This is a genomic window from Luteimonas deserti (genome assembly GCF_013425765.1).
In the GTDB taxonomy this organism is placed as follows: domain Bacteria; phylum Pseudomonadota; class Gammaproteobacteria; order Xanthomonadales; family Xanthomonadaceae; genus Luteimonas; species Luteimonas deserti.
The window spans coordinates 1-57,671 of the sequence record NZ_JACCJZ010000005.1 but is presented as its reverse complement, the minus strand read 5'-3'; the positions used below and the strand labels follow the sequence as shown (position 1 = coordinate 57,671).

Annotated in this window: 44 protein-coding genes and 5 pseudogenes (1 of these 49 running past the window's edge); 13 read left to right on the top strand and 36 right to left on the bottom strand. The window is 70.7% G+C overall.

Annotation, left to right across the window (positions count from 1 at the left end):
- Both apaG and H0E82_RS02465 read left to right on the top strand, forming a co-directional pair.
- Window positions 1-152: the end of a Co2+/Mg2+ efflux protein ApaG gene (gene apaG, locus H0E82_RS02470; protein ID WP_180543398.1), read on the top strand. 232 nt of this gene lie to the left of the window's left edge; 152 of the gene's 384 nt are visible here — the last part of the coding sequence; its start codon lies off the left edge, out of view; it ends in the stop codon at window positions 150-152.
- A 3-nt stretch (window positions 153-155) separates the two neighbouring features.
- A pseudogene (locus H0E82_RS02465) lies at window positions 156-1,251 on the top strand (symmetrical bis(5'-nucleosyl)-tetraphosphatase).
- Between the two features lie 136 nt (window positions 1,252-1,387).
- Here the strand turns inward: H0E82_RS02465 and H0E82_RS02460 are convergent.
- From H0E82_RS02460 to H0E82_RS02440, 5 genes are read right to left on the bottom strand one after another with little or no spacing between them, the layout of a single operon-like run.
- Window positions 1,388-1,915, bottom strand: coding sequence for a dihydrofolate reductase (locus H0E82_RS02460; protein ID WP_425600305.1), 528 nt, complete (start codon window positions 1,913-1,915; stop codon window positions 1,388-1,390).
- 4 nt (window positions 1,916-1,919) lie between these two features.
- A complete protein-coding gene (locus tag H0E82_RS02455; RefSeq protein ID WP_180543396.1) occupies window positions 1,920-2,714 on the bottom strand; it encodes a thymidylate synthase in 795 nt (264 codons plus the stop codon).
- 37 nt (window positions 2,715-2,751) lie between these two features.
- Entirely contained in the window at window positions 2,752-3,651 is a 900-nt protein-coding gene (gene lgt, locus H0E82_RS02450; protein ID WP_180543395.1) for a prolipoprotein diacylglyceryl transferase, read from the bottom strand.
- A gap of 4 nt (window positions 3,652-3,655) precedes the next feature.
- On the bottom strand, window positions 3,656-4,435 hold the full coding sequence (locus H0E82_RS02445; RefSeq protein ID WP_180543394.1) for a TerC family protein: 780 nt from the start codon (window positions 4,433-4,435) through the stop codon (window positions 3,656-3,658).
- Window positions 4,436-4,487: 52 nt separating this feature from the next.
- Window positions 4,488-4,868, bottom strand: coding sequence for a diacylglycerol kinase (locus H0E82_RS02440; RefSeq protein ID WP_180543393.1), 381 nt, complete (start codon window positions 4,866-4,868; stop codon window positions 4,488-4,490).
- Window positions 4,869-5,081: 213 nt separating this feature from the next.
- Between H0E82_RS02440 and H0E82_RS02435 the strand changes: the two genes are divergently transcribed.
- Together H0E82_RS02435 and H0E82_RS02430 are read left to right on the top strand one after the other, a co-directional pair.
- A complete protein-coding gene (locus H0E82_RS02435) occupies window positions 5,082-5,804 on the top strand; it encodes an SGNH/GDSL hydrolase family protein (RefSeq protein ID WP_180543392.1) in 723 nt (240 codons plus the stop codon).
- A gap of 70 nt (window positions 5,805-5,874) precedes the next feature.
- Window positions 5,875-6,408: a hypothetical protein gene (locus H0E82_RS02430; protein ID WP_219338375.1), complete on the top strand. Its 534-nt coding sequence runs from the start codon at window positions 5,875-5,877 to the stop codon at window positions 6,406-6,408.
- 55 nt (window positions 6,409-6,463) lie between these two features.
- Here H0E82_RS02430 and H0E82_RS02425 read toward each other — a convergent pair whose 3' ends face one another.
- Complete coding sequence (locus H0E82_RS02425) at window positions 6,464-7,102, bottom strand: C40 family peptidase (protein WP_180543391.1); 639 nt, start codon at window positions 7,100-7,102, stop codon at window positions 6,464-6,466.
- A 426-nt stretch (window positions 7,103-7,528) separates the two neighbouring features.
- Between H0E82_RS02425 and H0E82_RS02420 the strand changes: the two genes are divergently transcribed.
- Complete coding sequence (locus H0E82_RS02420; protein ID WP_180543390.1) at window positions 7,529-8,749, top strand: S8 family peptidase; 1,221 nt, start codon at window positions 7,529-7,531, stop codon at window positions 8,747-8,749.
- Between the two features lie 175 nt (window positions 8,750-8,924).
- On the opposite strand, the gene H0E82_RS02415 is transcribed toward H0E82_RS02420, so the two are convergent.
- The 5 genes from H0E82_RS02415 to H0E82_RS02395 all read right to left on the bottom strand — a co-directional run bounded on the left by H0E82_RS02415 (window position 8,925) and on the right by H0E82_RS02395 (window position 14,581).
- A complete protein-coding gene (locus H0E82_RS02415) occupies window positions 8,925-10,160 on the bottom strand; it encodes an ABC transporter permease (RefSeq protein WP_180543389.1) in 1,236 nt (411 codons plus the stop codon).
- The gene (locus tag H0E82_RS02410) at window positions 10,157-10,900 is read right to left on the bottom strand and encodes an ABC transporter ATP-binding protein (RefSeq protein ID WP_219338374.1); all 744 of its coding nucleotides are present in this window, start codon (window positions 10,898-10,900) and stop codon (window positions 10,157-10,159) included. The genes H0E82_RS02415 and H0E82_RS02410 overlap by 4 nt, the downstream gene beginning before the upstream one ends.
- Complete coding sequence (locus H0E82_RS02405) at window positions 10,897-12,429, bottom strand: efflux RND transporter periplasmic adaptor subunit (RefSeq protein ID WP_180543388.1); 1,533 nt, start codon at window positions 12,427-12,429, stop codon at window positions 10,897-10,899. Before H0E82_RS02405 ends, H0E82_RS02410 begins: the two co-directional genes overlap by 4 nt.
- Before the next feature lie 98 nt (window positions 12,430-12,527).
- Entirely contained in the window at window positions 12,528-13,841 is a 1,314-nt protein-coding gene (locus tag H0E82_RS02400; protein ID WP_180543387.1) for a sensor histidine kinase, read from the bottom strand.
- 26 nt (window positions 13,842-13,867) lie between these two features.
- Window positions 13,868-14,581: a response regulator transcription factor gene (locus H0E82_RS02395; protein ID WP_150928822.1), complete on the bottom strand. Its 714-nt coding sequence runs from the start codon at window positions 14,579-14,581 to the stop codon at window positions 13,868-13,870.
- A gap of 136 nt (window positions 14,582-14,717) precedes the next feature.
- Between H0E82_RS02395 and H0E82_RS02390 the strand changes: the two genes are divergently transcribed.
- Window positions 14,718-15,062, top strand: a complete 345-nt coding sequence (locus H0E82_RS02390; protein WP_180543386.1) for a DMT family protein — start codon at window positions 14,718-14,720, stop codon at window positions 15,060-15,062.
- Window positions 15,063-15,093: 31 nt separating this feature from the next.
- On the opposite strand, the gene H0E82_RS02385 is transcribed toward H0E82_RS02390, so the two are convergent.
- The 5 genes and pseudogenes from H0E82_RS02385 to nudE all read right to left on the bottom strand — a co-directional run bounded on the left by H0E82_RS02385 (window position 15,094) and on the right by nudE (window position 18,123).
- Window positions 15,094-15,396, bottom strand: coding sequence for an Mpo1-like protein (locus H0E82_RS02385; RefSeq protein ID WP_180543385.1), 303 nt, complete (start codon window positions 15,394-15,396; stop codon window positions 15,094-15,096).
- Between the two features lie 30 nt (window positions 15,397-15,426).
- Window positions 15,427-15,728, bottom strand: a pseudogene (locus H0E82_RS16645) (YnfA family protein).
- Between the two features lie 49 nt (window positions 15,729-15,777).
- Window positions 15,778-16,668, bottom strand: coding sequence for a nucleoside triphosphate pyrophosphohydrolase (gene mazG, locus H0E82_RS02380; protein ID WP_180543384.1), 891 nt, complete (start codon window positions 16,666-16,668; stop codon window positions 15,778-15,780).
- A gap of 83 nt (window positions 16,669-16,751) precedes the next feature.
- Window positions 16,752-17,579, bottom strand: coding sequence for a 3'(2'),5'-bisphosphate nucleotidase CysQ (gene cysQ / locus H0E82_RS02375; protein ID WP_328796939.1), 828 nt, complete (start codon window positions 17,577-17,579; stop codon window positions 16,752-16,754).
- Entirely contained in the window at window positions 17,572-18,123 is a 552-nt protein-coding gene (gene nudE, locus H0E82_RS02370; RefSeq protein ID WP_180543383.1) for an ADP compounds hydrolase NudE, read from the bottom strand. The genes cysQ and nudE overlap by 8 nt, the downstream gene beginning before the upstream one ends.
- 56 nt (window positions 18,124-18,179) lie before the next feature.
- Here nudE and bioA point away from each other — a divergent pair, with 56 nt between their 5' ends.
- Both bioA and H0E82_RS02360 read left to right on the top strand, forming a co-directional pair.
- Window positions 18,180-19,607, top strand: coding sequence for an adenosylmethionine--8-amino-7-oxononanoate transaminase (gene bioA, locus H0E82_RS02365; protein ID WP_180543382.1), 1,428 nt, complete (start codon window positions 18,180-18,182; stop codon window positions 19,605-19,607).
- Window positions 19,598-20,344 (top strand): 16S rRNA (uracil(1498)-N(3))-methyltransferase, encoded by a 747-nt coding sequence (locus H0E82_RS02360; protein ID WP_180543381.1) that lies wholly within the window; start codon window positions 19,598-19,600, stop codon window positions 20,342-20,344. The genes bioA and H0E82_RS02360 overlap by 10 nt, the downstream gene beginning before the upstream one ends.
- Before the next feature lie 349 nt (window positions 20,345-20,693).
- Here the strand turns inward: H0E82_RS02360 and H0E82_RS02355 are convergent, their stop codons facing one another.
- The 9 genes and pseudogenes from H0E82_RS02355 to pilG form a co-directional block, all read right to left on the bottom strand.
- Window positions 20,694-21,239, bottom strand: coding sequence for a DUF2058 domain-containing protein (locus H0E82_RS02355; RefSeq protein WP_180543380.1), 546 nt, complete (start codon window positions 21,237-21,239; stop codon window positions 20,694-20,696).
- Between the two features lie 340 nt (window positions 21,240-21,579).
- Window positions 21,580-22,050, bottom strand: a complete 471-nt coding sequence (locus tag H0E82_RS02350) for a chemotaxis protein CheW (RefSeq protein WP_180543379.1) — start codon at window positions 22,048-22,050, stop codon at window positions 21,580-21,582.
- Window positions 22,047-23,768, bottom strand: coding sequence for a chemotaxis protein CheB (locus H0E82_RS02345; protein ID WP_180543378.1), 1,722 nt, complete (start codon window positions 23,766-23,768; stop codon window positions 22,047-22,049). The genes H0E82_RS02350 and H0E82_RS02345 overlap by 4 nt, the downstream gene beginning before the upstream one ends.
- Window positions 23,761-26,115, bottom strand: a pseudogene (locus H0E82_RS17025) (response regulator); the annotation flags it as partial. The pseudogene H0E82_RS17025 and the gene H0E82_RS02345, both read right to left, overlap by 8 nt.
- 2,199 nt (window positions 26,116-28,314) lie before the next feature.
- Window positions 28,315-30,702, bottom strand: a pseudogene (locus H0E82_RS17020) (Hpt domain-containing protein); the annotation flags it as partial.
- Window positions 30,703-30,778: 76 nt separating this feature from the next.
- Window positions 30,779-32,800, bottom strand: coding sequence for a methyl-accepting chemotaxis protein (locus tag H0E82_RS02335; protein WP_180543376.1), 2,022 nt, complete (start codon window positions 32,798-32,800; stop codon window positions 30,779-30,781).
- A gap of 54 nt (window positions 32,801-32,854) precedes the next feature.
- Window positions 32,855-33,415, bottom strand: a complete 561-nt coding sequence (locus H0E82_RS02330) for a chemotaxis protein CheW (protein WP_180543375.1) — start codon at window positions 33,413-33,415, stop codon at window positions 32,855-32,857.
- A complete protein-coding gene (locus H0E82_RS02325) occupies window positions 33,415-33,780 on the bottom strand; it encodes a response regulator (protein ID WP_180543374.1) in 366 nt (121 codons plus the stop codon). The genes H0E82_RS02330 and H0E82_RS02325 overlap by 1 nt, the downstream gene beginning before the upstream one ends.
- 11 nt (window positions 33,781-33,791) lie before the next feature.
- Window positions 33,792-34,196, bottom strand: coding sequence for a twitching motility response regulator PilG (gene pilG / locus H0E82_RS02320; protein ID WP_180543373.1), 405 nt, complete (start codon window positions 34,194-34,196; stop codon window positions 33,792-33,794).
- A 185-nt stretch (window positions 34,197-34,381) separates the two neighbouring features.
- On the opposite strand from pilG, the gene gshB reads away from it, so the two are divergent.
- Window positions 34,382-35,341 carry a glutathione synthase gene (gene gshB / locus H0E82_RS02315; RefSeq protein WP_180543372.1) on the top strand — a complete coding sequence of 320 codons (960 nt, stop codon included), beginning with the start codon at window positions 34,382-34,384 and terminating at the stop codon, window positions 35,339-35,341.
- Window positions 35,338-36,237: an energy transducer TonB gene (locus tag H0E82_RS02310; RefSeq protein ID WP_425600307.1), complete on the top strand. Its 900-nt coding sequence runs from the start codon at window positions 35,338-35,340 to the stop codon at window positions 36,235-36,237. The genes gshB and H0E82_RS02310 overlap by 4 nt, the downstream gene beginning before the upstream one ends.
- A gap of 78 nt (window positions 36,238-36,315) precedes the next feature.
- Here H0E82_RS02310 and H0E82_RS02305 read toward each other — a convergent pair whose 3' ends face one another.
- The 6 genes from H0E82_RS02305 to mrcB form a co-directional block, all read right to left on the bottom strand.
- Window positions 36,316-37,086 carry a hypothetical protein gene (locus tag H0E82_RS02305; protein ID WP_180543371.1) on the bottom strand — a complete coding sequence of 257 codons (771 nt, stop codon included), beginning with the start codon at window positions 37,084-37,086 and terminating at the stop codon, window positions 36,316-36,318.
- A 540-nt stretch (window positions 37,087-37,626) separates the two neighbouring features.
- The gene (gene lepB / locus H0E82_RS02300; RefSeq protein ID WP_425600306.1) at window positions 37,627-38,256 is read right to left on the bottom strand and encodes a signal peptidase I; all 630 of its coding nucleotides are present in this window, start codon (window positions 38,254-38,256) and stop codon (window positions 37,627-37,629) included.
- 70 nt (window positions 38,257-38,326) lie between these two features.
- Entirely contained in the window at window positions 38,327-39,031 is a 705-nt protein-coding gene (gene tsaB / locus H0E82_RS02295; protein WP_180543369.1) for a tRNA (adenosine(37)-N6)-threonylcarbamoyltransferase complex dimerization subunit type 1 TsaB, read from the bottom strand.
- Window positions 39,028-41,226, bottom strand: coding sequence for a DNA repair helicase YoaA (gene yoaA, locus H0E82_RS02290; RefSeq protein WP_425600304.1), 2,199 nt, complete (start codon window positions 41,224-41,226; stop codon window positions 39,028-39,030). The genes tsaB and yoaA overlap by 4 nt, the downstream gene beginning before the upstream one ends.
- Window positions 41,204-41,740: a tetratricopeptide repeat protein gene (locus H0E82_RS02285; protein WP_328796936.1), complete on the bottom strand. Its 537-nt coding sequence runs from the start codon at window positions 41,738-41,740 to the stop codon at window positions 41,204-41,206. The genes yoaA and H0E82_RS02285 overlap by 23 nt, the downstream gene beginning before the upstream one ends.
- Window positions 41,737-44,205 carry a penicillin-binding protein 1B gene (gene mrcB, locus H0E82_RS02280; RefSeq protein WP_180543367.1) on the bottom strand — a complete coding sequence of 823 codons (2,469 nt, stop codon included), beginning with the start codon at window positions 44,203-44,205 and terminating at the stop codon, window positions 41,737-41,739. Before mrcB ends, H0E82_RS02285 begins: the two co-directional genes overlap by 4 nt.
- Before the next feature lie 119 nt (window positions 44,206-44,324).
- On the opposite strand from mrcB, the gene H0E82_RS02275 reads away from it, so the two are divergent.
- Window positions 44,325-46,469 carry a glycosyltransferase gene (locus H0E82_RS02275; protein WP_180543366.1) on the top strand — a complete coding sequence of 715 codons (2,145 nt, stop codon included), beginning with the start codon at window positions 44,325-44,327 and terminating at the stop codon, window positions 46,467-46,469.
- On the opposite strand, the gene H0E82_RS02270 is transcribed toward H0E82_RS02275, so the two are convergent.
- Both H0E82_RS02270 and H0E82_RS02265 read right to left on the bottom strand, forming a co-directional pair.
- Window positions 46,456-48,021, bottom strand: a complete 1,566-nt coding sequence (locus H0E82_RS02270; protein ID WP_180543365.1) for a hypothetical protein — start codon at window positions 48,019-48,021, stop codon at window positions 46,456-46,458. The genes H0E82_RS02275 and H0E82_RS02270 overlap by 14 nt on opposite strands.
- Window positions 48,022-48,070: 49 nt before the next feature.
- Entirely contained in the window at window positions 48,071-50,236 is a 2,166-nt protein-coding gene (locus H0E82_RS02265; RefSeq protein WP_180543364.1) for a bifunctional (p)ppGpp synthetase/guanosine-3',5'-bis(diphosphate) 3'-pyrophosphohydrolase, read from the bottom strand.
- A gap of 293 nt (window positions 50,237-50,529) precedes the next feature.
- On the opposite strand from H0E82_RS02265, the gene H0E82_RS02260 reads away from it, so the two are divergent.
- Window positions 50,530-51,006, top strand: a complete 477-nt coding sequence (locus H0E82_RS02260) for a hypothetical protein (RefSeq protein WP_180543363.1) — start codon at window positions 50,530-50,532, stop codon at window positions 51,004-51,006.
- Here the strand turns inward: H0E82_RS02260 and hrpA are convergent.
- The gene (gene hrpA, locus H0E82_RS02255) at window positions 50,999-54,958 is read right to left on the bottom strand and encodes an ATP-dependent RNA helicase HrpA (protein ID WP_180543362.1); all 3,960 of its coding nucleotides are present in this window, start codon (window positions 54,956-54,958) and stop codon (window positions 50,999-51,001) included. The two genes, H0E82_RS02260 and hrpA, sit on opposite strands and share 8 nt — an antisense overlap.
- 104 nt (window positions 54,959-55,062) lie before the next feature.
- Here hrpA and H0E82_RS02250 point away from each other — a divergent pair, with 104 nt between their 5' ends.
- Window positions 55,063-55,623 carry a Dps family protein gene (locus tag H0E82_RS02250; protein WP_180543361.1) on the top strand — a complete coding sequence of 187 codons (561 nt, stop codon included), beginning with the start codon at window positions 55,063-55,065 and terminating at the stop codon, window positions 55,621-55,623.
- A 99-nt stretch (window positions 55,624-55,722) separates the two neighbouring features.
- Here the strand turns inward: H0E82_RS02250 and H0E82_RS02245 are convergent, their stop codons facing one another.
- Both H0E82_RS02245 and H0E82_RS02240 read right to left on the bottom strand, forming a co-directional pair.
- Window positions 55,723-57,387: a BatD family protein gene (locus H0E82_RS02245; protein ID WP_180543360.1), complete on the bottom strand. Its 1,665-nt coding sequence runs from the start codon at window positions 57,385-57,387 to the stop codon at window positions 55,723-55,725.
- A pseudogene (locus H0E82_RS02240) lies at window positions 57,384-57,671 on the bottom strand (hypothetical protein); the annotation flags it as partial. The gene H0E82_RS02245 and the pseudogene H0E82_RS02240, both read right to left, overlap by 4 nt.

Genomic DNA, 57,671 nt, shown 5'->3' with positions numbered 1-57,671 from the left:
CTGGCGAAGCGTTCACCTACACCTCCGGCGCCGTGCTGGCGACGGCGGTCGGCACGATGGAAGGCCGCTACGACATGGTCGGCGACGACGGTGCGCATTTCGATGCGCCGATCCCGCCGTTCACCCTGTCCGTGCCGCGGACGCTGCACTAGTCCATGGCCGTCTGGGCGATCGGCGATCTGCAGGGCTGTTACGACCCCACGCGACGCCTGCTCGACGCGATCCGGTTCGACCCGGCGCAGGACCGCCTGTGGTTCTGCGGCGATCTGGTCAACCGCGGTGGCGAATCGATCGAGACCCTGCGCCTGGTGCATTCGCTGCGCGACAACGTGGTCAGCGTGCTCGGCAACCACGACCTCTCGCTGCTGGCGATCGCAGAGCGACGCGAAGAGGACCAGCGCAAGGTCAATGCCGACCTGCAGGGTGTGCTGTTCGCGCCGGATCGCGACGTGCTGCTGGACTGGCTGCGCCGGTGTCCGCTGCTGCATGTGGACCGCACGCTCGGCTGGATGATGCTCCACGCCGGCCTGGCGCCGCGGTGGACGACCGAACTGGCCGAGCGCCACGCCGGCGAGATCCAGCGCAAGCTGCGCAGCGACGGCTATCGCAAACTGCTTCGCAACATGTACGGCGACCGCCCGGCGTGGTCGCCCAACCTGGCGGGACCGGATCGCGATCGCGCGATCATCAACATCTTCACCCGCATGCGCTACTGCGCGCCGAAAGGCCGCATCGCCTTCGAGGAAAAGGGCCAGCCGGGCACGCAGCAACCCGGGCTCTATCCCTGGTACGAGGTGCCCGGTCGCGCCGAGCGCGACCTGAAGATCGTATGCGGCCACTGGTCGACGCTCGGCCTGTTCATCGGCCACGGCGTGCACGCGATCGATACCGGCGCGGTCTGGGGCGGCAAGCTCACCGCGCTGCAGCTCGATGCCGACACCCTGCGCATCGTGCAGGTGCCGGGGCGCGACGTCTCCGACCTGCCGCCGCGCAAGCCCGGCGCCTGAGCGGAGGGCGCAGCGGCGCCGTCGAGGCACACGCCGGATCGCTCGTCCCGCAGCCCCGGCCATCCCACGTCCACCCGTGCCACGCGGCGCGGCGCATGTGGCCACGCTGCCGGCCTCCGTCGGATCCAGGTCTGACGCGCGTCCCCGATCGGGGACGCCGCCGCGCGCAGCGCCTGTGCCGCACGCGTCTCGTCCGCCACCCGGCGCCTCTGGGCCGGGTCTCGACCGGTTCGCACCTCTCTAGACCACGGCTGCGCCGCATGGCGATCGGGTGGCGTGGCCGCTCCGTCGGAAGGGATCCAACCGGGCATGGCGCAGGGGATGCCATCCCTGCGCGACCGATGCGCATGTCCGGACGCCGGGGCAGCCGGTGCGGACGCTCAGCTGCGCCGATACTCGACGAAGTCGAAAGCGTGGACATGGCGCGCATCCGCCGCGTGGGTCCGTCGCCCGACCTCGCGCCACCGGGTGGAATCCCAGGCCGGGAAGAACGCATCGGCGCCCTCGACCTCGGCATCCACGTGGGTCAGCTGGAGGACGCCGGCCTGCGGCAGCGCCAGCGCGTAGATTTCGCCGCCGCCGATCACGCAGAGCTCGGGGGCCTTCTGCCCGGCGGCGATCGCGCAGGCCTCGTCCAACGTGGCCACTGGCTGCATGCCGGGGAAGGGCGCACGTCCGCTCCGGGTCAACACGAGATTGACGCGTCCGGGCAGCGGCCGACCGATGGCCTCGGCCGTACGCCGCCCCATCAACACCGGGCGGCCCATGGTGACTGCCTTGAAGTGGCGGAAGTCGTCCGGCAGATGCCAGGGCATCGCATTGCCGCGACCGATCGCGCGGTTGCGGTCCAGCGCGGCGACCAGCACCAGGGTCGGTGCGCTCCGCTCCTCGCCGTCGTTCACGCCCACGCCCTCACACCGCCACCGGTGCCTTGATCGCAGGCAGCGGCTCGTAGCCCTCGATCGCGATGTCCTCGTAGCGGAACGCGAACAGGTCGGAGACCTCGGGATTCAGGCGCAGCGTCGGCAGCGCCTGCGGCGTTCGCGCGAGCTGCGTGCGCGCCTGCTCGAAGTGGTTCGCATACAGATGCGCGTCGCCCAGCGTGTGCACGAAGTCGCCGACGCCGAGCCCGCACACCTGCGCGACCATATGCGTCAGCAGGGCATAACTGGCGATGTTGAACGGCACGCCGAGGAAGATGTCGCCGCTGCGCTGGTAGAGCTGGCAGCTGAGGCGCCCGTCCACGACGTAGAACTGGAACATGGTGTGGCAGGGCATCAGGGCCATTCGCGGCAGGTCGGCCACGTTCCAGGCCGAGACGATCAGGCGGCGCGAATCCGGATTGCGGCGGATCTCGTCGACCACCCAGCGGATCTGGTCGATCTCGCTGCCGTCGCTGCCGGTCCAGCGTCGCCACTGCTTGCCGTAGACCGGGCCGAGCTCACCATCGGCGTCCGCCCATTCGTCCCAGATCGTGACCTTGTGGTCGCGCAGATAGGCGACATTGGTCTCGCCCTTGAGGAACCACAACAGCTCGTGGACGATCGAGCGCAGGTGCAGCTTCTTCGTTGTCACCAGCGGGAAGCCCGCTGCCAGATCGAAGCGCATCTGCCAGCCGAACACGCTGCGCGTGCCGGTTCCGGTGCGATCGGACTTCTCGGCACCCTGCTCGAGCACGTGCCGCAACAGATCGAGGTACTGCTTCATCGCACTCTTCGTCGGACGCGGCGGGGCGGGCGCCCCCTCACTTCGTGGTGTCCGGGGCCGTGGGCGCCACCGGCTGCAGCACCGGCGCGTTGCGCGACTTCCACAGCAGGAACACGCCCAGCGCGATCAGCGGCAGCGACAGCACCTGGCCCATGGTCAACCAGCCGAAGGCCAGATAGCCGAGCTCGGCATCGGGGACGCGGACGAACTCGACGATGAAACGGAACACGCCGTAGAGCAGCGCGAACAGACCCGAGACCGCGTACCGCGGGCGCGGCTTGCGCGAGAACCACCACAGCACGGTGAACATCACCAAGCCCTCGAGAAAGGCCTGGTAGAGCTGCGAGGGATGGCGCGCGAACGGGTCCAGCGCGCCAGTCGCGAACTCGGCCTGCAGCCGTTCGGCCGACCAGCCTTGGAACGCGGGATCCGTCGGGAACACGACACCCCAGCCGGCCTGCGTGTACTTGCCCCACAGCTCGGCGCCGATGTAGTTGCCGATGCGGCCGAAGCCCAGACCCGGCGGCACCCAGGGCGCGACGAAATCCATGACGTCGAAGAAGTGGAGGCGGTGCTTGCGCGTCCACCAGGCGGCCGCGGCGAGCACGCCCAGCAGGCCGCCGTGGAAGCTCATGCCGCCGTCCCAGACCCGTACCAGCATCAGTGGATCGCGCAGCAGGTCGCCGAAGGCATAGAACAGCACGTAGCCGATCCGGCCGCCGAGGATCACGCCGAGGATGCCGTAGAACAGGAGGTCGCCGAAGGCCTCGGCGTCGACGCCCGGCAGGCGGCCGGCGCGGATCCGACGCCGACCCAGCAGCCAGGCCACGCCGAACGCCAGCAGGTACATCAGGCCGTACCAGTGGATCGAAGGCTGGAATGCGCCGATCTGCGGCAGGTGAACGGCGATCGGGTCGATCTGGTGGAGGATCGTCATCGGATCAGCGCGGAAGCGGATGGGTGGGTTCGTCGACCGGCGGCAGCGGCTCGCCGCGCACGCGCATCGCGTTGCGCTTGGCCCACAGGTTCAACAGTTCGACCGCCGCAGAGAAGCCCATCGAACCGTAGATATAGCCGCGCGGGATGTGGATACCGATGCCGTCGAGCATCAGATACACGCCGATCAGCACGATGAAGGCCAGTGCGAGCATCTTCACCGTGGGGTTGGCGTCGATGAACTTGCCCAGGGGCTGCGCCGCCAGCAGCATCACCGTTACCGCGATCAGGATCGCGGCCACCATCACGGGGATGTACTCGCCGGCCATGCCGACCGCGGCGATCACCGAGTCGAGCGAGAACACGATGTCGATGACCGCGATCTGCGCGATCACCGTTCCGAACGAGGCCACGGCCTTTCCGGTCGCGCCGTGAGCCTCGGGATCCTCGCCGCGGATCTGCTCGCGGATCTCCATCGCACCCTTCACCACCAGGAACAGGCCACCGAGGATGAGGATCAGGTCGCGCACCGAGATCCCGCGCCCCATCACCTCGAACAGCGGGTCGGTCAGCCGCGCCAGCCAGGCCAGCGTGAGCAGGAGCAGGATGCGGGTGATGCAGGCGACGGCGATGCCGAACTTGCGCGCGAACTCACGCTTCTCCACCGGAAGCTTGCTGACCGCGATGGAGATGAAGACCAGGTTGTCGATGCCCAGCACGATCTCGATCGCGCTCAGGGTGATCAGCAGAATCCAGACCTGGGGGTCGGTCAGCAACTCCATCATGGGACACGCATCCTCGAAATAAAGGGCGGCGGGGCGGGGGGAACCGCGCCGGTCACAGCACGCGCGGCAGCAGGATCAGACCCCACACCGCCAGCACGTTGATCATGGTGACGAACACCGCCGCCGAGCCCATGTCCTTGGCGCGACCGGCGAGTTCGTGATGTTCGGGGCCGTAGCGTTCGATCACCGCCTCGATCGCCGAGTTGAGGAGCTCCACCGCCAGGACCAGCAGGCAGCAGCCCAGCAGCAGCGCACGTTCGACCCCGGTCTCGCCCAGCCAGAGCGCGAGCGGCGCGAGGATCGCGAGCAGCACCACTTCGAGACGGAACGAGGATTCGTGCAGCCAAGCCGCGCGTAGCCCCTGGCAGGACCAGATCGTGGCCTTGAGCATCCGCGCCGGGCCGCGTGGCCAATGGCCCGTTTCGTCGGCCATCGTCAGCGTCCCGCACCATCGGCATGCACACGCCGGCGCTGCGCGCACGTGGCGGCGCATGAGGCGGACGACCTGCGAAGGCTGGGCGGCATGGAGGGCGGACGGAACGACGGACGGCCGGCGATTCTGCCACATCCCCGGCGACGGCCCTGCGGTTTGCATCCCGGCCGGCGTGCTGCTTGACTGTCCGCCCACCTGCCCCGGAGTCCACCGATGCGACGCTCCCCCGAGGCGACGCGCCCCGGCGTCTCCGCGCTGCTGCTGACGGCCCTGCTCGCCCTGACGGCGTGCGCCAGTCCAGGCGGGGCGACCGCGGCATGGGCGGAGGGCCTCGACCCCGTGTCCACGCCCGACTGGGCGCAGGACATGGCCCGGTTCGATGCCGAGGACGCGGCGCACCCGCCGCCGAGCGCTCCCGTGGTCTTCACCGGCAGTTCCTCGGTGCGCATGTGGGAGACGCTGGCTCGCGACTTTCCCGAGGTGCCGGTCCTCAATCGCGGCTTCGGCGGCTCCCAGGTTCGCGACGCGGTCTGGCACGCCGACAGCGTCGCGCTGCGCTACCGGCCGCGCCAGATCGTGCTCTACGCCGGCGACAACGACACCGCGGAAGGCCGGACACCGCGCCAGGTTCTCGACGACACGCGACGTTTCGTGGCCCGCGTGCACGCCGCACTGCCGGGCACGCCCGTGGTGCTGCTAGGAATCAAGCCGAGCCCATCCCGGGCCGGGCTGCTGCCGGTGCAACGGGAGACCAACCGGTTGCTGGCGGACTGGGCCGGCTCGCAGGCGCGGGTGCGCTACGTCGATGTCTTCAACCCGATGCTCGACGCCGATGGGCGGCCCCGTGAGGCGCTGTTCCTCGCCGATCGCCTGCACATGAACGCCGACGGATATGCCCTGTGGCGGGAACTCATCCGCCCGGTCCTGGTGCGTTGAATCCCGGGTTGTTCACCGGCGGCGAAGGTCGGCGCTGCCAGTCTCGGCCCGACCCTTGCCGGAGCAGCCCATGCACGCCGCTGCTGCGATCGCCCTGACCGTCCTCGCCACCGGAGCCGCCATGTCCCACGCCTTCGCCCAGTCCAGCGTCGCGCCGCAGCGACCGGGTGATCCCGGTTACGACACGCTGCTCGCAGTCGCGTCCGCGCCGTTGCACGAGGCCTTCGGTGAGCAGGTGCTGCTGGATGTCGAGCGCCTGGATCGCCTGGGGCGCTGGGCCTTCCTGCTCGGCACCATGCACGCGCCCGACGGCGGCCGGCCGGACCTCGCAGGATCCGTCTACGCCGAGCGGGCCGCGGCTGGTGGAATGTCGGATGTCTACGTCGCCCTGGTGCATACCGGCGCGCCGTCGCGCGAAGCGGAGACGGCCGACGCGGACCCCGAGCACGGCCCCGGCGCAAGCGGCGACGCCGGATCTGCAGCGCGTGGCGCGGACAGCCCGGAGCGCTGGCGCCTCGTCGATCACGCCATCGGACCCTCGGACGTCGCCTGGCTGGAATGGCCGCAGCAGCACGCCGCGCCGAGGCTCCTGTTCGGCTTCTGACGCGCCTCCGCCGGTCGGGGGCGCGCTCGATAGCTCGCAAACCCCACTGCCGTGATCAGCGCGGCGGGGTGATGATCTCGTAGTTCCCCGAGGCGCCACCCCAGCTGATGCGCTGCGACCCGTCCGCGTTCACGTTGTTCGAACCGATGAACTGGGGACGGCCGTTCTCGAACCCGGCGAACAGCACGACGTGCGATTGGCCGTTGCGCTGCATCAGCACCACGTCGCCCGGGCGCGCGTCCTGCAGCGACACGGTGCTCCAGCCATCGCCCTTGAGATTGCGTGCGAGCTGGTCCACCGATGCGCTGGCCTGTCCTGGCTCGATCAGCCCGGCCTGGCGCAGGCACGCAGACACGAAGTTCGCGCAATTGACGTTGTTCGGAACCCACGACTCCATCGGCAGTTCGCCGCTGTGCTTCAGCTCGCCGGCATTGCGCCCGAGGAACTGCTCGGCGATCGCGGCCGCATGGGTACCCCCTACACGCTGGCTGCTGTCGATGCCTGCGACAGCCGGAGGACCGGCGTCGCCACGACCGGGCACGACCAGGGTGTCGCCGGCATAGATGAGGTCGGGATTGCGGATCTGGGCGTTCGCCGCGACGAGTGCGTCGACACTGGTGCCGTAACGCGCGGCGAGTCCGCTCAGCGTGTCGCCCCAGGCGATGTTGTGCACTGCATTGCCGATGGCTGTCATGGTCTGTTCCGCTGTATCCGATGCGCTCCGACGGGTGCGCCAAGTGGTCACTATCCGGCCTTGCGGATCGGTGCTCAATCTGGGAGCGACCCTAGATGGCCGGCATCACGCATTCAGCCCACCTGCGTCAGGCGCAGTCATGCGGGCTCGTGAGCGCGGACGTGTGTTGCAGGGCAGCAGTTCCTGCGCATGCGCCGCGTACGTGGTTGCTCCTGAAACGATTACAGCGACATTACTGTGTGCGCCCGCACATGCGCCCTGTGCATTCACGGTCAATCGCGCCGATCGGCTTGACAGGACGGCGTGCGACTCACAGCGTCGGGTCACGGGAACTGCATGGCAGCTGAAGGCCACGCAGCAGGAACAGGGACCCCAGCGCAGCGGATTCTCCGCTTGCGTCGCCACCGACCACTCAAGGACATCCCGATGACCCAGAAGCGCCTGCTCGCCCTCGCCCTCGCCGCCGCCCTGGCTTCGCCCGCCTTCGCCGCGGAACTGAAGAAGGCCGAGAACCCCATCCCCGGGCAGTACATCGTCGTGTTCAACAGCGATGCCATCCGCGAACGCGTGGACGTCGGCATGCCCTCGGACCGGCTCGACAAGACGGCAGCCGCCGCCCCCGACCTGCTGATCGCCGCCGAGGTCGAACGCACGGTCGTCGACGTCGCCGCCCGCTACGATCTCGAGGTGAGCCAGCTCTACACCCATGCCCTGCACGGCATGGTGGTCCAGGCCGACGCACGCAAGCTCGCCCGCCTGCTCAACGACCCGCGCGTCGAGTTCATCGAGGAGGACGGTTACGTCGAGCTGTCGGCGACGCAGACCGGCGCCACCTGGGGCCTGGACCGGGTGGACCAGCGCGACCGTCCCTTGAACGGCACGTACATCTACGACCCGCTGGCCGCCAACGTGCGCGCCTACATCATCGACAGCGGCATCCGCACCGGTCATACCCAGTTCGGCAGCCGGCTGCTGTCGGGCTACTCGGCGATCAACGACGGCCGTGGCACGAACGACTGCAACGGGCATGGAACGCACGTCGCCGGCACCGTGGGCGGGACCACCTGGGGCGTCGCCAAGCAGGTGCGACTGGTGCCCGTGCGCGTGTTCGGCTGCAGTGGCGGCAGCGCCAATTCCACCATCATCGCGGGTATCGACTGGGTCCGCGCGAACCGCGTCCTGCCGGCGGTGGCGAACATGAGCCTCGGCGGCGGCGCCTCGGCGGCCACCGACAACGCCACCAACAACCTGATCAACAGCGGCGTGACCGTCGTGGTGGCGGCCGGCAACAGCAATGCGAACGCCTGCAACTACTCGCCGGCGCGCGTGGCCAACGCGGTGACCGTAGGCTCGACCACCTCGACCGACGCGCGGTCGTCGTTCTCCAACTTCGGCAGCTGCGTCAACATCTTCGCGCCGGGCTCGTCGATCACCTCGGCCTGGTCCACCAGCACGTCGGCCTCGAACACCATCAGCGGTACCTCGATGGCCTCGCCTCACGTGGCCGGCGCCGCGGCGCTGTACCTGACCAACAATCCGTCGGCCTCGCCGGCGACGGTGCGCAACTGGCTCTATTCCAACGCCACCACCGACCGGCTGAGCGGTATCGGCACCGGGTCGCCGAACCGGCTGCTCTACACCCGCTGAGCCGCGCGCGGGCAGGCGACACGAAGGGCGCCCTCGGGCGCCCTTTCTTCATGCCGCGCCCCCGGGCGCCCTGCTTTCAGCCCGGGGCCGTTCTTCCGGACCGAACGCCCTCGGCGCGCGTCTCGTACAGGCCCGGCGCCGGCCGGCGCGCTCGCAGGTCGACGACGCGATGTCGCTACTGCTGGCGCAGCGCGTCAATCGGATCGAGCTGGGAGGCCTTCCGCGCAGGGTAGTACCCGAAGAACAGACCCGTGGCCACCGAAAACCCGGCCGCGACGAGCACGATCTGGGTATTGAGCACCGTGGGCAGGTCGCTGAAACGGCCGACCAGCAGCGAGCCCCCGACACCGATCGCGATGCCCAGCACGCCGCCCCCGAGCGAAAGCAGCATCGCCTCGGCGAGAAACTGCCGACGCACGTCGACCGGACCCGCGCCCACCGCCATGCGCAGGCCGATCTCGCGGATGCGCTCGGTCACCGACACCAGCATGATGTTCATGATGCCGATGCCACCGACGATCAGCGAGATCGTGGCGACCGCGCCGAGCAGCAAGGACATCAGCCGCGTGGTCGCGGTGCGCGTGGCGACGATCTCGGAGATGTTACGCACGCTGAAATCGTCCTCCGCTCCCGGCGCGATGCGGTGACGCTGGCGCAACAAGGCTTCGACCTCGCCCTGCACGTAGCCGAGGTCGTCGGCGTTGGCGACCGTCAACGCGATCTGCATCACTGCGCTCGGCGGCAGTCCCATCGCCCCGAGCAGCCGGCGCCGGCCCGTTTCCAGCGGGACCATCATCACGTCGTCCTGGTCCTGCCCGAAGCCGCCCTGTCCCTTGGCTGCCAGCGTGCCGACCACCGTGAACGGCGTGCGCCCGATGCGCACGGTCTGGCCGACCCCGCTGTCGTCGCCGAACAGCTCGCGGCGAACGGTGTCGCCGAGGATCACCACCTTGCCCGCGCCGCTGTAGTCCTGCGGCTCGAACATCGCACCGTCGGCCAGCGTCCAGCCGTTGATCTCGAAGAAGTCCGGTTGCACGCCCTGCCAGCTGCTGGCCCAGTTGCGCTCGGCGAACACCACCTGGCTGTTGCCGCGCAGCTGCCCCGCGACCAGTTGCACCTCCGGGATCTCGGCGCGGATGGCCTCCGCGTCGCCCTCGGTGAGTGTGAAGAAGCTGCTTCCTGCCTGCCGCGCGCCACCGGTCATGCGGCGCGAACCCGGAGAGATGTCCAGGCGCTGCGAGCCCAGTCCCGAGACCATGCGATCGATCTCCGCCTGCGTGCCCTGCCCCACCGACACCATCACGATCACCGCGGCGATGCCGATGATGACCCCGAGCGACGTCAGCATGCTGCGCATCCAGTTGCCTCGCAGCGCGAAGACCGCGGTCCGCAGCACATCCGAGAATTTCATCCGGCACCTCCGTCTTCGGGCCGCGCGTCGACAGCCGCGGGCACGTCCTCGTGCAGCTCGCCATCGCGCATGACGAAGGTGCGGTCCGCGTGCGCCGCAACCTCGGGATCGTGGGTGATCAGCACCACCGTATGGCCGTCGTCGCGCAGGCGCTTGAACAGGGCGAGGATCTCCTCGCCGGTCCGGGTGTCCAGCGCGCCGGTGGGCTCGTCGGCGAGCAGCACCGGCGGGCGGTTGATCAGCGCGCGCGCGATCGCGACCCGCTGCTGCTGGCCGCCCGACAGTTCGCTGGGGCGATGCGTGCCGCGATTGCCCAGGCCCACCGCCTCCAGGGCCGCGCGGGCCCGTTCGTGGCGTTCCTCGTTGGGCACGCGCGCATATCCGAGCGGCATGGCCACGTTCTCGATCGCCGTCATCCGCGGCAGGAGGTTGAAGCCCTGGAAGACGAAACCGATCTTGTCGCGGCGCAGCTCGGCGAGCTGTTCGCGGTCGAGCGTGGCCACGTCGACGCCGTCGCAGTGGTAGCTGCCGGCGGTGGGCGTGTCGAGGCAGCCGATGAGGTTCATCAGCGTGGATTTGCCGGAGCCGGACGGCCCCATGATCGCCACGAACTCGCCGTGACGGATCACCAAGTCCACCTGGTCGAGGGCCACCACTTCGGCCTCGGTGCCGGCCGAATACACCTTGGCCAGCCCCCGGGTCTCGATCACCGGCGGCCGCGCGCCGACGGCCATGTTCATCGCGCGGCCGCGCGTTCGCCGGTGACGATCAGATCGCCCTCGGCGAGGTTGCCGGCCACCTCGGTGCTGCTGCCGTCACTGGCGCCCAGCCGCACCGGCACCGCCTCGCGTCGGCCGTCCACAAGCCGGTAGACCGTGACCCGGGTGGCCCCGACGGTGCTCGCCAGCGTGCGCGACCAGGCGGCGCGCTGGGCCGGGTCGAGCGTCGAGACGAAACCGGCGAAGGTCTGCTGGAACCGCTCGATCATGCGCTGGCGGATCTGCGCCTGCACCGCCGGATCACTGCGCCCCGGCCCGCCCATGCCGGCACCCGCGGGTGGCCCTCCGCTGCCCTGGCGCTGTCCGCCGGTGCCCTGACGCTGGCCGCCCGCCGGACGGGGGCCCTGCTGGCGCGTACGCATCGTCGCCAGCGCTTCGTCGAACGCCGTCTGCTGGGCCGGCGTGAGGTCCAGCGACGCGGCAGCGGCGGCGAGGTCGTCGGCAAGCCCGCCGCCACGCGGCGCACCCTCGCCTGCCGTTCCCGCGGTCGCGATCTGGTCCGCGTCCGCAGGCCGGTAGCGCAAGGCCGCGTTGGCGAGCTTGAGCACGTTCCCGCGATTGCTGACCTCGATCTCCGCGTTGACCGTGAGGCCTGGCAGCAAGGTGCCGTCGCTGTTGTCGACCGCGACGACCACCGGATAGGTGACCACATTGTTGGTGGTCGTCGCGGCCAGCCGCACCTGCTCCACCGTGCCCTGGAACCGCCGTTCGTTGAATGCATCGGCGGTGAAGGTGACCGGCTGTCCCTGGCGGACCTGGCCGATGTCGGCCTCGTCCACCGCCAGCTCGATCCGCATCTTGCTGAGGTCCTCGGCGATCGTGAACAGCTCGGGCGCCTGCAGGCTCGCGGCGACGGTCTGCCCCGGCTCGATCGACCGGGTGAGGATGGTGCCGTCGACCGGCGAGCGGATCACGGTGCGCTCGAGATTGATGCGAGAGGTCTGCGTGGACGCCGTCTGCTGGGTGATCTGCGCCTGCGCCGAGGCCGCCTGGGCCCGCGCCTGGTCGAGCGACGCACGGGCCAGGTCGACGTCGCTGCGCGCCACCAGCTGACGCTCCAGCAGTTCGGACTTGCGCCGGTAGTCGAGCTCGGCATTTCGCAGCGAAGCCTGCGCCTGGGCCAGCGAGGCACGCGCTCCGCTGACCTGGGCCGACCCCTGCTCGATCTGCGCCTGGTAGGTCGCCGGGTCGATCCGGGCGAGGACCTGGCCCTGCTCGACGGTGTCGTTGAAGTCGACCAGCACCTCGGTGATCAGGCCGGAGATCTGGCTGCCCACGGTCACCGTGGACGTCGCACTCAGGGTGCCGGTGGCCGAGATCACCACGCGGATGTCGCCGCGCTCCACCGGCGTCGTGCGCCACGCGTCTTCGCCGCCGGTGCCGGCGCGCTGGGTCCAGAACCACGCCCCGGTGGCCACCAGTGCGACCACGACGATGACGGGAACGAGGCGCGGCAGGCCGCGGCGGCGGGGCGTGGGACGGGTCGACATGGAGGACGGAGTCTCGGTGGGCAACACCTCAGGCTAACGCACGGGTCGCGACGCAGTTGACCGCGTGCCGCCGCCGCGTTCATCGGCGCGGCAGTGATTCAGACCAGGTGTTCGGCCAGCACGATGGTGACCGTGGTGCCTTCGCCCGGCGTACTCTCCAGCGCCACCGGCCACCCGAAGCGCGTACCGAGCCTGCGCACGATCGACAGGCCGATGCCCTTGCCGGTCTGGCTGAAGGGATCGGCACGATAGAACGGGTCGTAGACCCGCTGAAGGACCTCGGACGACATGCCGATGCCGGTGTCGCGAACGATGATCCGGTCGCGCTCGATGACCACTTCGACGCTGCCGCGTTCGGTGAACGCCCAGGCGTTGCGCAGCAGATGGCCGAGCATGACCCCGAGCACGCGCGGCGGCGCTTCGAGGCGCGGCCTGGCACGTGCGTCGACCCGTACGTCGAGATGCTTGCTCTCGAACATCGGGCGCATCTTGTCGATTTCGTCCTCGACGATCTCCTGCACGTCGAAGATCTCGCTCTGCGGCATCACGCCGCGCTCGCGGGCCAGCACCAGCAGCGCATCGATCACCGCCTCCATGTCCTCGCTGGCCCGGCGGATCCGCGCGAGCGGACGCTGCTGGTGCGCAGGCGTCGCGGGATCGGAGGCGATCATGTCGCTGGCGACACGGATCACGGTAAGCGGCGTCCGCAACTCGTGACTCGCATCGCGGGTGAATTCGCGCTCGCGGCGGATGAAGGCCGCCACGCGCACGCCGAGCCCATGCAACGCGGTGGACAACGCCTGCGCCTCGCGTCCGACACCCTCGCGCGGTTCCAGCGGTACCGGCACGTCGTCGTCGTCGCCGGACGGCACCCAGCGACCGACCTCGTCGGCGAGATGATGGATCGGCAGCACCATGCGCTTGGACGTGCGGTAGGTGAGCCAGGAGACGACGAAGATGGTCGCGACCGTCAGCAGCGCCAGACCACCGGCGGCCAGCGCCAGCAGCCGGTCGAACAGGGACATCGAGGCGGCCAGGTACAAGGTGCCCGTCTCGCGGCGCTCCACCAGCAGCACGCCTTCGGTGTCGCGGCGTTTGGAGAAACCTTCGGGCGCGCCCTTGAACCAGATCAGGTTGGCGACCGCGCGGTCGCCGACCAGGATGCTGTCGTAAGGGCCGCCATCGGCGGGCACGAAGTAACCCTGGATGTTGACCCCGTATGGCGGCGGATACGCGGCATTGGTGTCGCGTGCCAGCCAGTAGGCCTCGGCCTCCGCGCGCAGCCACTGGCGTGCGACCACCTCGCGCCCGACCAGCGCGGCCGTCATCACGCACAGGATCAGCGTGATGCCGGCCACCACGGCCTGCAGCGTGAATGCGTCGCGGATGCGGTTGGGTAATCCCTGCGGCATCGAACTGCCCGTCGACTGCACCCGGCTCAGGCCGGCGACTGCTCGATATCGGCGATCCGGTAGCCCGCACTCTGCACCGTATGCAGCAGCTGCTTGTCGTAGGGCTTGTCGATGATCTTGCGCAGGTTGTAGAGATGGCTGCGCAGGGTATCGGAGTCGGGCAGGCTGTTGCCCCAGATCTCGCGCTCGATTTCCTGGCGATTGACCACGCGCGGCGATTCGCGCATCAGGATCGTCAGCAGCTTCATGCCGATCGGCGACAGCTGGAGTTCCGTGCCGCTGCGCGTGGCGCGCATGCTGGCCGGATCGAGCACCAGGTCGGCGACTTTCAGCACTTCCGAGCCCACCTGGCGGCGTTCACGGCGGATCAGCGCGCGCAGCCGGGCTTCGAGTTCCTGGATGGCGAACGGCTTGGTGAGGTAGTCGTCTGCACCCGAGCTCAGGCCGGTCAGCTTCTCGTCGAGCGTATCGCGCGCGGTGAGCATCAGCACCGGCGTCGACTTGCGCGCGTCTTCGCGCAGACGCTTGCAGACCTCGATGCCGTCCAGGCGCGGCAGCATCAGGTCCAGCACGATCACGTCGTAGCTGTTCTCCGTGGCCAGGCGATACCCGTCCAGCCCGTCGGCGGCGTAATCGACCTCGAAACCCCGGCCTTCGAGATACTCGCCCACCATCTCGGAGATGTTGCGGTTGTCCTCGACGATGAGGACAAGCCCACCCGGTTCCTGACCTGCACGCATAACGGCTCCCATGGCTGACACAGTGGATTAATGTTTGTGAAGATAGGCGGCGGACGGTGCAGGACTTGTGAAGGCCGTGGGGTGGGCCGCAGTATCCGCGGCTGATCGACCGCCCCGTTTTCGCGCCGGATACGCCATGTACGGTTACGAGCGTTACCTCCCCATCCTGCTGCTGATCGGCTCGAACGTCTTCATGACATTCGCCTGGTACGGGCATCTGAAGTACCGGAGCGTGCCGATCCTGACCGTCATCGTGGTCAGCTGGGGCATCGCCTTCTTCGAATACCTGCTGATGGTGCCGGCCAACCGCATCGGCGCCGCGGTCTATTCCGCCCCGCAGCTCAAGGGCATGCAGGAGGTGATCACCCTGCTCGTGTTCGCAGGCTTCTCAACCTGGTACCTGGGCCAACCGCTGAAGTGGAACCACTGGGCAGGCTTTGCGCTGATCGTCGTCGCGGCCTGGCTGATCTTTCTGGAATGACCGCCGCGCCGGGTGAGCACGCTACGCGCGGCTACAGGCGGATGCGCCCGACCAGGATGTCCTTGAACATCACCCAGTCCCCGAGAAACGAATACACGGGGTGGCGGAACGTCGCCGGCCGGTTCTTCTCGAAGGCGAAATGGCCGACCCACGCGAAGCCGTAGCCACAGGCCAAGGCCCCCAGCAGCCACCACGGATCACGCTGCCACGCGGTCACACCGAGGAGCACCAGGACGCCGCAGCTGCCGACAAAATGCAGCCGGCGCGAGACGGGATGCGCGTGTTCGCTGAGGTAGAACGGGTAGAACTCGCGGAAGCTGGCAAAACGGCGCATGTCCCTCCCGACCCTGCAACGGTGCGACCTTCATGCGGGCCGCGGCGCGAACATGATGATCGCCATGCCGACCAGGCACAACGTCGCGCCCGGAAGATCCCAGCGCGTGGGCAGGTCGCATCCACGTGCGAGAGCCAGAGCAGCGCGAACGCGGCATAGACGCGGCCCGATGCGGTGGGATGCAGCCTCGGCAGCCGGGCGAACGCAGCGAGCGCCGCCGCGCCGGGCACCCGCAGCCATGCGCGGCCTTTCGTGCCCAGCTACAGATACAGCGGGTCGCCGCCGACGATGTCTGCCAGTGCGGTCGTCACGAACAGCAGGACGGTCATCATTTCCGCGCGCGCCACGCCGACGATTCCGCTCCGGGGCGCGGTCGCGACCTCAGGTGCTCAGGTCGCGCAGCGGTGTGCCGGCGCGGTCGTCGGCGCCCGGATCGTGCGCGTCTGCGCCGGCCGCATCCGCTTCGGCCCGCTTGACCTGGCGCCAGCAATCCTCCTGCGCGTCCAGCGGCATGTCCTGCAGCCGCATGCCGGCGGATCCGGCGCGCGCTTCCATGGCGCGGAAGCGACGCTCGAACTTGTGGTTGGCCCGGCGCAGCGCAGCACCGACGTCCACCCGCGCATGCCGCGCCAGGTTGGCCGCGACGAACAGCAGGTCGCCGAGCTCGGCTTCCAGCCGCGCCTGCGCCCCGGCATCGGTGGGATCGGCCGCTACGGCGGCGAATTCCGCGCGCACCTCGTCGATTTCCTCGTGCAGCTTGTCGATCACCGTGTCCGGTCCGGGCCAGTCGAATCCGACGCGGGCCGCGCGCGCCTGCAGCTTCACCGCGCGCTGCCACTCGGGCAGACCGCGGGCAATTCCGGCCAGCGCGGAGGTGTCACCGTCGCCGGCGGCGGCGCGCTCCTCGCGCTTGATCGCGTCCCAGTTGCGCAGCACCGCATCCGCGTCGCCGGCCGAGGCAGCGGCGAAGATGTGCGGGTGCCGTCGCACCATCTTGTCGACGATCCCCGCGACCACGTCGCCGAAATCGAAGGCCCCCTGCTCCTCCGCCATGCGCGCATGGAACACCACCTGGAACAGCAGGTCGCCCAGTTCGCCGCGCAGGTCCGCGAGATCGCCCCGGTCGATCGCATCGGCGACCTCGTACGCCTCTTCCACGGTATAGGGAGCGATCGTCGAAAAATCCTGGGCCAGATCCCAGGGGCATCCGCGATCGGGATCGCGCAGGCGCGCCATCAGGTCGATCAGCGCCTGGATGTCATGGTTGGGCATCGGTGCAACTCCGAAAGGACAGGAAGATCCACGGCCGGCCGCCGGCGGACCGTCGGACCGGATGCGCGACGCCGCACGCCGTCTCAGGCCGACGCGGGCTCCAGCCACGTGCGCCACGGCAGGGCCGGATCGCCGAGCGCGATGAACGCGCCGTTGAGCAGCGTGCCGCGCTGGTTGTAACGGAAGGCACGCCCTCCGGCATCGACCAGAATGCCGCCGGCGCCTTCGAGGATCGCCTGGCCCGCCGCGGTGTCCCACTCGCTGGTCGGGCCGAAGCGGGGATAGACGTCCAGCGTGCCCTCGGCCAGACGACAGAACTTCAGTGACGAGCCGAGCGCCACCGGCTCGATGTCGCCCAGCCGGGCGACGAAGGCGGCGGTGCGCGGATCCCGGTGCGAGCGGCTGGCGGCCACCCGCATCGGCCCTGCACCGGGAACGCGCCGGGCACGGATGGGCCGATCGGTCTCGCCGCTGCGCCGCCAGGCGCCGTGCCCGGGCGCGCCGTGCCACAGCGCGCCGTCGACCGGGGCCTGGATCACGCCGAACACGGCGACGCCATCCTCGATCAACGCGATGTTCACCGAGAACTCGCCATTGCGCTTGACGAACTCGCGCGTGCCGTCCAGCGGGTCCACCAGCCACATGCGCCGCCAGCCGCGCCGCTCGCCCGCGGCGACGGCGTCGGTGGACTCCTCCGACAGCACCGGAATGTCCGGGGTGAGCCTGGCGAGTCCGTCGACGATCACCCGGTGCGCGGCCAGGTCGGCCGCGGTGACCGGGCTGGCGTCGGCCTTGCGCGCGACGTCGAACGCGCCGGCGTACACCGACATGATCGCCGCACCCGCGGCCCGGGCGATGTCAATCACGCCGTCACGGGTGATCGAATCGACGGCCGATGCGGCTTCAGCCACCGTGATGGCGCAGCCAGTCGCGGGCCATGTACAGCGCGGCGATCGATCGGCCCTCGGAGAATTCCTCGCGCAGGATCAGCTCGTGCAGCGCATCGAGCTTCCACGGCACCACCTCGAGCTCCTCGGGCTCGTCGCCCGGCAAGCGCTCGGGGTAGAGGTCGCGCGCCAGCACCAGCGTGGCCTGGTGGCTCATGTAGGTCGGGGCGAGGGTCAGTGTGCGCAGCGCATCGAGCCGCCGCGCGCCGTACCCGGCCTCTTCCTTGAGCTCGCGGTCCGCGGCCTCGATCGGCGTCTCCCCGGCGTCGATGCGGCCCTTCACGAGACCCAGTTCGTAGCGGTGCAGGCCGGCGGCATATTCGCGCACCAGCAGCACCGTATCGGCGTCGAGCATCGGCACGACGATGACCGCGCCGTGGCCGCGCCCATGCAGGCGTTCGTAGAGCCGACGCTCGCCGTTGCCGAATTCGAGATCGAGCCGCTCCACGCGGTAGGGATGGGCCTCGTGCTCGACGATGCCGTGGATGACGGGCAGCTGCCGGCTCACCACGACGCCCCGCGACCCGCACGACCCGGAGATCGGCGAGCGGCGATAATGCAGGGATGACAGGACTGACTCACGATCCGGCCATTCTAGCCGAGGCCGACGACTGGCGGACCCGCGATCTCGCCGTGGTCTGGCACCCCTGCACGCAGATGCGCGAACACCCGGAACTGATGCCGCTGGTGCCGATCGAACGCGGCGACGGCGCGTGGCTGATCGACAGCGACGGCCGCCGGATCCTCGACTCGGGCAGCAGCTGGTGGACCAACCTGCACGGCCACGCCGAGCCGCGCATCGCCGAGGCCATCGCCCGGCAGGCGCGCACGCTCGAGCAGGTCATTCTCGCCGGCTGCACACACCCCGGCGCGGTCGAACTGGCCGAGCGTCTCCTGGCGCTCGCGCCGCGCGAGCCGGGCCGGCCACCGCTGAGCAAGGTGTTCTATGCCGACAACGGCTCGGCCGGTGTCGAGGTGGCGCTGAAGATGGCGTTCCAGTGGTTCCAGAACCGCGGGGACGAGCCGCGGCGGACGAAATTCGTCGCGTTGCAGAACGGATACCACGGCGAGACCCTCGGCGCACTCGCGGTGGGTGACATTCCGCTGTACCGGCGGGTCTATGCACCGCTGCTGTGCGAGGCGGTGTTTGCGCCCTCCCCCGACGCCTACCTCGCCCGCGAAGGCCAGGGCGCCGCCGGCCACGCCGAGGATGCCGCCGATGCGCTGGCCCATCTGCTCGATGCCCATGCCGGGGAGATCTGCGCGCTGATCCTCGAGCCGCGGGTGCAATGCGCCGGCGGCATGCGCATGCACGATCCGGTGTACCTCCGGCGCGTGCGCGACCTGTGCGACGTGCACGGCATCTTTCTCATCGCTGACGAGATCGCGGTGGGCTTCGGGCGCACCGGCACCCTGTTCGCCTGCGAACAGGCGCCCGGGGAAACAGGAGGCGTCGCGGGCATCCAGCCCGATCTGCTCTGCCTGTCCAAGGGATTGACCGGCGGATTCCTGCCGCTGGCGACGGTGCTGGCGACCCAGGTGCTCTACGACGGCTTCCTCGACGAGTCGCGCGACCGCGCCTTCCTGCATTCGCACAGCTACACCGGCAATCCCTTGGCCTGCGCCGCGGCCCTGGCGTCGCTGGACATCTTCGCGAGCGACGACGTGCTCGCGCGCAACCGGGCCACGGCCGAGCGGATGACCGCGCTCGCAGGTCAGGTCGGCGGCCACCGGCACATTGCCGATGTACGCCAGGCCGGGATGATCGTCGCGTTCGAGCTCAGCCGCGACGGCGACCGGCGCGCAGCCTTCGACCCCGCGCTGCGCGTCGGACTGCACGCCTACCGTCACGCGGTGGCGCGCGGCGTGCTGCTGCGCCCACTCGGCGACATCCTCTACTGGATGCCGCCCTACTGCATCGACGAGGCACAGCTGCAGCTGCTCGCCGAGGTGACGGCCGGGGCGATCGAGGCGGCCACCTCATGCGCGTGATCCGTGCCCACGTCGACCTGCCGCTGGCACCGGGCGAACGGATCGAGCTGCCCGAAACGGCCGCTGCGCACCTGACCCGCGTGCTGCGCCTGCGCGAGGGCGATGCCTGCGTGCTGTTCAACGGCGACGGCCACGACCACGACGCGCGTCTGGTCGCGGTGGGCAAGCGCGGCGCCTCCGCCGAGATCCTCGCCCGCCGCGGCGTCGATCTGGAATCGCCCTTGCGGATCACCCTGGTCCAGGGGCTCGCCCGCGGCGAGAAGATGGACTGGATCCTGCAGAAGGCGACCGAACTCGGCGTGGCGGCATTCGTGCCCGTGACGAGCGACCGCAGCGAGGTAAAGCTGGACGCCGAACGGGCGGCCAAACGCCACGGGCATTGGCACAGCGTCGTGGTATCGGCCTGCGAGCAGAGCTGGCGCAGCCGCATTCCGGACGTGGCCGCGCCACGGACGCTGGCCAGCGCACTGCAGATGCTGCCTGCCGACGCGTCACGCTGGTGGCTGGATCCGGGGGCGGACACCGGTATTGCCGGCATGCCGGCACCGGCCGGGAACGTCGTTCTGGCGATCGGACCGGAGGGCGGCTGGTCGGACAACGATCGTACCGCCCTGCGAGCAGCCGGCTTCACCGGCCTGCGCCTCGGTCCGCGCATTCTGCGCACCGAGACGGCCGGCATCGCCGCGATCGCGGCTCTGCAGGCACGCTTCGGCGATCTCGGCGGCACTGGCAGCTGATCGACGCGTCCGCCGGCGGCCGGCGTCCGTGCGCCTGTCAGCGGACGCCCGAGGCCTTCACCGCGACGCCAGCAGTCGTGCAGACCAGTGCACAGAGGACCGCGTCACGGCGAAGGCCGTGTGCGCCGACGGATCCGTCGTCGAACGGCGTGACCGGCGCCCGCGGCGCGGCGCTCGACCAGCGTCTGCGTACGACCGCGGTGACCTGCTCGGGCCGCGGCACCCTTCCCAGCGCGGGCAGCGCGGTCTGCGGACGACCGGCCTGCGCTGCGGCGTGCCCGCCACCGGGGCGTCCCGCGAGCGCGCTGGCGCCGGCGCCGTCGGCGCGGCGGGCGCTAACGGTCAGTCGTCACCAGATGAGGTCGTCGGGCACTTCGAAGCGCGCGTAGTAGGCCTCGTCGTCATCGCCGGGTGACGCAGGCCCGTCGCCGCGTGCGCTCTGGTCCACGACGATCAGCGCCGCATCGCGCGCAGCCACCTTCTCCCCCGCGGCCCTCGGCAGGAGCGCGTAGCCCGCGCCGTCGCGCACCACCAGGAGCAGCCCGCTCGCCAATTGGGCGCGCTGCGCCGCGTCGACCTGGATCGAACGGATCACCGCGCCATCGGTGAAGCGGTACGGCGTGTCGCCGGTCGACGGCACGCGCTGGGTTTCGATGATCTGCCGGGCCTGCGCGCGCTGTTCGTGCAGCCTGGCCTGCGCGTTGCGCTCCGCGGCGAGTGCACGGTCGCGCTCCACGCGCTCGGCCTGCAGGCGCGCGATCTCGCGCTGCTGCTCGCTGGCCACGGGAGGCGCCTTGCCTTCGCGCTTCTTGGCCTGCTCGCGCGCCACCTGGGCCACCTGGGACTTCTTCACCAGTCCGGCCTTGAGCAACTGGTCCTGCAGAGGATTTCGCATGGGGACAGTCTAGAACAGGCGGCGCCGGCGATGCCCGGGCCGCTCGCGCCACGTCCGTCCGCGCGCGTGCACAGCCACGGGTCAGCGCCTGTCGCGCCTTGTGAAAGGCGCCATCGCCGAGGCGGGTCGGCCCTGGCGCCTCATCCGATCCGATGGAGCATGCGATGGCCGATGGTGGCCCGCGCGATCCTGCAACGGGCACGTCACCGGGCTCCGCTGCGTGGGGGTGTGTCACGGCGTATCCGGCTGGCGCTCAGGGCGCGCATCGCCACGGACCGATGCGTGCCGGGTGTCCGACCGATCCCCTCATCAGCGGGAACCAGCCGGACACGTCCACCGGTCAGGCAGCGATCGCCTCGCGCACGGAGCGTTCGATCTGGTCGATGTCGGGAATCTGCGCGACGTCGTCGTTCAGCCGCACACGTGCGCTGACGGCGAACGGCAATGCCTCGTCGTCGCCGTGCGACTCGTCGAGCAGGTTGGCCGCCGAGATGGTCACCAGCCGGGGAAAGCCTTGGGTCAGCAGAGCGAAGAACGGCAGCCGGGCGTCGCCGCTGAGTGCCTTGAACACCACGACCTTGCTGCCCAGGCCCGCCTGGTCTTCGCCCTGGCCCGACAGCACCGGGAAGGCGACCAGCGGAAGGCGCCAGCCGCGCCAGCGCAGACGCCCGAGCAGCCATCCGGGCGCATCGTCCACAGGCTCGGGTGGCGAATAGGACAGCACCTCGGAGATCGTCGCGTTGGGCAGCAGCAACTGGGTGGCGCCGACGCGGATGAGCACGCCGCGGATATCGTCGAGAGTGGCGTTCACAGCGACAGGCCTCCAGGGCCGGGTTCGGTTTGGCGCGCCGCAGGCATCCAGCGGGCGAGCAGCCAGTCGGCGATCTCCACCGGGCGTCCCGACGGACCGCCGCCCTGGGCCACCGCGTGCGCGGCGACCGAGTCGTAGCAGCCCTCGTCGGACTGCCCGCCGACCAGCGCGCCCTGCCAGGCCGGCCCCAGCGCGATGTCGACCAGCGACGGATCCGCGCCACTGACGAACAGCAAGGCACTGTCTTCAGCCGGCACGGCGCCCGGCAGGTCCACCAGCGTGCCGCCTTCGGCGAAGCGCAGTTCACCGCCGACCATGGCCGGCAGCAGGTCGGGCGGCAGGAAATAGACTTCGCCCGGCGCGACCGACATGCCCGGCTCCGCCAGCTGCACCGGCAGAGACGTGGCCCGTTCCATCTGGCGGACCAGGCGGTCGTAGCGTCCGCCATCGAGCTGCAGGCGGATCAGGATCGGCCGCGGGAACCCATCGGGAATCGCGCCGAGCAGCTGGCGCACCGCGTCGGGTCCGCCGAGCCCGCCCTCCACCAGAACCAGGCCGCGACGCGGCCCGTGGCCGTAGCTGTCCGCGTCGGCCAGGCTCAGGCCCGAAATGCGCGTCTCAAGATCCTGCAGGTCGAGCGCCGGCGGGGTGGCCGGTGCTCCACGCACGGCCGGGGCGTCGACCGCATCGTCCACCAGACTGAGACCGAAGTCCTCACGGTCAACCTCGTATCCGGCGAACGCGTCGCCGGGGTCGCTGACGACCGCATCGGTGCCGGTGGCCTCGAGCGCCGCCGCATCGCTCACCAGCCCGGCCGTGTCGACCGGCGCCTCGAACGACGCCTCCGACGGCATGAAGACGTCGAAGCCGGGCGGCGGCGCCGTATCGGCCACCGGCGGCGTGTAGGTGAGATCGTCGGTATCGGCCAGCTCGAACTCGAAATCCAGATCGAACGCAGGCGCCGCACGCGGCGTGTCCGAAGCAAGGTCGTCGAGCTCGGCCGCCACCGGGTCGAACAGCGAGGTCTCCGCGGCGTCGCGTGCGACCTCCGGCCCGGGTGTGGACTCGAGCTCGAGCAGCGCTGCGTCGAAACCGTCGCCGGTCGCGACAGAGGCGTCGGACGCGGCCTCGCCGGGCGCCGGCATTTCATCGGCGAGGGCCGGGCTGGCGCCGTCGCCGGTATCGATCGCCTCGAACGCGAAGTCCAGATCGAAGGCCGGCGCCACCGGCGGCACGTCCAGTACGAGGTCGTCGAACTCGGCAGCGACCGGATCGAACACGAAGCTTTCCGGCGCGCCAGCTCCGGGGCCGGCCGGCACGTGCCGTGCGTGCCCGTCGGGCACGACGTCGTCGTCGGCCGGCTCCGCGCCGGGTGGCAGCACGCTGCCCTCGCCGCGCAGCTTGGCGCCCAGATGACGTACCCAGCGCGCGGCGTCCCAGCCACTGCGCTGGAGGACCAGGGTTGCTTCCTCGAAGATCACCGTGCGTCCGGGCACGAACAGCAGCGGCCCGAACGCATCCAGCGCATCCTCGACCGCGGGCTCCAGCGTGACCACCAGCGCGGCCGGCGCCAGTGCGTCGACCGCCGCAGGATCCACCTGCAGCGGGTCGAGCGTCTGCACGACCTCGGCGCCGGCCTCCACCAGGCCTTCGACCAGGCGATCGCGGGCCGCGCCTTCGCGCGCCAGCACCACGGTGCGGATTGCCGACTCAGCCATCGTCACGCTCCAGCTTCAGCAGTTCGTGCACGTGGCGCAGCAGGTCGTGCTCCTGGTAGGGCTTGCCCAGATAACGTTCGACGCCGATCTCGAACGCGCGCTGGCGGTGTTTCTCGCCGGTACGCGAGGTGATCATCATGATGGTGACGTCGCGCAGGCGCGGGTCGGCCTTCATCTGTGTCGCCAGCTCGTAGCCGTCCATGCGCGGCATCTCGATGTCCAGCAGCATCAGGTCGGGAACGCGCTCTTCCATCCGCTCGAGGGCATCCACGCCGTCGCGCGCGGTCATGACCTCGAAGTTGTGGCGTTCCAGCACGCGGCCGGTGACCTTGCGCATCGTCACCGAATCGTCGACCACCATCACCAGCGGGACGGGCCGCTGCTCGACCACGGGCGTCGGTTCTTCGACGTGGCCCTCTCCGAGCTCGGCCACATGGGCCAGGTGGCGCCGGACCAGCGGCGCGATGTCGAGGATCACCACGACCCGGCCGTCGCCCATGATCGTCGCGCCGAAGATTCCCGGGACCGACGTGACCTGGGGACCCGCCGGCTTCACCACGATCTCGCGGTTGCCGACGATCTCGTCGACCGCGACCGCGGCGCGCAGTTCGCCGGCACGGATCAGCAGCAGCGGCATCTGCAGATGGCCTTCGGCCCGCGCCGGCGCGTGACCCACCAGTCGGCCCAGGTCGTGCAGCTGGTAATCCTCGCCGCCGTACTGGTACACCGCGCCCGGGACCGCCTCTTCGCGCGCGATGCGGCCGACACCGCGGACCGAGGCGATCGGCACAGCGAAGCTCGTCTCGCCGATGCGTACGAATGCGGCCTGGGTGACCGCGAGGGTCTGCGGCAGCCGGAGGGTGAAGGTGGTGCCGCGCCCCGCGCGGGAGCGGATGTCGAAGCTGCCGCCGAGCTGGCGCACTTCGCTGGCGACGACGTCCATGCCGACCCCGCGGCCGGCCAGACGGCTGACCTCGGTGGCGGTGGAGAAGCCCGGCTGGAGGATCATCGCGTCGAGATCGGAGTCGCTGATCACCGCATCGGCATGCAGCAGCCCGCGCTCTTCGGCGCGGCGGCGGATCGCGGCGCGATCCAGGCCCGCGCCGTCGTCGCTGACCTCGAGCACGACTTCCGAACCCTCACGACGCACCGCAATGCGCACGCTGCCTTCGTCCGGCTTGTCGGCGGCCCGGCGGCCGGCCGGCGTCTCCAGGCCGTGTGCGATGGCATTGCGCAGCAGATGCTCAAGCGGCGACACCATGCGCTCGAGCACGTTGCGGTCGAGCTCGCCCTGGGCACCGTCGAGGCGCAACTGCACCTGCTTGCCGGTGTCCTGCGCGGCCTGGCGCACGACGCGCCGCAGGCGCGGAACCAGGCCGTCGAACGGCACCATGCGCGTGCGCATGAGGCCTTCCTGCAGGTCCGAACTGACCCGCGACTGCTGCAGCAGCAAGGTCTCGTACTGCCGGGTCTGGTCGTCGAGGGTCTGCTGCAGGCTGCCGAGGTCGGCCGCGGTCTCGCCCAGTGCACGGGAGAGCTGCTGCAGCGTCGAGAAGCGGTCGAGCTCGAGCGGATCGAACGTGGCGTCGCCGGTGTCGCCTTCGCGCTGGAAGCGGGCGATGATCTGCGCCTCGGTCTCGATGTCGAGACGACGCAGCTGGTCGCGCAGGCGCGTGTTGGTCTGCGCCAGTTCGTTCATCGCGCCGCGGAAGCCGCCGAGCTGCTGCTCGAGGCGAGCGCGGTAGATGGCGACCTCGCCGGCGTAGGTGACCAGACGGTCGAGCAGGTCGGCGCGGATCCGCACCTGTTCCTGCGAACCGCGCAGCGCGCCTTCCTCGTCTTCGGCGCTGATGTCGTCCGACAGCAGGGGTGCCGACAGCGGGGCCAGTTCGACCTTGGGGGTCTCGCTGGCGGGGGTCTTCGCGAGCCCGCCCGCCGTATCCGGCGACGTGCCGCTGAACGCGTCGACCAGTGCCTGCGATGGACCGATCGCCCGGCGTTCGCCGGCCCGGGTGACCATGGTGTGCAGACGGTCGAAGCCACGCTCGAGCAGCACGAGATCGCGCCGGCGCAGCGTCGTGCGCTGCTCCGACACCGACTCGAGCAGGGTCTCCATCGCATGGCCGAGCTCGCCGATCTCCATCAGCCCGGCCATCCGTGCACCGCCCTTGAGGGTGTGCAGATCACGCTGCAGGCCGGCCACCGGCTCACGCGCATAGGGATCCTCGCGCAACTGCGCGAGCAGACCATCCGAATGGTCGAGCAGGTCGATGCCTTCCTCGACGAAGATGTCGATCAGCTCCGCATCGAGGCCTTCGAGATCGAGCGGTGCGTCCGGATCGAGCTCGTCGGGTTGCGGAACCCAGGTCGCCTCCTCGCCTTCGGGGCGCTCGATCGCACGAGTGGCGCCGGCTTCGGCGTCCAGCTCGGGCGCATCGGTGCCGGCGTCGCCTGCTGACGCGCGGTCGCTTTCGTCGGCGGCATCCGGAGTCGCATCGTGCGCCTCGGCTGTCTCCGCCGGCGCCGGCTCGGCGTCGGGCCGGACCTGGGCGTCCTCCGGCGTCGCCTCGGCATCGGATGCGGCGACGGGGGCCGTTTCGTCGGTTTCGATCGCGCCTGCGTTCTCCGCAGGCGCGGCCTCCGCGTCGGCCTCGAACGCGCCATCCTCGACCTCGAACGCCTCCGGATCGCCCGGCGACGCCATATCTGGATCGGACACCGCATCGGATGCGATGTCAGGGTCGACACCGGCTCCCGCGTCAATCCTTGTTCCGGAGTCGCCCGAGGCGAGCGCGTCCCCTGCGTCCGCCGCCGCGACAGCGCCGTCGTCGTCCACCGGCACGGCATCGGCCGGCGCACCGTGCGGCGCTGCCACCGGATCCTGGTGTTCCTCAGGCGCTTCGTTTGCGATCGTGTGGATGTCGGACGGCGCCTGGGCGTCGAGCTCGGTCGCGCGGTCGCCGTCGTCCTGCACGCTGTCTTCGACATCCTCGGTTTCCGCGGAAGACGAGCCCTGCGCACCTTCGAAGCGAAGGCGCTCGTCGGCCAGCACCTCGGCATCGATGACCGCCTGCGCGGCCAGTGCCGACGCGTCGGCCTGGTCGTCCGTGGCGATCCCGTCCGCGGCGTCAGGACCATACCCGCCATGCAGCGGGTCCGCGGCGCGCAACTCGATGTCGAGGCGTTCGGCGTCAGCACGTTCCGCGTCTTGGCGCTCGGCTTCAAGCCGCTCGGCCTCGGCGCGCTCGGCGGCGATGCGTTCCGTCTCCAGGCGCTCCGCTTCAGCCCGCTCGCGTTCGAGCTGTTCGGCTTCGGCTCGATCCGCCTCGAGACGCTCCGATTCAGCACGTTCGGCTTCAACGCGCTCGGCTTCGATACGCGCCGCTTCGAGACGTTCCGCTTCGGCGCGTTCTGCTTCGAGACGTTCCGCTTCTGCACGCTCGGCTTCGAGACGTTCCGCTTCGGCACGTTCGGCCTCGACACGCGCTTCTTCGAGGCGTGCCGCTTCGGCGCGTTCTGCTTCGAGACGTTCCGCTTCGGCACGCTCGGCTTCGAGACGTTCCGCTTCGGCACGTTCGGCCTCGACACGCGCTTCTTCGAGGCGCGCCGCTTCGGCGCGTTCTGCTTCGAGACGCTCCGCTTCGGCGCGCTCGGCCTCGACACGCGCCTCTTCGAGGCGTGCCGCTTCGGCGCGTTCCGCTTCGAGACGTTCGGTCTCGAGACGCTCGGCTTCGGCGCGCTCCGCTTCTCCACGCTCTGCTTCGAGGCGCGCCGCTTCGGCGCGTTCCGCTTCGAGACGTTCGGTCTCGAGACGCTCGGCTTCGGCGCGCTCGGCCTCTACACGCTCCGCTTCGAGGCGCGCCGCCTCGGTGCGCTCTGCTTCGAGACGTTCCGTCTCGAGGCGCTCGGCTTCGGCACGTTCGGCTTCGAGGCGCGCGAGGTCATCGCGGTGCGCGGTGTCGTCGACGGCCGGGGTCTCCACCGCCTCCGGCAGCGCCTCGCCGACGTCCTCGTCATCGAACTGGAACGTGAAGCGTTCGATCGCCGCTTCGGGCAGCCGGTCGCGGACCTCGGACACGCGGGCGGCCAGGGCCGGAAGAACCGCGATGCGCGGGGATTCGAGATGCAGCGCGCGCAAGGCCGCGCCGACCTCGGCCGCCACCGTCTCCAGAACCTCGATGCCGTCGGCATCGGGGGCGACGCGAGCCGCCGCGAGCCGCTGCGCGTAGTCCTCGGCTGGGCCCAGGACGAGCCCGATCGCCGGCACTTCGGCCATGGCGAAGGCGCCGTGCATGGTGTGCAGCGCACGCAGCAGGCGTTCGGCGTCGAAGGCACCTCCGGCACGCGCGGCCTGCAGGCAGGCAGTCACGGCCTCGAGGTGGCCCTTGACCTCGGTGTCGAGAATTTCGAGCAGCAATGCGTCGACCGACGCCGGTACCGACTGTGGCGCGTCCTCGACCACCGGCGCCGCGCCGGCGGCCTCCGGTGCTTCGGGTGCCGCGATGACGGGCACGTCGGCCTCGGTCTCGGCGGCACGTTCCGGAGCGGACGCGGCAGCGATCGACGCCGCTTCGGGCGTGGCCGCCCCCGCGGGCGCACCGAGCGGCATGGGATCGTCCGGCAACGCGTCGTCGCCGCCTGCGATCCGCGCTGCCGATGCCTGCATGGCGTCCAGATCGGCGCGCAGCTCGGCGTCACCGCGCAGGACGGCCTGCAGTTCGGGCAGGGTGTAGAACGCCTGGTCGACCATCGCGACCACCGCCGGGCTGGCCGGCCGGCTGCCGTCGAGCACCCGGTTGAGCATGCTCTCGATCGCCCAGCTGAACTCGCCGAGCCGGCGCGCGCCGACCAGGCGGCCACTGCCCTTGAGCGTGTGGAAGACGCGGCGGATCGGACGGAGCAGGTCGAGGTTGTCCGGACGTGCGCGCCACTGCGGCAGCAACGCGTCGAGATTCTCGATCTCGCCGGCGAACTCTTCCAGGAAGACCTCGCGGATCTCGTCGTCGATCTCGTCGCCCACGGCTTCGAACCCGCCCGATGTCTGCCCGGCCTGCGCGACCGGCGCATGCGGCGCGGACGCAGGCGTGGGCGCAGGCGCGGCAACGGCCGAGTCGGACCCGTCGACCGTCGGCACCTGCAGTTCGCCACGCGCCAGCTGGGCGACGTCGATGGCGCGCAGCTCGTCGGCCAGCGTGCCAGCCGCGGCGTCGGTCTCGTTGCGGGCGGGTGCCGGCGCGTCCACGGCATCGCCGGGGAGTGGCCAGTAGCCGAGCGTCTCCAGGCTGCTGCGCGTGATGTCGAGAATGTCGGCACGGCCGTTGCGCTGCTCGCGCAAGGCTTCGAGGTAGTACTCCAGGCTCGCCAGCGCATCGGCGAAGGTATCGAGCTGCCGGCCGTTGGGCACCCGCTTGCGCGCGATCAGCTCGCGTTCGGCGTACAGGCGCACGCCATCCAGATAGGCGCGGGCCTGCGGGATCTCGAGCATCTGCAGCGCGCCGCCCACCTCGGCCAGCAGGCGGGGGACTTCCTGCAGCTCGGCGTGATCCCAGTTCGTCTCCACGAACGCCACCAGGGCCTGGCGCGCATCCGAGAAATTGGCGATCGCCTCGCGCACCAGCACCACGACCGACTGCTGCGCCTCCACCGCGAGGGTGTCGTCGCTGCCGGTCGGGGCGTCGCTGCCCAGACGCGACACCTGGTCGTCCAGGGTGGCGTCGACGTACAGCAGGGCGCCGGCCACGTCGAGCAAGGTGTCTTCGCTGGCCGGGGTGGACCCGTCGACGATGGTGCGCATGACGTCGCGCTGCTGCTGCACCACGCCGCGCGCGGCGTTCAGGCCGAGCATGCCGAGGGTGTCGGCCACGCCGGCGAGGACGTCGACCTGCGGCCGGAGCGCGCCGATATCGGTCGAGCCCATACGCAGGTGCAGGTCGAGCGCGTCCTTGACCCGCAGCAGGTCTTCCTTGACGGCGGCGGACACGGTGTCGAGCAGGGCGCGGTTGCGTCCGCTGAGGCTACTGCGCGCGTGTTCGATCTCCGAGGCGCTCGGCTCCTGCGACTGCAGGTCGAACGTGTCGCGCAGATCGCGCAGCGCCGGATGGTCGCTGTCGGCGTGCACGGCGTAATAGAGCAGCTGGCGGGTCGGCTCCTGGGCCGATTCCGGGTTCAGCGCGGCCAGCGGCGCGTCCTGCACCTGCTGGCGCAGTTCGCGCTCGACACCGGCGAACACCTGGCGCAGCGCAGGCTGCGCCGAGGCGGCGAAGGCGCCGTCGCCGAGGGCTTCGGCGATGTTCGCCGCCACCCAGAGCATGCGCCGCACCGCGTCGTTCTCGAACTGCGGCGACGCCGCGCGCAATGCGGCGACCAGCGGAGCGGCATCGGACGCGGCCCCGCCCGAAGGCCAGGTCTGCAGCGCGGCGCGCACCGCGCGCAGCGCGGCCTCGCGGTCGCCATGGGCCTGCGCCGGAATCGCCGCCGGCACGGGGACCGGACGTGCGAGATCCGGCGAGAAGAGGATGCTCTCGCTCAGGCCCGTCTCGCCGCGCGCACCGCGCAGCTCGTTGAGCAGCGGCAGCAGGACGATCGGAATGTCGCGATGCCCGCCTTGCAGGCGCTCGAGATAATCCGGCAGCAACAGCATGCCGCGCAACAGCGCCGCCGATCCCGCGTCGCGATCGCTGGTGAGGCCGTCGCGCAGGGCGTCGGCGAGACGCTCCATCTCTTCGACCACCATCGCCGGCGCATACAGTTCGACCATGCGCAGGGTGCCCTGCGCCTGATGCAGATAACCTGCGCACAGACGCATGCGGCTGGGATCGTCGGGCGTCTCGACGAAGCCCTCCAGCTCGATCCGCGCCTGACGCAGCACTTCGTCGAGCTCGGGCTTGATCCAGCCCAGCATCGTGTGGTCGATGGCGTCGCGCAGCCCGTTCATCGCGTCGCTCCGCGACGGAGGACGCGCGTGGACGGCCCGGAAAAACATGCGGTCATGCGTGGGTCCGTGGCTGCGGTCAGGCCGGCAGCTTGAAGTCGGCGACCGAGCGACGCAGGTCCGCCGCCAGCTGCGCCAGGTTGCCGATCGACGCCGCCGTCTGGTTCGCACCCTGCGAGGTCTGGGCGGTGATCGACTGGATGGTATTCATCGTCGCGGTGATGTTGCTCGCGGCGGACGACTGCTGGCGCGCGGCCGAGGAGATGCCCTGGATGAGGTCCGCGAGACTGGTCGAGACGCTTTCGATCTCGCCCAGCGCGGTACCGGCGTCCTCCGCCAGGCGTGCACCGGCGACCACCTCGGACGTCGTCTGCTCCATCGAGGTCACGGCCTCGTTGGTGTCGGACTGAATCGTCTGCACCAGCGTTTCGATGCGGCGGGTCGCATTCGTCGCGCGTTCCGCGAGACGCTGCACTTCGTCGGCCACGACCGCGAAGCCGCGGCCCGCCTCACCGGCCGAGGCCGCCTGGATCGCGGCGTTGAGCGCGAGGATGTTGGTCTGCTCGGAGATGTCGTTGATCAGTTCGACGATCGAGCCGATTTCCTGCGAACTCTCGCCCAGACGCTTGATGCGCTTGGAGGTTTCCTGGATCTGGTCGCGGATCGAGTCCATGCCGGCGATCGTCTCGCGCACCACGCCCGCGCCCTTGGTCGCGATCTGCACCGAGCGCTGCGCCACGTCGGCCGACTCGGCCGAGTTCTTGGACACCTGGTCGATGCTGACCGCGATCTCGTTGATACGCTCGGACGCGGAGTTGATCTCGGTCGCCTGGTGTTCGGCGGCCTCGGCCAGATGCATCGCGGTGGCCTGGGTTTCCTGGGCGCTGGACGCGACCTGCACCGAGGTGTCGTTGATCGTCTGCACCAGGCTGCGCAGCTGCTCGATCGCGAAGTTGATCGAGTCGGCGATCGCGCCGGTCATGTCTTCGGTGACCGTGGCCTTGACCGTCAGGTCGCCTTCGGCGAGCGAACCCATTTCGTCCAGCAGGCGCATGATCGCCTCCTGGTTGCGGTTGTTGAGTTCCATCGTGGTTTCGTAGCGCGAACGCTGCGCACGGTTGAGCGACCAGAGCAGGCCGCCGATGGCGACCAGCGCGGCGAGGCCGGCGAGGATGCTGATCCACACGTTGCCGAGCAGGCTAGTGTCCTTGAGCGAGCCCGACGTGGTGAAGGCGCTGAACAGCGATTCGCTGTCGGACAGCAGCTGGTCGGAACCGGCGACCAGGGCGGTCGCTGCGGCCTGGGCCTGGAACAGCTGTTCGCTGCTGCCGAGGATCGCCTCGAGATCGGTGCGCATTTCCGCCCAGGCCTCGTCGGCCCGGGCCAGTGCGGCGAGCGCGTTGCCGTTGGTCAGGGCCTGGAGCTCGCGCGAGGGATCGCCCTGGCGCAGGCCCGTCATCACCTGCTGGAAGTCTTCCGCGTTGCGGCGCAGACCCTGACCCGCGATCGCCGCGCCGGCACCGCCGGCCTGCACCTCGGTCACCCGGCGGGCCATGTCGCCGGCCACCACCACCTGGCGCAGCGCCATGTAGACCTGCGAGGACGGCGAGCCGCTGCTCGACATCGCACGCACCAGTTCGTCGAGCAGGGCCTGCAGCTGCGGCACGCGCTGGCTGAAGCGCTCGGCCTGTCCGGCGAACGCGGTCACCGCGGCTTCGCTATCGGCCAGACGCTGCGCGCTGGCACCGAGCGGCTCCCAGGTCTGGGTGACGGTGCGGATCTCGCTCGACACGTCGACGGTGTCGCCGAACTGCGCGTTGAGCTGCTGGATGTCGTCCTCGATGCGGGCGCGGGTCGCCTTGAACGCGGTGAACGCCTCGGCGTTGCCGCGGACCGCCTCGGTGCCCTGGTTGGCCAGCCGCTGGCTGTCCACGCGGAGGTTCGAGGCCGCGGTGCTCGCACCGCCGAGGCGCGCCGCCTTCCATGTGCCGTAGCCGGTATTGAGGACCAGGATGGTGCCGGCGACGATCAGCAGCACGACCCAGAAGTTCGTGCCCAGGTTGCGTCGCTTGCCTGCGAGGGTGTCTGCGGCTGTGCTCATGCTCGTTCCGGTCCTGATCGTTGGCGCGTTGTTGTGCGGTACGTGGAAGCGACCTCAGGCCGCAGCGTGTCTGAACTCGGGCGTGCGTCCGAGTCGGTCGAGGCTGAAGACGCCCCATGTGGCATTGGCATGGGCGTAGGCGCGATCGACGAAATGCGCATAGCGCCCCTCGGCGATGCGGTCGGCGGAGACCTCGTCTTCCTCGAGGAAGCTCCGCTGTCCGAACAGCTCGTCGATCGTCACCGCGACGTCGCCGCCGGGCTGGCGCACCAGCAGCACCCGCTGGCTCTCGTTGATCACCGTGCGCTCGCCCTCGAGGAACTGCTTGAGATCCACGATCGGCAGCAGGCTGCCGCGGATGTTGGCCACGCCGAGCATCCACGGCTGGGCCCCCGGCACGGCGGTGACCGGTGGCATCGGCAGGATTTCGATGACCTCGTCGAAGGCCGAGGCCAGCATGCGCCGGCCGATGCGGTAGCCCACCCCGCGCCACAGGCCGGGCGCGTCGAGCTGCTCGGGCAGTCCGACCACGTGCGCGAGGCTGCGCCGCTCGTATTCGGCCAGGAGTTCGAACGCACCGCCCCTGTGCGTGTCGCCCGGCTGGACAGTGGACATCAGCCGGCCAGCACCTGGTTGACCTGACTGATCAGCGCGTCCTCGCTGGGCGGCTTGACGATGTAGCCCTTGGCCCCCTGGCGCATACCCCACATGCGATCGGTCTCCATGCCCTTGGTGCTGATGATGATGACCGGGATGCCCGACGTGTCGGCATCCTTGGCAAGCGCCCGGGTGGCGTGGAAGCCGCTCATGCCGGGAAGGACCACGTCCATCAGGACCAGATCCGGGCGGTCGCGCTTGCAGGCTTCGATGCCGTCCTCGGCATTGTCCGATGCCGTGACCTGGTGCCCGTGGCGTTCCAGCCACTGGGTCAGCACGGCGGTATCGGTCGGCGAATCCTCGATCAACAGGATGCGAGCCATGTCCTGCCCCCTCAGGCGGTGACGTGTGTGCGGATCGCGTCGAGGAGTTCCTCGCGCGTGAACGGCTTGGTGACGTACTGCTCGGATCCCACGATCCGTCCGCGGGCCTTGTCGAACAGGCCGTCCTTGGACGAGAGCATGATCACCGGGGTGTTGCGGAAGACCTGGTTGTTCTTGATCAGCGCGCAGGTCTGATACCCGTCCAGGCGCGGCATCATGATGTCGACGAAGATGATCTGCGGGCGCTGGTCGGCGATCTTGGCCAGCGCCTCGAACCCATCGACCGCGGTGACCACCTCGGCACCTTCGCGCTTGAGCAGCGTCTCGGCGGTGCGCCGGATGGTTTTCGAGTCGTCGATCACCATCACCCGCAAGCCATCGAGGCTGCCGGCGGACGGCTTGTCGTCACTGGTCATGTTGTCTCCCCTGGTGCACGACGCGCCTGAAGCCGGCGTCGCTGCGAGCCGGTGTTATATCCCAGCCGGCCCTCGAACTGTCAACAATTTGCATCCGTAATGTGCGCCGCGCCTCGAAAACGCGGGCATGGGCGCCCGCATGCGCCCTGATAAGATCGTGCGCCCCGCCCAGCAGGTCGCACGCAATGCCGCTCGATGTCGTCGTGGTGATGGACCCGATCGCCGCGATCAGGATCGCGAAGGACTCCACGTTCGCGATGCTGCTCGAGGCGCAGCGCCGAGGCCACCGCCTGCACTACGTGATTCCCGGCGGCCTCGGCCTCGACGGCGGCGAGGCCGTTGCGCGGACGGCCCCGCTGACGGTGCGCGACGATCCGCGCGACTGGTTCACCCTCGGTCCGGAAGCGCCGCACCGGTTCGGCGCCCGCGACGTCGTGCTGATGCGCAAGGATCCGCCGGTCGATCCGGAATTCGTCGGCGACACCCAGATCCTCAGCCTCGCCCAGGGCCAGGGCGCGACGATCGTCAACGATCCCCGGGGTCTGCGCGACATGAACGAGAAGCTCGGCGCGCTGGCCTTCCCGCAGTGCTGCCCCCCCACCCGGGTCAGCCGCAACGCGGCCGAGCTCAAGGCCTTCGTCGCCGAGCACGGCGACGCGGTGCTCAAGCCGCTCGACGGCATGGGTGGCCGCTCGATCTTCCGCGCTGTCGCGGGGGACGCCAACCTCAACGTGATTCTCGAGACCCTCACCGACGGCGGCCGGCGCCTCGCCATGGCGCAGCGCTACCTGCCGGAGATCGTGGATGGCGACAAGCGCATCCTGCTGATCGACGGGGTGCCGGTGGACTACTGCCTGGCGCGGATCCCCCAGGGCGACGAGTTCCGCGGCAACCTCGCGGCCGGCGGCCGCGGCGAGGGCCGACCGCTCAGCGAGCGCGACCGTTGGATCGCCGCACAGGTCGGCCCGTCGCTCGCTGCGCGCGGCATGCGCTTCGTCGGACTCGACGTCATCGGCGACTGGCTCACCGAGGTCAACGTCACGAGCCCGACCTGCATCCGCGAGCTGGATGCCGAGTTCGGCCTCAACATCGCCGGCCTGCTGTTCGACGCGATCGAACGCGGTCCGGTCGCGGGTCCGCGCTGAGCACGCGCGATCCGCTGCCGGCCCCGACGGTGCCCGCCGCCACGCCGGCGGTGGACGAGGGCGCGCGCCTCGGCGCCACCCTGGTGCTGTCGCTGCTGGTGCATGGGCTGCTCGTGCTCGGGGTGGGGTTCGCCACCGAAGACGCCGCGCCGGTGATGCCGACGCTCGATGTCATCCTCACCGAGACCACCAGCCCGCTGACCCAGGCCCAGGCCGACTTCCTCGCCCAGGCCAGCAACCAGGGCGGCGGCGAACACGAGCGCAGCAACCGGCCGCGCGAGGCCCAGATCGGGCAGGTGCCACAGGACACCAGTGGCGTCGCGGCGATGGAGCTGCGCGCGCAATCGCCCGATGCGCAGCCGCCGACCCGGGACCGGGTGGTGGCGAGCACGCGCGGCGCGTCCGAGATGCCGGCGCCCGATCCGAGCCAGCAGACCGATCCGTCGACCCTGCCGCGCGGCGAACAGAAGATCGAGCGCGATCTGGCGATGGCCAGGCTGGCGGCCGAGATCCATCTGCGCTCCGAGCGGTATGCGCGGCGCCCCAAGCGCAAGTTCGTCTCCGCCAGTACCCAGGAATACGCCTACGCGGCCTACTTGCGGCAGTGGGTGGACCGGGTCGAGCGGGTCGGCAACCTCAACTATCCGGATGAGGCCCGCCGGCGGCAGCTGGCCGGCGAGCTGGTGATCAGCGTGGCCATCCGCCGTGACGGCAGCGTCGAGCGTGCCGACATCATCCGCAGCAGCGGCACCCGCCTCCTCGACGACGCCGCGCTCGGCATTGCCCGCCTGGCCGAGCCCTACCCGCCGCTGCCGGCCACCGAAGAGAACGTCGACGTCCTGCACGTGACCCGGACCTGGAACTTCCTGCCCGGCGGCACGCTGGTCGACGACTGAGCGCGGCGGCTTCGAGCGATCGTTGCGAGCGCTCGGGCCCAGCGGATCGCGCCGCGCGGTGCGCCGCCGACCTTCAACCTAGAGGTGGTGGCTCAGACCCGACATCCGGCCCAGATCCCGGAAATCGAATTCCGACCTGCCGACCCGGTGAACCAGGTGCTTCCTGAAGGCCAGTTCCAGCGTCTCGAGCTGCGCGCCGTCCAGAACGTCTTCCAGCCCTTCGAGACATAGCACGTCCCAGGGCGCACCCGGAAATCCGGGATCCATTTCCCGCGTGCAGGTCACGATGGAATACCGATTGACCAGTCGCTGGGCAAAATCGGCGTGCCAGTCGTCGAAGTTCGCGACGAAACCCGATTCCGTCAGGAGTTCTTCGAGGCTCTCGCCTGCGAACTGGTTCGGCATCGTGATGTAGGCGGCAATGGGAATGAGGATCTCCTTCCTGTCCCGCCATTTCCTCGCCAGAAACAACACGTCCTCGATCTGCGTGCATTCGTGGTTGAGGTCCATGGTCTCCAGGACGTCCGCATAGAGGTGTAGATTCCGCTCGCTTCGACTCGCCCACTCACGGCCCTCCACCTGGCCGATCGGCGTTTCGTCGTCGACCCAGACATGCCCCCTGTGCTCCAGACGACTGTTGCGCCATCGCTGGTCCACCACCGTTTTCAGGTACGTCTCGAGCAGCCCATCCGTGACGGTCCCGATGCCTTCGAATATCTCGTCTCCGCGATGCACACGCGCACCATTCCGCATGAACTCGAGAGTCCCCGAGGAACCGTCTCCGGCAAGGAACCTCCCTATTTCGAGCAGGTTTAGACCCGCATCGTCAGCGAGATGGATCGTGGTCATGGCGATTAGCTGAAACTCCGTCCGAACTTCGAAAGGTTCCGCACCCGTTCGCCACGAGCGCCCGCGTGCCGCCCCGGCCCGTTCCGGGACATTCCCAGGATTTCTGGAGACGACGAGTCGAGGCGCTTGCGCGATTCGGGCGTACGCGATGCGAACGCCTGCGATCCCGGATTGCGGGCAACGACATTATCTCCTCTGGATCGAGGCCGCCATGTCCGGGCGCCCGACGACCCGATCAGCCCCGACATGAAGTCTCGTGCACGTCCGGTCGGGATGGCGGGATGCGCTCGATGACCCACGCGCGTTTCCACTGCGTCCGTCGTGCTCAAGATCCTCGACGCTCGCACCTGAAATCCCGTTGTCTCGAATCCAGGCACGGCTGGCCGGCAGCGGGATCCGTCGCGACGTGCGGGCCACGTGCATGCAGTCCCCTGCGACGCGCAGCGCACTGCGGCTGCACGACGACCCGGCCCGGGCGCGAACGAGGCAGCCTCCGGCTCCGCGGATCCGAACGGGCCAACGCGGAGGCGCGAGAGGCGCTTACAGCCTGCGCCAGAGCGGACCGTCCCCGCGGCGCCAGAACACGCCGCGCGCCTGTCCGTAGATCGCATCGCTGTCGACCAGGCCGAAATAGCGGCCGTCCAGACTCGCCCCGCGATGGTCGCCGAGCACCAGCACCTGACCTTCGGGCACCACCAGGCCATCGATGTCGGGGCCGCCGCCGGCATCGAGAGCCAGCCGCGCCTGGCGTGCGCCGAAGTTCTCCGGCAGGCCGGGCGCGGGCGCCAGCGCCACCCCGTTGATCGTCAGATGCCCGTCCTGCAGGTCCACGCGGTCGCCTCCGACCGCGACCACCCGCTTGATCAGACGCGTGCCGTCCTCCGGCGATCGGAACACCACCACGTCGCCCGGAGCCGGCGCCGCGCCCGGCCACACGGTCCAGCCGGCCAGCGGGACCCGCACGCCGTAGGCACGCATGTCGACCACCACCCGGTCGCCGGGCATCAGCGTCGGTTCCATCGAGCCGCTGGGCACGTGGTAGTGATTGGCCAGCGAAGAACGCGCCACAACCAGCAACAGCAGCATCACGACCAGCGGAAGGCCTTCGCGGCGCAACCAGGAGCGGGCGCCACGGCGGGGTGACGGAGACGGGGCGGGCGCGGCGGGCAGACTGGGCTGTGACATCGTGGACTCCTGGGGACGCCCGCTTGGACCGGCCGCCACGGTCGGGGTTCCCCGCTCAGCCCGTAGCGCGACGGGCCTGCTGCTCGACCAGGGTCAGCGCCACGTTGTCGCGCAGGTAGGCCGGCTCGACGCGTTCCGGGGCGCCGGCTTCCCCACGCGCGAATGCGGCCGCGGCCAGTCGCGCCAGGTCGCGTGCACGCGGCAGCGCGCTGGCATTGATGGCGGCGAAGCGGCCTTCCAGCCGCGAGGCCAGGGCGCCGTCGGCGGCAGCGAATCCGGTGCCCACGCCGTGCCAGTCCGACGCATCGCCGCCGAATGCGAGCTGCCCGGGTGCACCGACCTGCTCGGCGCCGACGAGGCGCGGGCCGTCGTCCTCGATCGTGAACGCGCCGCTGTAGATCTCGCCCATGCGCGCGTCGATCGCGGCCAGCACCCGCGCACCGACGGGGGCATCGGCGCGCATGGCAAGCACTGCAAGCGTGGAGCACGCGACGACCGGGCGGTCCAGGGCCAACGCGATGCCCTGGGCCAGGGCGATCCCCAGACGCACCCCCGTGAACGCGCCCGGGCCCCGGCCGACCGCGATCGCGTCGAGCTGGCCGCGGGCGATGCCGGCCTCGGCCAGCAGGGCCTCGGCCCAAGGCAACGCCAGCTCGGCATGGCGCCGCGGCGCGACTTCGAATCGCTCGAGCACGCGGCCGTCGTCCCAGACGGCGACGGAGCAGGCCTCGGTGGCGGTGTCGAATGCGAGCAGCTTCATGACGGGATGTGGTCCGGATCCGGGCACCGGGCGGAGGCCCCGGTGACGTCGATTGTCGCAGCTGGAGACGCGAAGAACGCAGCGACGTCGGCGACCTCGCGCGTCCGCGGCAGGGGCGGCAGGGAGTCGAGGAATACAGCGCCATAGCCCTTGCCCAGCAGGCGGGGGTCACACAGCACGAGCACGCCGCGGTCGTTCTCGGTGCGGATCAGGCGTCCGACGCCCTGCTTGAGCGCGATCACCGCCTGCGGCAGTTGTTCGTCGCGGAACGGATTGCCGCCACTGCGCCGGATCGCGTCCAGGCGGGCCTCGAACACCGGGTCGTCCGGCGCCGCGAACGGCAGCTTGTCGATCACCACCACACTGAGCGCCTCGCCTGCGACGTCGACGCCTTCGCGGAAACTGGCAGCGCCCAGCAATACGCCGTTGCCCGATTCGCGAAACTGCTGCAACAGCACGTGCCGCGGTGCCTCGCCCTGCACGAACAGGGGCCAGGGACACCCGCCCGGGGTGGCGCGCAGCCGTGCGGCGCTTTCTCGCAGCGCGCGGTGCGACGCGAAAAGCACGAATGCCCGCCCGCCCGACGCGTCGAGCACCGGCCGGAGCGCTTCGATTACAGCGCGCGTGTACTCGCCACTGGCCGGCGGCGGCAGGCCCGGAGGCAGATAGCACAGGGCCTGGTGGGGCCAGTCGAACGGACTCGGGGCGTGCAGCGTGGTCGGCGCCTCCAGCCCGAGGCGCGTCGCGACATGGTCGAAGGCCCCATCCACAGTGAGCGTGGCCGAGGTGAACACCCACGCCGCATGCGAGGCCTCGCGCTGCGCGCGCAGCGGCCCCGACACGTCGAGTGGCGTGCGCTGCAGCCGGAAGCCGCGCGGCGTGAGCTCGTACCACAGCACGCTGTCGCCTTCTCCGGTGGCACGTGCCTCCGCCGCGGCCACGGCGGCCTCGGCTGCCGGCGAAGCGGGCCCTGCACCACCGGTCGCCATGGATCCGAGATGCTCCGGGTGTGCCGGCTCCGCGTCGACGTCGGCGAACATGGCGCCGGCGGTCGTGCCGTCGTTCCAGCGCCGCAGCCGGGCCAGACAGAGGTTGGCACGCGCATGGCAGCTGTCGAAGCCGGGCGACGCCCCACGAAGCGCGACCAGGGCATCGCGCAGGTGCAGCAGCGCCTCGTCGAGCACGTGCAGGGCATCTTCCACCGCCGGCTCGTAGAGCGCGCGGTACCGCGTGCCGCGTGCCGGCAGGCCGTCCATCGCGGCGCGCAGGCCACGTGTCGCCGCATCCAGGGCGGTCGCCGGCAGCTGCAGCACCGGCAGCGCGCCGGGCACGTCGCGACATTCGGCGAGTGCGTCGCGCGCCAGCTCGACCAGGGGCCGGGCACTGAGGCCGTCGCCGAAGAACTGTGCGGCGAGTTCCGGCAACTGGTGGGCCTCGTCGACGATGAAGGCCTGGGCCCCCGGCAGGATCTCGCCGAAACCCTCCTGCTTCAATGCGAGATCCGCGAGCAGCAGATGGTGGTTGACGACCACGACGTCGGCCGCCTGCGCACGCTGTCGCGCCTGCACCAGGAAGCACTCGCTCCAGAACGGACACTCGTTGCCGAGGCAGTTGTCCACGGTGGACGTGACCAGCGGCAGCAGCGGCGTGTCCTCCGGCAGGCCGTCGAGCTCGGCGATGTCGCCCATCCGTGTGCGCCCCGCCCAGGCGACGATGCGCTGGAACTGGGCAGCCAGCGCCGGCGTCGCCAGCTCGCGCACGGCATGATGCGGGGCGCCGCGGGCCTGCTCCAGCCGGTACAGGCACAGATAGTTCGCGCGCCCCTTGAGCAGCGCCGTGCGCAGGCCGCTGCCGAGCGCATCGCGCACACGCGGCAGGTCGCGGTGGTAGAGCTGGTCCTGCAATGCGCGCGTGCCGGTCGAGACGATGGTCTTCAAGCCCGACAACAGCGCGGGCACCAGGTAGGCGAAGGTCTTTCCCGTGCCCGTACCGGCCTCGGCGAGCAGGGTGCCGCGACGGTCGAGCGCCTCGGCCACGGCCATTGCCAGCTGCTGCTGCGCCGCGCGGGGGCGGAACGCGGAAATGCGCGCGGCGAGCAGGCCACCGTCGACCAGGGCATCGCGACTGCGCGCCGCCAGCCCGGCGGCGCCCGGATCGACCAGCGCCGCCGCGTCAGTAACGCTGGGGTCCTGCAACACGGCATCCATCGGCCTGGCCGCGTGCGGACGCCGCGCCGTCGACGTCGCCGGCCATCAGCCGGACCTGCTCGAGCGTGATCCAGTGCCGCCGGCACAACGGACCCACCTGCGAGCCGAGCGCGTAGCCACGCTCGGCGAGGACGCCGGCGCGCTCGAAGTCGCCCTGCAGGATGGCCAGCTCGGCCCGCTCCTGCAGCAGCGCCGGGTCGCCGTCGACGATGTCCAGCGCCTGGTCCAGCGCGGCCACCGCGGCATCGAGATCCCCCCCGGCCTCGAGCGCCACGGCACGCTCGCGCAGGTCCTCGACCATCGGATCGCGGATCGGCTGCACCGCGAGCTCACCGTCGCCGTCGCCGGCCGCGCCACGGATCATCGCCACCATCTCCTGCGGCGTGGCCTCGGTCGCGGGCTGGACAGCCGGGCCGGGTGCGGACACCGGCGTGGTGCAGGCGGCGAGTGCGAGCAGTCCGGCACACGCCAGGACACGGGATATCGGCGCAGCAGGCTTCACGGTCGGACCTCTTCGGGCGGTGCGGCAGGGGATGGCGTCGGCGCGTCCTCGGCGGGTGGGGCGCTCTCGTCGCGCCCGAAACCGAACCAGTCGCGCCAGCCGCGGCGCGGACTCTCGACCGGCGCGCCGCTGGCATCGACCGCGTTGCCGTTCTCGTCAACGTACGTCGGAGCGGGCGCGTAAGCCTGGCACGGCGCGTAGGGCGGCGCGTAGCCGCGCGCGAAGGCGAAGCGCTGCGCTCCGGGACATTCGGCCTCGGTGCTGTTGGACTGCGCGACCCAGTGCCATTCCAGCCCGTCGCTCCCGACATCCAGGGCGCTACTGGGCAGTCGTGCGAACAGCGCCGACCACACCCGCATCGCGCCGGTCGCACCGTACAGGCCGGTCTGCTCGTTCTGGTCGTTGCCCACCCAGACCACGGCGAGATGGTCGCCGGTCCAGCCCGCGAACCAGCTGTCGCGACCGTCGTTGCTGGTACCGGTCTTGCCGGCCGCGTTGAGCCGGCCCAGCCCGTCGTTGACCAGCTGGCGCCCGGTGCCGGACGTCACCGCATGTTGCAACGCCAGCGTGACCAGGCGCGCGGCGATCGCGTCGCCCTCGTGCGCCGGTGGCGGGGTGTCGTCATAGCGGCTCAGGACGCGTCCGTGCTCGTCGATGACGCCGCGCACCGCACGCAGCGGCTGGCGTTCGCCGCCCGAGGCGAGGAACTGGTAAAGCTGGGCCATGGCGTAGGGACTCTGGTCCAGCGAGCCGAGGATCAGCGACGGGTTGGCTGTCGCTTTCACGCTCGTGAGCACGTGGACCATGTCGGCCAGCGCGCGCGGGCCGACGTCCATGCCGATGCGCACCGTGGCCTGGTTATAGGAGCGCGCGAGCGCGTCGATCATGCGGACGGTGCCGTGGCTGCGGCCGTCGGAGTTGGTCGGCGACCAGTTGCGTCCGTTCTCCAGCGTGATCGACACCGGCGAATCGTCCACCCAGCTGGCGAGCGAGTAGCGCTGCGGCTGATTGCCGAGGGCGATCAGGAACACGAAGGGCTTGAGCAGCGAGCCCACCGGACGCTGTGCCTCGACCGCGCGGTTGAAGCCGTGCTCCACCGGGTCGCGACTGCCGACGGCGGCGACCACCTCACCGCTGTGGACATCGGTGACCACCAGACCCGCCTGCAATGCCGGGCGCCGGGGCGTCGAGATCTCCTTGAGCGTCCGCACCGTGGCACCCTCGGCATAGGCCTGGGCCGAGGGCGACATCGCACTCATCACCGACAGGCCGGCGCCCTGCAGCGCGCCGGCCGGGTAGTCGCGGGCCAGCTGCCGGCGGACGAGGTCGACATACCCGGGGAACCGGTTGGCCGCCACGCTGCCGGGTGTTTCCGTGACGCCCAGCGGCTGCTCGAGGGCGCGGTCGTGCGCGACCTGATCGATCAGGCCCGACTCCAGCATCTTGCCGAGCACGAAGTCGCGCCGCACCTTCGCGCGTCCAGGCTGGCGCCGCGGATCGTAGTGGGACGGGCCGCGGATGATGCCGACGAGCAGCGCGACCTGCTCGACCTCGAGATCGTCGAGTCGGCGGCCGAACCAGAACTCCGCGCCGGCAGCCACGCCGTGGATGGCCTGCGCACCACGCTGGCCGAGATAGACCTGGTTGAGGTAGGCCTCGAGGATCGCCCCCTTGTCGTAGCGGGCCTCCATCAGCAACGCGTAGAGGATTTCGTTGAACTTGCGGGTATAGGTCTGCTCGCGCCCGATGCCCAGCAGGCCGCTGCGCGCGAGCTGCTGGGTCAGCGTGCTCGCACCCTGGCGGGTCTCGCCCGCCCGCAGGTTGACGAATGCGGCGCGCGCCATGCCGCCGAGATCGATGCCGCGGTGATGGGCGAAGTCCTTGTCCTCCACCGCCTGCAGCGTGTCGGTGAGCAGCTCGGGCACCTCCTCCACGCGCACCAGCCGGCGTTCTTCCTGACGCTGCCCGTACAGCGTGGCGATGCGCGCGGCGTCCATGCGCGCGGCCTCGATCGCGCGTTCGCCGTCGCCGTCGCGCAGGCGAGAGACGCGGCCGCCCGACAGCGTGACCTGCACGCGGGCCGGCGCGACGACCCCGTCGACGTCGCGGAAACCCCGGCTCGAAATCGTCCAGCGGGCCCCGTCCACCGCGTAGGTACCGGGCTTGACGCCATCACCCTCGCGATAGCCTGCCGCATCGAGCTCGGTGCGCAGCGTCGCGGCATTCATCGCCACCCCCGGCGCGAGCTGGAGGGGACGCGCGTACACCCGGGTCGGCACCTGCCAGCGCAGTTCGCCGAAGCGCTCGCTCACCTGGCTGTTGAGATAGATCGTGTACGGAATCAGGAAGCCGAGGCCGAGACCGACAACCGCCAGCACGGCGGTGACCGCACGGCGGCGCCAGGCAGGCGATTGCGGGACGTCGTCGACGTCGTCTTCTTCGTCTTCGTACTCGATCCGTGCCATGGAAGTCCTGCCCGCGGCGGCGGGTCGATGTGGATGCCACAATAGCGCCGGGCAGTCTATCCCAGCGCTCTGGAGCCGGACCTGGCCCCGACCCGATCAGTCAGCTGGAGTTCCAACGCATGTCGTTTTCGCTGGCGGACGCGCGTTTTCAGTTCGTGCGCGCGTTCGGTCTCGCACGTCGCGGCCTCGCCAGCCTGCGCAGCCGGGGCATGCGCGCCACCTGGGACCGCGTCAGTGCCCAGCTGGGCGTGTTCGCCCCGCGCGCGCGCACGATGCTGCTCGCAGCGGATAACACGCCGTTCGCGCCGTTCACGGTGCCGTGCGCCGAGGCGCCCGAGGTCAGCGTCGTGATCCCGGTACATGGCCAGCTCGGGCACACCCTCGCCTGCCTGCGTGCGATCGCGGCCCATCCGCCGGGCACCGCGGTCGAGATCATCGTCCTGGACGATGCGAGCGCGGACGCGACACCTGACGTGCTGCCGCGCATCGGCGGCCTCCGCGTCCATACCATGCCGGGTAACGCGGGCTTCATCGGCGCCTGCAACGCCGGTGCCGCACAGGCGCGCGGCGCCTACCTCCTTTTCCTCAACAACGACACGATCCCGCAGCCGGGCTGGCTCGACGCGCTGCATGCGACCTTCGGGCAGCAGCCGCGCGCCGGAATCGTCGGCGCACAACTGCTCTATCCCGACGGGCGCCTGCAGGAATCGGGCACCATGCTGCGACGGGATGGCCGGGGCGAGAGCCGTGGCCGCTTCGCCGACCCGGACCATCCGCGCCTGCGATGGTGTGCCGACGTCGACTACGTGTCCGGCGCGGCGCTGATGCTGCCACGTCCTCTGTTCGATCGGCTGGGGGGCTTCGATCCGCACTACGCGCCGGCGTATTACGAGGACACCGACCTGGCGTTCAAGGTCCGCGCAGCTGGCCTGCGCGTGCTCGTGCAGCCTGCCGCACGTGTGGTCCATGTCGAGGGCGCGAGTGCCGGCACCGACCTTACCCGCGGCATGAAGGCCGCCCAGGTGCACAATCGCATCCGCTTTGCCGAGCGCTGGCACGAGGCGCTGGGCACGCGTCCGGCCGACCCGATTGAAGCGGGCGAGGTCCCGCGTCCCGGCGTGCGCCAGGTGCTGGTGATCGACAACCTCACCCCGGTGCCCGCGCGCGACTCGGCTTCGCTCCGCCTGGTCAACTTGATGCGCCTCCTCCGCGATTCCGGCATCCACGTGGTGTTCCTGCCGGCCGACCGGCGCCACGCCGGGGCATCGACGCGGGCCCTGCAGGCGTCGGGGGTCGAGGTCTGGCATGCGCCCTATGTGGGTGGCATGGCCCGCTGGATGCAGACGAATGGTCCGCGTTTCTCCCACGTGATGCTGTGCCGGCACTACATCGCGCGCGAGTTCCTGCCGCTGGTGCGTCGTCATGCGCCGGGGGCTGCCGTGCTGTTCGACAGCATCGATCTGCACTATGTCCGCGAGCTTCGTGGCGCGGAGATCGCGGACGATCCCGCCATGCGTCGCGCGGCGGAGCGGACGCGGGCACTGGAGCTCGATATGGTGCAGCGCTGCGACGCCACCCTGGTGGTCAGCCATGCGGAAGCCGAGGTTCTTGCGCGGGATGCGCCCGGCGCCCGGGTGGAGGTGCTGACGAACCTGCACGAAATCGCCGGGCCCGGCCTGCCGTTCTCGGCTCGTCGCGATCTGGTGTTCGTCGGCGGGTTCCGGCATCCGCCCAATACCGATGCAGTGGCGTGGTTCGTCGAAGCGATCTTTCCGCGGATCCGCTCGCATCTGCCGGACGTGCGGGTGCATTGCATCGGCGGCGACGTGCCCGAGCGGATCGCCGTGCTGGGCGGACGCGACGGCGTGGAGGTGCACGGCCACGTACCCGACATCGCGCCCTACATGGACGGATGCCGTATCGCCCTGGCCCCGCTTCGGTTCGGCGCAGGGGTGAAGGGCAAGGTCAACCTCAGCATGGCGCATGGCCAACCGGTGGTGGCCACCACGTGCGCCGCCGAAGGCATGCATCTGCACGATGGCGACGACGTGCTGATCGCGGACGATCCCGCGGACTTCGCCGACGCGGTGGTACGGCTCTACCGGGACGAGGCCCTGTGGGCGCGGCTGGCCGCCGGTGGTCTCGCCAACGTGCGCACCCACTTCTCGCTAGACGCCGCGCGCGGAACCGTAGCCCGCGTGTTCGCGGCGGACGCCGGACCCGCGCCTGGCGTGGGGACTCCGCTTCCGCTCAGTCCGTCCTGATCGAAGCGGTCCGCAGTCGCTGCTGGAACTCCGCATGCCCCGGCACGCCCGGATCGATCTCACGGGCGGTGGCGAGCGCCGCGCCGGCTCCGGAGATGTTGCCGGCGCCCAGCCTCTCGTCGCCGATCGCAAGCCAGCGCTGCGCGAGACGCCGCCGCGATTCGCGCAGCGCCGCAGCGTCGTCGCCCAGTGCGGCACGCGCATCCATGCAGTCGCGCGCACGCGCCAGATTGTTCGCGCGCAGGCCGGCGTCGAAGCACTGCTGCGCGGCCGGCAGCAGCCGCGCCGAGGCACGCGCCACGGCCGCATCGTCGGGCGCGAGCAGGCGCGCGGCGCGCAACCGGTCGTAGGCGCTTTCGCCCGGCGGCGACAGCAGGTCGCCCCGGGCCTCGGCAGCCGATGCGTCCGCCAGCAGGCGGGCGACGCGGCGCGTGCGCTCCGCCAGCGGAAGACGGGGGCCGAGCTGCGCATGGCGCACACGCGAGCGCTCGACGTGCTCGGCCGATGCGCGCACCGCGTCGCTGTCGGGCGCCAGCGCGCGCGCCTCGTGCAACTGCGCATCGGCCTCGGCGAAATTGAAATCACGTGCCTGGCGTTCGGCGCGCTGCGCGTACGCCGCGGCAGCGTCGGCCAGACCGCGCTGCGCGGCCGCGTCGTCCGGGTCGAACGCAAGCAGCGTGCGCCATTGGGCCACGCCGCGCTCGAGCTGCCCGGACTCGATGCTGGCCGTCGCCCGTCGGCGCAGGGCGTCGAGTTCCTCGGTCAGGCGCGCCTCGGTATCGGGCAGGTCGGCGTGGCCCGGGTCGTGGACACGGGCGGACGCGATGCGTGTGCCGGCCGCCTGCAGATCGCCTGCGCGCAGCGCGGCGCGCGCCGCTTCGAGCACGGTGGCCAGGACCTCGTCGCGACCGCGCAGGGCCTCGGCATGACCGGGCTCGAGTTCGAGAATGCGCCGGTACCCCGACAGCGCGGTGTCACCGTCGCCGTCGAGCCTGCCGGCGGCCTGCGCCGCCCTGGCCTGGAGCAGGATGTCCTCGAGTCCGGCGCCCGCTGCCTCCCGGCGCCGCAGGTCGGTCGCGACGGCGATGACCGCATCGCGCGGCGCGGCGAGTTCGCGCGCCAGGCGCAGCAGGCGGTGGGCGTCGTCGAAGCGACCTGCCGCACTGGCCGAACGGGCTTGAACGACCGCCGCCTCGGCGACCTGGGCGAGCCCGGCGCGCGGACGCACGTCGTCGGGATCAAGCGCCTGCGCCGCCTCGTAGAGCTGGCGCGCGCCGCTGCCGTCCTCGGCGTCGAGCCGGCCCTCGCGCACCGCGAGCGCCGCATCGTCGAGCAGCGCCTGCGCGCGCGTCTCCGGCCACAGCCGGTCCACGACCACCAGGCGCACCAGCAGGACCAGGCCCACCAGCAGCACGGTGATCGCGAGGAGGATCCAGCGCCAGTGCGGGTGCCAGCGCCGCGCAGCCGACGCGCGGCGGGCGAGCGGTTCGCGGTCGCCGGGTCGCGCGACGCGCGGGGCGGGCTCGTCGGGTTCGGGGCGGGCGCGGTTCACGCCGGGCAGTATGGGAGCGCGGCATGAATGGTGGCGTCACCGCCCCGCATCACGTGCGCTGCGCCCGCTCCACCCCGGGCAGGCTGTCGAGCTTGCCGAGCAGGCGGGCGAGCTGGCCGTAATCGCCCACGCGGAGCCGCAACCGCAACTGCACGCGCGACAGCGGCCGGTGATCGCTCTGGATCGACAGCACGTGCACGTCTTCCTGCGCGATCAGGTTGCTGAGGTCCTTCAGCAGGTGCTTGCGGTCGACGGCCTCGACCAGGATGTCCGACTCGTGTCCACCGGCCGCTCCTCCCCACTCCACCGGGAGCACCCGCTGCGGCTGGCCCGCCGACAGACGCAGAAAGGCGGCGCAGTCGCGGCGGTGGACGGTCACTCCACGACCCCGGGTCAGATAACCGGCGATCGGCTCGCCCGGCACCGGGCGGCAGCAACGCGCGGTCTGCACCAGCAGGTTGTCGACGCCGACCACCCGGAAAGCCGCCTCGCCGGCGCGCGGTGCGCGCCGTGGCCGCCGCAGTGCGAGCGTCGGCTCGGCGGCCTCACTCGGCGCCGCGCGTTCGCGCTCGAGTTCCAGCAGCGCGCGCCCCACCTGGTTGGGCCCGACGTCGCCGAGCGCGACCAGCACGTGCAGGTCGTCGGCCGTCGCCGCGTTGAAGCGGGCCAGCACGGGAGCCAGATCGGCCTGCAACAGGCCGAGCCGACGCAGGTCCTTCTCCAGCAGCTCGCGGCCGGCCTGGACGTTGCGCTCGCGGTCGAGCTTGTGGAACCACGAGCGCACCTTCTCGCGCGACCGTGGACTGGCCAGAAAGCCGTTGGCCGCGACCAGCCAGTCGCGCCGCGGCGCCGGCGTCTTCGCGGTGAGGATCTCGACACGCTCGCCGCTGCGCAGCGCGTAGTCGAGCGGCACGATGCGGCCGTCGACCTTGGCGCCGCGGCACCGGTGTCCCACCATCGTGTGCACGTGATAGGCGAAGTCCAGCGGGGTCGCGCCGTGGGGCAGATCGATCACCTCGCCTTTCGGTGTCAGCACGAAGACGCGGTCCTCGGACAGTTCCGTGCCCAGCGCGTCGGCCAGGCCGTCGCCGTCGCTGCGCGCCGGATCGGCATGCGCTTCGAGCAGGCGGCGCATCCATTCGATCCGTCGTTCCAGGGCCGCGCTGCCGGCGGACGATGCGCGCTGCGACCCGCCCGTCTCCTTGTAGCGCCAGTGGGCGGCCACGCCCAGTTCCGAGGCCTCGTGCATGTCGCGGGTGCGGATCTGCACCTCGAGGGTCTTGCCCTCCGGTCCCAGCACCGCGGTATGGAGGGAGCGGTAATCGTTGTGCTTGGGCCGCGCGATGTAGTCGTCGAACTCGCCCGGCACCGGTGTCCACAGGGCGTGGACCACGCCCAGCGCGGCGTAGCAGGCCGGCACGTCCTCGACCAGGATACGCACCGCGCGCAGATCGTAGAGCTCGCCGATCGGCACCTGCTTCTTCTGCATCTTCCGCCAGATACTGTAGATGTGCTTCGGCCGCCCGGCGACCTCGGCGCGCAGGCCTTGGGCCGCGAGGGCCTCGTCCAGCGCGGTGCGTACGGTTTCGACGTAGCGCTCGCGGCCGGCGCGGGTGTCGTCGAGCAGGCCGGCAATGCGCCGGTAGAGCTCCGGCTGCAGATAGCGGAATGCCAGATCCTCGAGCTCCCACTTGAGCTGCCAGATGCCCAGCCGGTTGGCCAGAGGCGCATGGATGTCGCGGGTGAGCAGGGCCAGCGCCATCCGGCTGTCCGGGTCGCCATGGGCAGCGGCACGCATCTGCGCCAGTTGCCGGGCCAGCAGCACCAGCACGACGCGCAGGTCGCGCACAAGAGCCAGCAGCAGACGACGCAGCCCTTCCGGGTTGCCGGCGCCGCCGTGCTCGGCATGCAGCGACCACACCTTGCGCGCCGCCTGCAGACCGTCGAGCAACGGCGCGAGCCCGGGCAACTGCGCCTGCATCGGTTCGCGCCAGGCGGGCACCGCATCCGCGATCGCCGCGCCGGCCACGTCGGCATCGCTCCCCAGTCGCGCCAGCGCACCGAGCGTATCCACCAGCACGGCCTCGTCCGTCGGACCCGCGCCGTCGATCTCGCCCGGCATCGCCTCGATCGCGCGCCTCAGCGCAGCGCCGGGCGCGGCCAGCGAGGGCAGCGCCAGCAAGCGGTCGCGCAGGGGGTCCGGATGCACGGTCATCGAATCGGCGCAGGCAATGGACGGTCTACACTAGCCCCGGTCCGACCCGAGGAACAGGGCATGCGCATCGTCCACTGCATTCTGCGCGTCGCCGTCTCGCGTGCTCGTTTCGGCTGTTCGCGCCCATCGCCGGGATCGCTGCCGCAGTGATCGACGGCCTGTCGGGCATGCACAGGCTCATGGTCGGGCGACAGCCATCGCGCGAAGGACGAACGCGTACGCTGGATCCTGCGATGCGCCCTTGCCGCTCCATTCCCTCCATCGCCCTCGCGGGCACCCTTCGGAGTCATCACATGCCGTCCATCCGCCCGGGTCTGATTCTCGCCGCCGCGTTGTCCATCGCTGCAGTTCCGTCCCTCGCCCAGGAGCGCGTGCAGCAGCGGATGAGCGCCGAGGAGTTCCGCGCCACCGGGCTTGACACCCTGGACCCTGCGCAGCTGGCGAGGCTCGACGCCTGGTTCGCGCGGCAGCTCGCATCGGCGCAGGCCGAGACCGACGGGGCGCCCGCCGATCGCGGCGGATCCCTACGCCCTGCCCGCGCACCCGAAGCGCCGGTCGACAGCACCCTGGCGGGCACGTTCTCGGGGTTCGCGAAGGGCCGCGAGTACGCTCTGGCCAATGGCCAGGTCTGGCGCCAGATCGACGCCGCTCAGCTTCCCGGCGTGACCCTGCAGGCGCCGGCGGTGGAGATCCGGCCGGCACGCCTCGGCGGCTGGTGGATGCGGGTCGGCGCCTACAACACGCGGGCCAAAGTGGAACGCGTCAGGTAAGCGCCGCCACCCGGGCGGCGAGCTTCTTCGGCGACACGCCCCCCTTGGCGCCCAGCTCCTGCGCGAACAGCGATACCCGCAGCTCCTCGATGTCCCAGCGCAGCGCCTGCCAGTCGGGTGCGTCGCCACGTCCGCGTGCGGCAGCCTCGGCCAGTGCATCGACGAACGGTTTGACATCGAGCATCCGCTGCTGGTCGCGCAACGGATCCCGTTGGCCGCGCTCGGCGCGCAGCGACAGCGCGCGCAACCAGCGCGGATACTCGGCGAGCGCAGCCGCCGGCACCGTATGCAGAAAACCGGGCGGCACCAGGGCGTCGAGCTGGGCCCGCATGTCATCGAGATTGGCGCGCGCCCAGCCCATGAGTTTCGATTCCAGGCGGCCCCGGATCTCGGCCACCAGCTCGAGAATGGATTCCGCCTGACGCAGGCGCGCCATGGCCTCGCCGAACAGGGCCTTGCCGATCGCGTCGCGGTGCGCGCCGAACGCGGCTGCGTCGCGGATCGAACCGAGGCCCTCGGCCAGCAGCGCCTCGAGCGCACCGTCGACCAGATCCTCCCGCAGGCGATCGCCGGGCTTGCCCGATCGCGGCGCGGTCGACTCGATCGCCGCGTACAGCAGCGCGGTCTTCGGGGCCACCGGCAACTGCTTGCGTGCCTGGCGCACACGGTCGGCCAGCGCCAATACGAGGAGGCGGCGCACACCCTGCGGATGCAGGCGCCGGGCCTCGAGTGCATCGGCGTGCACCGCGAGCGAGACGCTGTCGCCGTCGTCCTGCAGCGCCGGGTACGCCGGCAGGCCGCCGGCTCCGGGGATCGAAAGCGGGATCGGCGTGTCGGGAAACGCGTGCAGCACCCGACGTTGCAGGCTGCCGGCGGCGTGCGCGGCGAAGGCCTGCGCGGCCCGTTCACCGAAGCGTGCGCGCAGGTCGTCGAGATCCCGCGACTCGGCGAGCACGACCGTGCCGCGGCGGTCGCGTCCGGTGTCCACCAGCCGCAGATTCGCGCGAAGGTGGGGCTCGAGCGCCGCCTCGTCGAAATCCAGCGCGGCGATGTCCACGCCTCCGAGCTTCTTCAGAAACCGCGCCAGCGTCCCGGACACGCTGTCGGCATCGCCCTCGCGCCAGGCCTGGGCGAAGGCGCGCGCGAAGTCCGGGGCGGGCACGAAGTTGCGGCGCAGCGCCTTCGGCAGACTGCGGATCAGCGCCGCGGCCTTGTCCTCGACGAAGCCCGGCGCAAGCCAGGTCAGGCGGACGGGATCGATCGCATTGAGCAGGTGCAGGGGCACCGAGACGGTCATGCCGTCATCGGGGGCGCCCGGCTCGAACCGGTAGCTCACCGCGAGCCTCGCCTCGCCGAGCGGCAGATACGCGGGGAACAGCTCCGCGTCGACGCCATCGGCGACCAGCAGGTCGTCGCGGCTCCATTCCAGCGCGCGTCGCGCCGCCTCGGGCGCCTTGCGCCACCACGCATCCAGGGCCTGCGCGGACAGCACGTCGGCCGGCAGGCGCTGTGCGTACCACTGCGCCATCCAGTCCTCGTCGACCACGAGACCCGCCCGCCGCTGCTTGGCCTCCTCCTCGCGGGCACGCTCGAGCGTGCGCAGGTTGCGTTCGACGAACGTCGCGCGCGTGTTGATCTCGCCGGCCACCAGGCCGTCGCGCAGGAACAGCGCGCGGGACTCTTCCGGATACAGCCGCCCGTAATCGACCGGTTTCTTCGGTGCCAGCACCAGGCCGAACAGGCTGATCTGCTCGCTGCCGATCACCCGCCCCTGGCCGCGCGACCAGCGCGGGTCGTGGTGGCGTCGCGCGAGCAGATGATCGAGCTCGTGGATCACCCAGTCCGGCTCGATCGCAGCATTGGTCAAGGCCCACACTTTCTCGGTGTCAAGCAGCGTCGCCGACAGCACCCACGGCGGCGGCTTCCTCGACAGCGGCGAGCCCGGGAACAGCTGGAACCGCCGGCCGCGCGGGCCTTCGTACTGGCTGGAGACCCGCCCGCCGCCGCCGGGATCGGCGCGGTGGCCGATCTGGGTGGGCAGCCCGGCCATCAGGGCCCGATGCAGCGCGACGTAGGCCGCCGTCTCGGCGCGGGCGGCCGCCCGCGCGTCGCCTTCCAGCGGCGCGGAGGACGCCGCGATCGTCCAGCCCAGGTCTTCGCACTGCAGGCGCAACTGCCGATGCAGCTCACGCCATTCGCGCATGCGCAAGAACCCGAGGAAGTTGCGGTCGCACCATTTGCGCAGCTGCGACTGGGTGAGATCGGCATGCGCCTGCCGATAGGCCTCCCACAGGGTCACGATGCCGGCGAATTCGGATTTCGGATCCGCGAACTGGGCGTGTGCGGCATCGGCCGCGCCGCGCTGGTCGGCGGGCCGTTCGCGCGGGTCCTGGATGCCGAGGAACGACGTGATCGCCAGCATCGCGTCGAGGCAGCCGTGTTCGCGTGCGGCGACGAGCATGCGCGCGAGCTTGGCGTCGACCGGCAGCTTCGCCATCGTGCGGCCGGTGGCGGTGAGCCCGCGCTGGGCGTCGACCGCACCCAGCTCGGTCAGCTGTTGCCAGCCGTCGGCGATCGCGCGCGGATCGGGCGGTTCGACGAACGGAAACGCCTCGATGTCGCCCAGACCCAGTGACAGCATGCGCAGGATCACCCCGGCCAGCGCCGCGCGCCGGATCTCGGGATCCGTGTAGGCCGGTCGCGATTCGAAGTCGGCCTCGGAGAACACCCGGTAGCAGGTGCCCGGGGCGATGCGACCGCAGCGGCCCTTGCGCTGGTCGGCGCTGGCCTGGCTGACCGGCTCGATGTGCAGGCGGTCGAGCTTCTGCCGCGGGCTGTACCGCTTGACGCGCGCGAGCCCGGGATCGACCACGTAATGGATGCGCGGCACCGTCAGCGATGTTTCGGCGACGTTCGTCGCGAGCACGATGCGTCGCTGCGGCCCTGGATTGAACACCCGGTCCTGGTCGTTCGCCGACAGCCGCGCGTACAGCGGCAACACCTCGGTGTGGCGGTACTTGCGCCGCTCAAGTGCCTGGTGGACATCGCGGATCTCGCGCTCGCCGGGCAGGAAGACGAGGGTGTCCCCGGTGCCGCGCTCGCGCATGATCTCGTCGCAGACCGCCACGATGCCGTCGAGCACGCTGCGCTCGCCCGCCGCGTCACCCTCGCCCTCCAGCGGGCGGTAGCGCACTTCCACCGGGTAACCGCGGCCTTCCACGTCGACCACCGGCGCACCACCGAAGTGCGCGGCGAACCGGGCCGTGTCGATCGTCGCGGAGGTCACGATCAGCTTCAGGTCAGGGCGACGTCCCAACAGCTGCTTCAGATAGCCGAGCAGAAAATCGATGTTGAGACTGCGCTCGTGGGCCTCGTCGACGATGATCGTGTCGTAGGCCGACAGCCAGCGGTCCGACGCGATCTCCGCCAGCAGGATGCCGTCGGTCATGAACTTGATCGCGGTGGCGTCACCGACGTTGTCGTTGAAGCGGACCTGGTAACCCACCGCGCCGCCCAGCGGCACCTGCAGTTCCTCGGCGACGCGCCGCGCGACCGTGCGTGCGGCGATCCGGCGCGGCTGGGTGCAGCCGATCATCCCGGCCGCGCCGCGTCCTGCGGCGAGGCACAGCTTCGGCAGCTGTGTGGTCTTGCCCGAGCCCGTCTCGCCCGCGACCACCACCACCTGGTGGGCCTGGATCAACTCGACGATCTCGTCCGCCTTGCCGGCGATCGGCAGGGCCGGATCGACCTCGGCGCGCGGCAGGCGCTGCGCACGGGCTGCCCGCTGGTCGAGGGAGGCGGCGAGGCGCGCTTCGAATGCCGCCCGTGCCGCGCCGTCGGACGGTGCCCGCGACCAGCGCCCGAGCAGTCCGAGCAGGCGCCCCCGGTCGCGTGTGCCGGCCGCATCGATCGCGCGACGCGCCTGCCGCAATGCGGTCGACGCGTCGTTCACCGCTGGGTCGCTGGAATGCTGCGTCACGCCGGAACCGTTCCCAAGTCACATATCCACAACGGATGCACTCCTATTGTGGGCGCATCCCTCTACCGGAGCCACGCATGGGCAAGTCCAGCAAGTCCAAAAAGCACGATGAGACACCCGTCGCACCTGCGGTCGCCTCGCCGGACGCGCATTCGTCGGCACCGGCCATCGATATCGGGATCAGCGACGAGGATCGCAAGGCGGTCGCCCAGCACCTCTCGGTCTTTCTGGCCGACGCCTACACGCTCTATCTGAAGACCCACAACTTCCACTGGAACGTCACCGGGCCGATGTTCAACGCCCTGCACGTGATGTTCGAGGGCCAGTACACCGAGCAGTGGAACGCGCTCGACGAGATCGCCGAACGGATCCGCGCGCTCGGCTACAACGCCCCGGGCTCGTACGCCGAGTTCATCTCGCTGTCGTCGATCCGCGAGGAGCCGGGCCTCGAGAAAGCGCCCGACTGGCGCGAGATGGTGCGCCAGCTCGTCGTGGGCAACGAGGCGGTCTGCCGCAGCGCGCGCAAGGCGCTGGAAGTCGCGGACGACGCCGATGACGACCCGACCGAGGACATGCTGACCCAGCGCCTGCAGACCCACGAGAAGAACGCCTGGATGCTGCGCTCGCTGCTGCAGTAAGCACCGGATCCACGGCTTCGCGACGCCCGGTCCGCCGGGCGTCGTCGTGTCCGGGCGCCGGCGAGCCGCAGCGCGGCGTGGTCCTCGCGGCCCGAGACGTCAACGGTGCGGATACAGCGGGTCCAGATCCTCCGCCCGCGGTCGTGTCCGCGCTTCACGCCGGACGCCGCGCCGGAACGCCGAATGGAGGCGCGCGCGCGCCTCGCCGAGATCACCGCCGCCCCAGCGTGCGTGCTGCCAGGCCTGCAGGGCCTCGCGCTGCACGGGATCGGCGACGCTGCGTTGCAGGGTGTCGAGATCCGGCGCCGGCGGGTGGACCAGCGCGCGAAGCGCGCGTTCGATCTCGGCGGGGTCCCCTGCGCGGAGCAGGTCGCGCAGCACGCGGGTGGACGTCCGGGTCGAGTCGCCGACGCCCATCGCACGCCCCGGCGCATCGGTCCGCGGTCGCGCGCCACGCCGGTAGAGCCACGCCGCCAGTCCGGCGGTCGCCAGCCAGAGCAGTGCGAACCCGCCCGTGAGCCAGGCCCAGTACCCGTCGCCACCGGAGGTGCCGCCCATGTCGGCACGCGGGCCGATGTCTGCCGTATCGACAGGCGCGGGCAGTGCGTCCAGCGCGGATGCGTTCGCGGCCACGTCCAGCGTCACGGCGGGCGCCGTGGCGACACGCGCGGCGCCGGAGCCGACATCCCACCAGGCGATGGACGGCCCTTCGACCCGCATCGCGCCGGCCGCCTGCGGCACCACGGCGTAACGTCGGGTGAGGCGGACGCGCGGCCGGCCCGCGTCGATGGTCTCGTCGTACTGCGGCGGCTCGGCGAGTACCTGCGCGTTGTCCGGCGCGCGCAGGGTCACGTCGGGAAGCTGGGTGCCGACCGCACCGTCGAAGACCGCCTCGAGCACGAAGCCAGCGGCACTGCCGACGCGGGCCGTCGTGGGAGCATCGAGCCAGCGGACCTCGACCCCATGCACCGGCAGCCACGCCGGGCCGGCAGCCGCCGGCACGGCGCGCACCGACAGCAGGCTGGGCGGTCCATTGGCCGACAATTCGCGCGGGCCGCGATTGAACAGTCCATCGAACATGCCGCCACGCACCCCGCGCCCGGTGAACCGCGCGCCGGGGATCGTCAGCGTGCCGCTGCGTTCGGGCACGAGCAGAAAACGCCGCTCGACGACGGTGTAGCGCTGACCGCCGATGTCACGGGTGTACTGCGTGTCGTCGCCGACGCGCTGCAGCGAGGCGCCTTGCGGCGGTGGCTGTTCCAGCTGGCCCGACACCAGCGAAACCGCATAGTGCAGCCGCAGCGTATAGGCCACGGCCTGCTGCACGTACGGCGACTGCGCATCGACCTCGGCCTCGATGAAGACCGCCGCGCCGTCCCGGGCCGCGCTGATCGCGGCCGGCCCGACGCTCAGCTGCAGCGCCGGTGTCGCAGTAGCGCCGACCGGCACGGCCGGTACGTCCAGCAGCCCCTCGCGGCGTGGCCGCAGCGCGACGCCGTACAGGGTGCGCACGACCTGCCGTCCGCCCTGGATGTCCACGTGGCGCCGGCTGGTATGTCCGCTGAGCGCGTACTCCCGTTCGAGCGGGCGCCAGTCGGGTGCTGAAGCCTCGTCGGTCTCGACGTTGAGGGTCGTGGACTCGCCGAGCGCGATGCGGTCGCGGTCGAGCCATGCACGCGTCTGTGCCTGGGCGACACCGACCGCCAGCAGGCAACAGCCGATGATCCAGATTGCGATCGCATGGAATGCCCTGGGTCCGCTCATCGCCCGGCCTCCCGCCGCCGGCGCTCGTGTTCGAGCCGGAACTTGGCCCGCAGCAGGCCGCCCGGATCGTCGGGCAGGCGGCGCAGCCAGGCTTCATTGGCCTGCCGGCGTTCGTCGGCCTCGCGTCCCGGCTCCGCGGCCCCGGCACCCGGCGGTTGCGCTTCCGGCCGATCGGCACCGCCCGCGTCGAGGGCCTCCTGCATGCGCGCGCGTTGCTCGGCATCCGCCTCGCGCTGGGCGGCCGGATCCGCCGGCGCGGGCTCGCCGGCGTCCGTGCCCTGCCG

What these genes read in the sequence shown, in the direction of transcription:
- H0E82_RS02455 (WP_180543396.1), bottom strand. Translation starts at nt 2,714, where the DNA reads ATGAAGCAGTACCTCGATCTGTTGCGGCACGTGCTCGAGCAGGGTGCC.
- lgt (WP_180543395.1), bottom strand. Translation starts at nt 3,651, where the DNA reads ATGACGATCCTCCACCAGATCGACCCGATCGCCGTTCACCTGCCGCAG.
- H0E82_RS02445 (WP_180543394.1), bottom strand. Translation starts at nt 4,435, where the DNA reads ATGATGGAGTTGCTGACCGACCCCCAGGTCTGGATTCTGCTGATCACC.
- H0E82_RS02440 (WP_180543393.1), bottom strand. Translation starts at nt 4,868, where the DNA reads ATGGCCGACGAAACGGGCCATTGGCCACGCGGCCCGGCGCGGATGCTC.
- H0E82_RS02435 (WP_180543392.1), top strand. Translation starts at nt 5,082, where the DNA reads ATGCGACGCTCCCCCGAGGCGACGCGCCCCGGCGTCTCCGCGCTGCTG.
- H0E82_RS02430 (WP_219338375.1), top strand. Translation starts at nt 5,875, where the DNA reads ATGCACGCCGCTGCTGCGATCGCCCTGACCGTCCTCGCCACCGGAGCC.
- H0E82_RS02425 (WP_180543391.1), bottom strand. Translation starts at nt 7,102, where the DNA reads ATGACAGCCATCGGCAATGCAGTGCACAACATCGCCTGGGGCGACACG.
- H0E82_RS02420 (WP_180543390.1), top strand. Translation starts at nt 7,529, where the DNA reads ATGACCCAGAAGCGCCTGCTCGCCCTCGCCCTCGCCGCCGCCCTGGCT.
- H0E82_RS02415 (WP_180543389.1), bottom strand. Translation starts at nt 10,160, where the DNA reads ATGAAATTCTCGGATGTGCTGCGGACCGCGGTCTTCGCGCTGCGAGGC.
- H0E82_RS02410 (WP_219338374.1), bottom strand. Translation starts at nt 10,900, where the DNA reads ATGAACATGGCCGTCGGCGCGCGGCCGCCGGTGATCGAGACCCGGGGG.
- H0E82_RS02405 (WP_180543388.1), bottom strand. Translation starts at nt 12,429, where the DNA reads ATGTCGACCCGTCCCACGCCCCGCCGCCGCGGCCTGCCGCGCCTCGTT.
- H0E82_RS02400 (WP_180543387.1), bottom strand. Translation starts at nt 13,841, where the DNA reads ATGCCGCAGGGATTACCCAACCGCATCCGCGACGCATTCACGCTGCAG.
- H0E82_RS02395 (WP_150928822.1), bottom strand. Translation starts at nt 14,581, where the DNA reads ATGCGTGCAGGTCAGGAACCGGGTGGGCTTGTCCTCATCGTCGAGGAC.
- H0E82_RS02390 (WP_180543386.1), top strand. Translation starts at nt 14,718, where the DNA reads ATGTACGGTTACGAGCGTTACCTCCCCATCCTGCTGCTGATCGGCTCG.
- H0E82_RS02385 (WP_180543385.1), bottom strand. Translation starts at nt 15,396, where the DNA reads ATGCGCCGTTTTGCCAGCTTCCGCGAGTTCTACCCGTTCTACCTCAGC.
- mazG (WP_180543384.1), bottom strand. Translation starts at nt 16,668, where the DNA reads ATGCCCAACCATGACATCCAGGCGCTGATCGACCTGATGGCGCGCCTG.
- bioA (WP_180543382.1), top strand. Translation starts at nt 18,180, where the DNA reads ATGACAGGACTGACTCACGATCCGGCCATTCTAGCCGAGGCCGACGAC.
- H0E82_RS02360 (WP_180543381.1), top strand. Translation starts at nt 19,598, where the DNA reads ATGCGCGTGATCCGTGCCCACGTCGACCTGCCGCTGGCACCGGGCGAA.
- H0E82_RS02355 (WP_180543380.1), bottom strand. Translation starts at nt 21,239, where the DNA reads ATGCGAAATCCTCTGCAGGACCAGTTGCTCAAGGCCGGACTGGTGAAG.
- H0E82_RS02345 (WP_180543378.1), bottom strand. Translation starts at nt 23,768, where the DNA reads ATGGCTGAGTCGGCAATCCGCACCGTGGTGCTGGCGCGCGAAGGCGCG.
- H0E82_RS02335 (WP_180543376.1), bottom strand. Translation starts at nt 32,800, where the DNA reads ATGAGCACAGCCGCAGACACCCTCGCAGGCAAGCGACGCAACCTGGGC.
- H0E82_RS02330 (WP_180543375.1), bottom strand. Translation starts at nt 33,415, where the DNA reads ATGTCCACTGTCCAGCCGGGCGACACGCACAGGGGCGGTGCGTTCGAA.
- H0E82_RS02325 (WP_180543374.1), bottom strand. Translation starts at nt 33,780, where the DNA reads ATGGCTCGCATCCTGTTGATCGAGGATTCGCCGACCGATACCGCCGTG.
- pilG (WP_180543373.1), bottom strand. Translation starts at nt 34,196, where the DNA reads ATGACCAGTGACGACAAGCCGTCCGCCGGCAGCCTCGATGGCTTGCGG.
- gshB (WP_180543372.1), top strand. Translation starts at nt 34,382, where the DNA reads ATGCCGCTCGATGTCGTCGTGGTGATGGACCCGATCGCCGCGATCAGG.
- H0E82_RS02305 (WP_180543371.1), bottom strand. Translation starts at nt 37,086, where the DNA reads ATGACCACGATCCATCTCGCTGACGATGCGGGTCTAAACCTGCTCGAA.
- tsaB (WP_180543369.1), bottom strand. Translation starts at nt 39,031, where the DNA reads ATGAAGCTGCTCGCATTCGACACCGCCACCGAGGCCTGCTCCGTCGCC.
- mrcB (WP_180543367.1), bottom strand. Translation starts at nt 44,205, where the DNA reads ATGGCACGGATCGAGTACGAAGACGAAGAAGACGACGTCGACGACGTC.
- H0E82_RS02275 (WP_180543366.1), top strand. Translation starts at nt 44,325, where the DNA reads ATGTCGTTTTCGCTGGCGGACGCGCGTTTTCAGTTCGTGCGCGCGTTC.
- H0E82_RS02265 (WP_180543364.1), bottom strand. Translation starts at nt 50,236, where the DNA reads ATGACCGTGCATCCGGACCCCCTGCGCGACCGCTTGCTGGCGCTGCCC.
- H0E82_RS02260 (WP_180543363.1), top strand. Translation starts at nt 50,530, where the DNA reads ATGCCGTCCATCCGCCCGGGTCTGATTCTCGCCGCCGCGTTGTCCATC.
- H0E82_RS02250 (WP_180543361.1), top strand. Translation starts at nt 55,063, where the DNA reads ATGGGCAAGTCCAGCAAGTCCAAAAAGCACGATGAGACACCCGTCGCA.
- H0E82_RS02245 (WP_180543360.1), bottom strand. Translation starts at nt 57,387, where the DNA reads ATGAGCGGACCCAGGGCATTCCATGCGATCGCAATCTGGATCATCGGC.